This window comes from Sulfitobacter sp. PR48 (genome assembly GCF_028807335.1).
Taxonomy (GTDB): Bacteria; Pseudomonadota; Alphaproteobacteria; order Rhodobacterales; family Rhodobacteraceae; genus Sulfitobacter.
The window spans coordinates 113631-171301 of sequence record NZ_JARAMM010000007.1 but is presented as its reverse complement, the minus strand read 5'-3'; the positions used below and the strand labels follow the sequence as shown (position 1 = coordinate 171301).

The following is a 57671-nucleotide window of genomic DNA, read 5'->3' as shown; positions in this document are numbered from 1 at the left end:
TTTCGGTGCCACGGTGCAACAGGCCGATATGCGGGTCGCAACGTTCGACGATCTCGCCGTCCAGTTCAAGCACCAGCCGCAAAACCCCATGCGCCGCAGGGTGTTGCGGGCCGAAGTTGATGTTGAAATTGCGGATCTTCTGTTCGCCCGTCAGAGCATCGGTCGATCCGTCGTCATAGCGGTTCACGCGAATATCGCCGTCCATCATTTAGGTCCCTTCAACTGGCGCTGCTGCGGATGAGGACGGTTCGCGCGGACCCGCACCGGCAACTCCTGGCGGGTGCCGAACAACCGGGCCAAAACCTCTTCCAGAAATGCGATCATCACAGTTTCTCCAACTCTTGCAGTTTGAGCCCCATCCACCACAGCAGCGCAATGGTGCCAAAGGGGATCAGACAGGCCGCCGCCCAGTATTTGTTGATGCCGAAGAAGGGCAGCAGTTTGACCATCGGAATGGCTGTCAACGCGGACAGGAGAAGCCACCAGAATCCGCCCATTACTTGGCTCCTTCCGCCTTGTCGTCACCCGGCAGGATGTATTCCGCGCCCTCCCAGGGCGACATGAAATCAAACTGGCGGTATTCCTGCACCAGCGACACCGGCTCATAGACCACGCGTTTCTGCGCCTCGTCATAGCGGACTTCGGTATAGCCCGTGGTCGGGAAATCCTTGCGCAGCGGATAGCCGCGAAAACCATAGTCAGTGAGGATACGGCGCAGGTCCGGGTGACCGGAGAACAGGATGCCGAACATGTCGAAAACTTCACGCTCGAACCAGTTGGCCGAGGGGTGGACGCTGACCAGGCTCGGCACCATGTCCTTTTCCCGTGTCGCGACGCGCAGGCGGATGCGGTGGTTCTGATACATGCTCAGCAGATGATAGACCACGTCGAACCGCTTGGCCCGACCGGCATAATCCACCGCCGTGATGTCCACGAGGGTGGAGAAACGGCAGGTCGGATCGCCCCTGAGGAATTCCACCAGCCCGGCGATATTGGTCAGGGTGACATCCATATTGAGCTCACCCTGCGCGATGTCCCACGCGAGGATGCAATCGGGGCGTTTGGCCTCGATATAGGCACCAAGTTCCTGAAGTTGCTCGCTCATCTTAATTCCTTCCAGACGCGCGGTTCATCGCACGATCGTCCCGGTCCGGCGCATCTTGCGCTGCAGCTGCATGATCCCGTAAAGCAGCGCCTCTGCCGTGGGCGGGCAGCCCGGCACATAGACATCCACCGGCACGATCCGGTCGCAGCCGCGCACCACGGAATAGCTGTAGTGGTAATAGCCGCCGCCATTGGCGCAGGAGCCCATGGAGATCACATAGCGCGGCTCGGGCATCTGGTCATAGACCTTGCGCAGCGCCGGGGCCATCTTGTTGGTCAGCGTGCCCGCCACGATCATCAGGTCGGACTGGCGCGGCGAGGCACGCGGCGCGGTGCCGAAACGCTCAAGGTCATAGCGCGGCATGGAGGTATGCATCATCTCGACCGCGCAGCAGGCCAGACCGAATGTCATCCAGTGCAGCGACCCGGTGCGCGCCCAGTTGATGATGTCGGCGGTGGAGGTGACAAGGAATCCCTTGTCCTGCAACGCGGCATTCAGATCCTGCGTGGCAACCTCGCGGTCCGGTCCGGCCTTGTAGCTGCCCGGTGTGCCTGCGTCCGTTACTGCCATTCCAGCGCCCCTTTCTTCCATTCATAGGCAAAGCCAGCCGTCAGCACGCCCAGGAAAACCATCATCGACCAGAAGCCGACCATCGAAATGTCCTTGAAGGCGACCGCCCAGGGGAACAGGAACGCGATTTCCAGGTCAAAGATGATGAACAGGATCGAAACCAGATAAAACCGCACGTCGAATTTCATGCGCGCATCGTCGAATGCGTTGAACCCGCATTCATAGGCCGAGACCTTTTCAGGGTCCGGATTGCGCACGGCGACGATGACGGCGGCAAGGATCAGGATGGCTCCGAATCCGATGGCTACGGCCAGAAAAACGAGGATAGGCAGATATTCCCGCAGCATGTCGTCCAAGGGGAGGCTCCTTTATGGTGCTGGGCACAGATGCGCCGGGGCGCTCGGGCCAGTCATGGCTTGGCTTCGGGTTTACTCTGCCGTCCCGACAGGGTCAACCAAGGGGGCATGATTTTGGCAGTCTGAAACGGACACCCGCAGGCCGGGATCATCAATGCCTAAACGCCATGCAGATCAACCAGATCGCGCCAGCGGTAAATCGGCTCGAACCCCAGCAGCTTGCGCGCCTTGGCGATGCTGTAAAAGGTCTCATCTTCGCCCATCTCGCGCATGACCGGGACATCCGGGTAGAACCTGTCCAGCAGGGCCTGCGTGGTCAGGCCGACGGAATGTTCCGCATTGGCCGCGTTGAACACCTGATAGCCCAGACCGTCGGTCTGCAGGCAACGCTCCACCATCTGGCCCAGGTCGCGCGCGTCGATATAGGCAAAGATGTTGCGCTCGCGCTGTTCGGGGTTTGCGACGAACTGCGGGAACAGCGTTTCATATTCATGCGGCTCGATCACATTGTTGATCCGCAAGCCATAGATATTGGCCCCGGACCGGGCCTGAAAACTGCGCGCCGTCGCTTCGTTGCAGACCTTGGACATGGCATAGCTGTCTTCGGGCAGGGTGGGGTGTTCCTCGTCCACCGGCAGATAGCCGGGTTTGCGCGACCCATCGGCGAAACAGACGCCATAGGTCGTCTCCGACGAGGCAAAGATGATCTTGGGGATGCGGTTCTTCACCGCCGCGTCGATGACGTTGTAGGTGCTTAGCGTGTTGTTGCGAAAGGTCTCGTTGTCCGGCCGGATCAGGATGCGCGGCACGGCGGCAAAATGCACAACCGCGTCAAAGGCGGGCACGCCGCCGCCCGGTTCCAGTTCGGACAGGTTGGCATAGCTTTGCATCACGTCGAACACCTGCCCCGCATCGGTCAGATCGGCGATCCGGTTGTCGACGCCCTCATGCTCCAGCGGTGCCAGATCGACGTTGAGCACCTGATGCCCCTGCGCCAGAAGGTAAGGCACCACATGCCGCCCGGCTTTTCCGGTGCCACCGGTGAATAAAATGCGCATTTTCTGGTTCTCCTGTTGCTGTCCAAGGGTCAACGCCGCACCGCCCGCTGCGGTTCAGGTCGCGACCCTTGCCATCCATTTTGCAATCATGTCGTGCTGCACCCGCGCCTGTTCCGCCACGCGGTAAAAGCTGACCAATTCGCGCACCGGCGCGCTGATCTTCTCGAAACCCGAGATGAAGGCCACGATCACCCCCACCTGGGTCTGCCCCTGCATCACCAGATATCCGCCAAAGATCAGCACCGACAGCGGCCCCAGCGCATTCAGCAGGTTCAATGCCGCCTTGAGCGCGAATTTCAGCAGGTTGAAGCGGATGCGGTTGTCAAAGATCCGGTCGAGAATACGGCCCCCCTCCTCCTGCACCGGTGCATCCATGTCTGATATCCGGTCACCCAGTTCGCGGATATAACCCACCCTTTCCGCCACCAGTTCGTTCAGGCGGCGCTGCAGGAAGGGTGTCAGAATGATCTGCGGCACCATGAAGGCCAGAGCAAAAAGCGCGATGCTGGGCTGCACGACAAACATGTAACCCAGCACGCCCAGCAGGATGGCCAGATTGGCGCAGGACTGGGACAGCGCCTCGCCCACGAAGCCGCCCAGTTTCTCGACCTCGGACCCGATGATGGACACCACCCGCCCCTCACTGTCCTGTGTGGTTTCGATCTTGTCGCCGTAAAGTCCCAGCAGGTGCCGCCGGGTATAGATGTTGGTGCTTTCCGTCAGCCATGACTGATAGGCACGCAGGGCGAATTTGCCGGCCTGATGCAGGACAATGACGGCAAGATAGGCCAGCCCGAACCGGATCAGCAGCGGCACATTCTGCGTCTCCACCACCTCGTTCACGATCCGGCGCTGCAATTCGATGGGGGCGAGGTTCAGCAGGGCGACAAGCACCGCCCCGGCGCAACAGCCAGGCTGGTGCCAGCCCGTCATCCGCCAGACGTAGCCCCAGATCGTTTTCGCAGCACTGTCATCCCCGGTCCGTTCGATGTCACGGGGGCGGAAGTAATCGACAAGGGATTTCAAATGGCGCTCCGGCGTTTCAGTTCAGTCTGGCCCGAGCCTTGTGTCAAAGCCCGCCCCGCGCAAGGGTCAGGAGGCCGCAACCACCCAGGCCGCCTTGCGCTTGTCAAAGAACGCGCCGATCCCCTCGGCGGCTTCCTCGGTCTCCCAGCGGGCAGCAAGTGCCGCGATGGACATCTCCACCGCCTCCTGCGTGGCAGCACCGCCCAGATCCAGCGCCAGCGCCTTGGCCGCCGCCACGGCCCCCGGTGCGCAGGACAGGTAAGGTGCCACCTCACGTTCCACCGCCGCGTCAAGGTCACCGGCAGGCACCGCGCGGGCCAGCAGGCCCAGCGATACCGCCTCTGCCGCGTCGAACAGCCGGGCAGACATGAAGACCCGCCGCGCCATCCCCTCGCCCATGCGGGCAATCACGTAAGGTCCGATGGTGGCCGGGATGATCCCCAGCCGGGTTTCGGTAAAGCCCATGCGCAGGCTGTCCACCCCGATGGCGACATCACAGACGCTGGCCATGCCGACCCCGCCGCCAAAGGCATTGCCCTGCACCCGCCCGATCAGCGGCTTGGGCAGCCGGTTCAGCGCGCCCAGCATATCCGCCAGCTTGCGTGCCTCTGCAGAGCGTGTCGCGGCATCCATGTCGCGCTGGTCGCGCATCCAGCCCAGATCGCCCCCCGCGCAGAAAGAGGCCCCCGCCCCGGTCAGCACCACCACACGCACCGCGTCATCCGCCCCCAGCTGTGCCGCCGCCGCAGTCAGGTCCGCCAGCATCTGCGCCGACATGGCGTTGTGCTTGTCAGGGCGGTTCAGGGTCAGTGTGGCGACGCCGCGCGCGTCGGTGTCGATCGTGATCGTCTCAGGCATCCACCGGTCCCCGCATCGCCTGCGCCATGGCCGCGGCCTCCTGCACGATGGCCTGGTCGATCCCGGTCTTGTAGCCCAGCGCCAGCAGATGCGCATTCACCGCCTCCGTGGCCACATTCCCGGCCGAACCGGGCGCGTAGGGACAGCCGCCCAGGCCCCCCACGGCGGCGTCAAAGACCCGCAGGCCCAGCGACAGGGACGTGTCGATATTGGCCATCGCGCGGCCATTGGTGTCGTGATAATGCCCCGCAAGCCGCCCCACGGGCACCACATCGCGCACCGCAAGCAGCATCCGCGCGATGCTGTCGGGCCTGCCCGCACCGATGGTGTCGCCCAATGAAATCTCATAGCACCCCATCGAGAACAGGCGGTCCGCCAGAGCCGCCACAGCGCCGGGGGCCACCGGCCCGTCATAGGGGCATTCCACCACGCAGGAGATATAGCCCCGGACGGGCACGTCCCGGTGGCGCGCATCCTCCAGAATGGGGGCAAAGCGTTCGATCGATTCCGCCACCGAGGCATTGATGTTCTTGCGGCTGAACCCTTCGGAGGCCGAGGCAAAGATCGCCACCTCGTCCACACCTGCCGCCAGCGCATCCTCGTAACCGCGCATGTTCGGCGTCAGCGCGGCATAGCGCACCCCGTCGCGGCGGCTGATCCCGGCCATCACCTCGCCCGAGCCGGCCATCTGCGGCACCCATTTGGGCGACACGAAGGAGGCGCATTCGATGCGCCCGAAACCCGCGCCCGACAGCCGGTCAATCAGCGCGATCTTTTCCGTCACCGGTATCTCGCGCGCCTCGTTCTGCAACCCGTCGCGGGGGCCGACTTCAAAGATCTCACAAGGTCCAAGGCTCATATCGTCCCCTTTCAGGTGTTGTCAGGCACGAACGGGTGCCAACCGGGTCATTCAATCGGCCAGGGCGGATAAAAGTCCTTTTCATAGATACCCTCCCCCTGCGGCAGGCTTTCGGCGAAACTCTCGCGCTCGGTGATGCGCTCGTACCATTCCGCCACCGCCGGATGCGCATCCAGCCTGGCAAAATACTGCGACATGTACACCGCCTGCCCTACGGAAATATCCACCGCCGAGAAGCCGCTGGTCAACAGATAGTCGCGGTTCTCGACCGGCGTCGACAGCCGCGCCTCCAGCGCATCGTAGCATTTGCCGATCCGCGCCGCCTCCAGCTTCATCACGATGGGGCTGCGCATGTGGTCCTCGCGCAGGGCGATGTGCTGCTGGGTCAGGGCCGCGGTATGCTGGCTGATCGTCTCGGCGAAATGCAGCCAGACCAGCCAGGCCATGCGGTCCGGCACGCCGGGCATCCGGCCCAGCCGCTCCGGGCTGAACCTTTCGCACAGGTATTCGGTGATGGCGCCGGTCTCGAACATCCGCTCGCCGTCGATCTCCAGGGCCGGCACGCGGCCCGCAGGCGACAGGGACAGATAGGCCGGATCGCGCAGCGAGCGGTCAAAGGCATAGGTGCGGACCTGATATTCCACATCCATTTCGTTGAGCAGCCAGAGCGTGCGCATCGACCGCGTCTGCGGACAGTGATGCAATGTAATCATCGGGGAAACCTCGTCATAATCATCTACCTGCCAACATGACATGGGGCGTTTTGCCGGGGGTCAAGCGGCCCGGCAGCGGCCTTCCGGCCCGCCGCGCCACCCCATGCCCCGCAAATGTGCAAAAGGCGCGCAACGCCATGTGGCACCGGCCCCGCCCCGACATCTGCAGCACCGTAATATGCCACATCATCAACAGGATCGCCGCCAGGATCGGCGGCTCATCCCCCGGGACATATGCGATAATCCCGGCAGCTGCCAGTGCGGCCGGCACCAGGTGATGCCACGCCCGCCCGTTCACGCGGCAGCTTCCGGCTCGGCCTCCAGCCGGACCAGCGCGGCCCCGGCCTCCACCTGATCGCCTTCGGCGGCCAGCACCTCGGCCACCACGCCGTCGCGCGCGGCCAGCAGGCTGTGCTCCATCTTCATCGCCTCCAGCACCGCAAGCCGGTCGCCCGCAGTGACCTTCTGGCCCACCTTCGCATCGACCAGCCGCACCATGCCGGGCATTGGCGCCTCGATCAGATTGCCGTCACCGGACTTGCCCGCCGCCCGTGCCAGCGGGTCGATCACGTCAAACCCCATGCCATAGCCGTCAAAGACCGTCACCACCGACCCGGCCACGGCAACCGCAGGGGCCATGTGCCCGTCCAGATACCAGCGCCCCGCCCTGCGCTCGGCGCTGAGCTCGGTCTCACCCACCGACCAGGACTGCCGGTCAGGCGACAGCACCCGGACCTTGAGCAAAGTTTCCTCCCCGCCATGCGCCAGCATCACCTGCCGCCGGAGCGGCCGCCACAGGGTAAACCCCGCCTCGGGCTGCGGTGCCATCAGGCCCAGCGCCGCCATGCCCGCCAGGGCCATGTGCCAGGGTGCCACCGCGGGGGCTTCGGTCAGTTCCGCGATGTCGCGCGCGATCAACCCGGTATCGACGTCGCCTGCGGCAAATCCCGCATGGCCCGCCAGCGCCCCCAGAAAGGCCAGGTTGGTCACGGTGCCCGCCACCTCGCAGCCCGCCAGCGCCGCGCGCAGCCGCGCCAGCGCCACGTCCCGGGTAGGGCCATGCACGATCACCTTGGCAATCATCGGATCGTAGAACGGGCTGATGGAATCGCCCGCCCGCACGCCGCTGTCGGCCCGGGTCTGATCGGTGAACTGCAGATGCGTCAGCGTACCGGTCGCTGGCAGAAAGCCTTTCGGCACATCCTCGGCGTAAAGCCGCGCCTCGAAGGCATGGCCGTTGATCGTCAAGGCCTCCTGCCCCATGGGCAGGCTTTCCCCCGCCGCCACGCGCAGCTGCCATTCCACCAGGTCGACGCCGGTGATCGCCTCGGTTACGGGATGTTCCACCTGCAGGCGCGTGTTCATCTCCATGAAGAAGAACCCTTCCGCGCGCAGCCCCTCCGAGCCGTCAACGATGAATTCCACCGTCCCCGCCCCGGCATAGCCGATGGCCTCGGCCGCCCGCACCGCCGCCGCGCCCATCGCGGCGCGCATCTCTTCACGCATGCCCGGTGCCGGGGCTTCCTCGATCACCTTCTGATGGCGGCGCTGCAGCGAACAATCGCGCTCGAACAGATGAACGGCCCTGCTGCCGTCACCAAAGACCTGCACCTCGATATGGCGCGGCTTGGTCACGAATTTTTCGACCAGCACGTCGGAATTGCCGAAGGCGGTCTTCGCCTCGGAGCGGGCGGAGTCCAGCGCGGCCTGGAAACCCGATGCCGCATCGACCTGCCGCATCCCCTTGCCGCCGCCGCCTGCCACGGCCTTGATCAGCACCGGATAGCCGATCTTCTCCGCCTCTGCCGCCAGCAGCGCATCGTCCTGATCCGCGCCGTGATACCCCGGCACCACCGGCACGCCGGCCTCGACCATCAGCGCCTTGGCGGCATCCTTCAGACCCATCGCGCGAATGGCCCGCGCCGAAGGGCCGATGAAGACAAGCCCGGCCTTTTCCACTGCATCGACGAAATCGGGGTTTTCCGACAGAAATCCATAGCCGGGGTGGATCGCCTGCGCGCCGGTGTCCAGCGCCGCCCGGATGATCACATCACCGCGCAGATAACTCTCCGCCGGGGCCGAGCCACCGATATGAACCGCGACATCTGCCATGGCGACATGTTTTGCGCCCGCATCCGCATCCGAATAGACCGCGACACAGCGCACCCCCATGCCCTGCGCCGTCTCCATCACCCGACAGGCGATCTCGCCCCGGTTCGCAATCAGGATCGTGTCAAACATCGCGCATCCTCTCCAGTTGATCTCTACTCATCATTTCTTTTTGGCCCCAAATATTCCCGGGGGAGCAGCCGCAGGCTGCGGGGGCAGCGCCCCCTGTGCACAGGCGGTGCATGAACAGGGCACGGCCCCTGACCGGCAATGCGCAATCCATCCTCACATCCGGAACACGCCAAAGCGTGTCGGCTCGATCGGCGCGTTCAGGCTGGCCGACAGGCTCAGGAACAGCACCTCCCGGCTCTTGCGCGGGTCGATGATGCCATCGTCCCACAGCCGCGCGGAGGCATAGAGCGGATGACTCTGTTCCTCGAACATGTCGATGGTGGGCTGCTTGAAGGCGGCCTCTTCCTCCTCGGTCCAGGTCTCGCCCGCCCGCTCCATCGCATCGCGTTTCACGGTGGCCAGCACCCCCGCCGCCTGCGGCCCGCCCATGACCGAGATCCGGCTGTTGGGCCAGGTCCACAGGAACCGCGGGCGATAGGCCCGCCCCGACATGCCGTAATTGCCGGCACCGAAGGAGCCGCCGACCAGCATGGTGATCTTGGGCACATTGGTGGTGGCCACCGCCGTCACCATCTTGGCCCCGTGGCGCGCGATGCCCTCGTTTTCGTATTTGCGGCCCACCATGAAGCCGGTGATGTTCTGCAGGAAGACCAGCGGGATATTGCGCTGGCTGCACAATTCGATGAAATGCGCGCCCTTCTGGGCCGCTTCCGAGAACAACACCCCATTGTTGGCCACGATCCCGATGGGGCAGCCCTTGAGATGGGCAAACCCGGTCACCAGAGTCTCACCAAAGCGGGATTTGAACTCGTCAAAGCGGCTGCCGTCCACCAGCCGGGCAATCACCTCGCGGATGTCATAGGGCGTGCGCAGATCGGCAGGCACCACACCCAGCAGTTCCGCCGGGTCATAGGCGGGCTCCTCCGGGCTTTGCCATTGAACGGTCGCGGGCCGGGTCCGGTTGAGCTGCGCCACCGCGCGGCGCGCAAGGCTCAGCGCATGGGCGTCATCCTCTGCCAGGTAGTCGGCCACACCGGACAGGCGGGTATGCACATCGCCGCCGCCCAGATCCTCGGCGCTGACCACTTCGCCCGTCGCCGCCTTGACCAGCGGTGGCCCGGCCAGAAAGATGGTGCCCTGTTCCTTGACGATGATCGTCACATCCGACATCGCGGGCACATAGGCCCCGCCTGCGGTGCAGGACCCCATCACCACGGCAATCTGCGGTATCCCCTTGGCCGACATCCGCGCCTGATTGTAGAAAATCGCGCCGAAATGGTCCCGGTCCGGAAAGACCTCGTCCTGGTTCGGCAGGTTCGCGCCGCCACTGTCCACAAGATAGACGCAAGGCAGATGGTTCGCCTCGGCAATTTCCTGTGCGCGCAGGTGCTTCTTGACCGTCATCGGGTAATAGGTGCCGCCCTTCACCGTGGCGTCATTGCACACCACCATGACCTCATGGCCCTGCACCCGGCCAATGCCCGCGATGACGCCGGCGCAGGGGGCTGCGCCACCGTAAAGCCCATGTGCCGCTGTTGCCCCGATTTCGAGGAAGGGCGATCCGGGGTCCAGCAGGTTCGCCACCCGTTCCCGCGGCAGCATCTTGCCCCGGCTGGCATGGCGCGCGCGCGACTTCTCGCCGCCGCCAAGGGCCGCCGCCTCCGCCGCGGCCGCGACGGGTTCCAGCGCCTTGAGATGGGCGGCTTCATTGGCCTTGAAGGCTTCGGAAGACGGCAGAGCCTGAGATAACAGTTTCACATCAATTTCCCTTCATGTCGCGCAGCTCCAGCGAGCGCCGGGCTGTCATCACCAGCATGCAATTGGCATGGACGATGCTGCGGATCGAACCGTCCTGCCAGCGCGCGTAATCCAGCGCGCATTCCGCATCGCGAAAGGCGATCCAGGCCCGTTGCGCCGTCAGCAGATGGTCCTTGAGCGCCGGGTCCTGCGCGCCCAGCGCCGTGCGGGTGCTCTTGTATTCTTCGTTCAGGATCGCATCCCAGACCGCTGTTTCCGCCTGGATGCACTGGGTCATGCCCATGGTGGTGTCAAAACCCTGATCCTGGCAGCTGTTCGATGCGGCCCCCAGGCAATCGGGAGAGATCTCTCCGATCGGGGTCTGCGCGAAACAGGACCGGACCGTGCCACTGTCGACCTGCTGCGCCCAGGCGCCACCGGACCAGAGCCCGGCCCAGAACATTGCCATGATAACCATCCGTCTCATTGCCGGGTCTCCTCTGTCGCCATCTGTTTGAGCATGCGTCGGATCACCTTGCCGGTGACCGTCATCGGCAGTTCCTCAAGAAAGGTTATTTCCCTTGGATATGAATAGCTTGCAAGCCGTTCCCTGACCCAGTCCTGCAATTCGGACGCGGTCACCTCGGCCTTGTCCTTGCGCACCACATAGGCCTTCACGATCTCGGTGCGCAGCGCATCGGGCTTGCCCACGACGCCGCAGGTGGCCACGCCCGGATGGGTCAGCAGGCAATCCTCGATCTCCGCCGGGCCGATCCGGTAGCCGGCAGAGGTGATTACATCGTCCTCACGCCCCACAAAGCGCAGGAAATCGCCCTCCCACCGGCCCCGGTCCCCCGTCACCAGCCAGTCGCCGCGAAACTTCTCGGCGGTGGCTTCGGGCCGGTTCCAGTATCCCAGCATCATGGAGGCCGATCCGCGCCGCACGGCCACGTCACCCTCGCCCTCACCCTCAACCGGCTGGCCTGCATCGTCGATCACCGCCACCTCATGCCCCGGCACCGCCTTGCCAATACAACCTGCGCGGGCGGGATAGTCCACCCCGCAGCTTGACGCGACCATATTGCATTCCGTCTGGCCGTAGAATTCGTTGATCTGAAGGCCGAATGCACCCTGCCCCCAGGCCAGCATCTCGGCCCCCAGCGGCTCGCCCCCGCTGGCGACAGAGCGCAGGCCCGGCAGCGCCCGGTCTGCGGCCTTGAGCATGCGCAGGGCCGTCGGCGGAAAGAAGACGTTGCGCGCATTGCCGCGCGCGATGACATCGGCGCAGCCTTCGGGGGTGAACTTGGCCATCCGCGCGGCCACGACGGGCACGCCCAGCGCAAGCCCCGGCATCAGCACATCGAACAGCCCGCCGATCCATGCCCAGTCGGCGGGGGTCCACAGGCAATCATCCGGCTGGCCAAGGTGATCGTGGCTGATCGCCACGCCCGGCAGATGGCCGGTCAGGACCCGGTGGCCATGCAAGGCCCCCTTGGGCGTGCCGGTGGTGCCGGAGGTATAGATCAGCACGGCAGGGTCATCGGGCCCGGTATCGACAAAATCCACGGGCGCACCGTCAATCCCGACTTCTCCAGCGATCCAGGGTTCTGCCAGCCCACCAAGCAGAACGGCCCCTTCCGGGTCCGTCAGCACGATCTCGCATCCCGCGTCGCCTGCGCGGGCGGCCAGGGCATCCTGTTTGAACAGCTTGAACAGCGGGACAGAGATTGCGCCGATCTTCCAGATCGCCAGATGCGCCGCCGCACACCATGGCCCCTGGCTGAGCAGCACGCCCACCCGATCCCCCGGCGCGACACGCGCCATCAGGGCGCGCGCAAGGCCATCCGTCATCCGCGACAGTTCCCCATGGCTGACATCGCGCCGCACCGGCCCGGTCAGATCGACGATCGCCAAAGCATCAGATGGCCTGGCGAGACATTGCGCGGCCATGTTCAGCCGGGTCGGCAGATCCCAGGTGCCATCCGCTCGCAGCCCTTGCAGATCACTCATCTGCGATGCTCCGGCACTGGAGATCCGGCAAGGCCCCAATCGGCCTGTGGCAGGTCGCTGAGGTCAGTCATTTCCCAACTCCTTTTGAAGTTGTCCAAGCTCCCGATCCAGGAAGAAGGATGTGATCGAGCGGATGATCACCAGCAAAAGCAGGAATATCAGGTCGGTAAACCGCAGGCTGAGCGCGGTGTGGATCACGTCGGAGACGATGAACAGCTCCAGACCGGCCAGGATATAACGCCCCAGTTCGACCCGCTCACGGTTGGTGCGGCGCACCCGGTCGGCCCCCCGGCGCGCAATCTCTGCCTGGGTCACCCCCAGGATGAAGCGCGCGGCACCGACCAGCAGCAGCGCGATGGCCGCCAGATCAATGAAGGTGGCGCACCATTCCAGCACCACGACAAGACCGTGGAGGTGCCCATGCAGAATTCCGCTCTCTGCCTTGAGGTCGATCAGGCTGTCCATTCCGTTTGCTCCCTTGATACGTCCGTCATGCATCGGGCCCTTCCGGCAGGAAGATCAGCCGCCCCGCGCGGTCCACGGGATAGATCGCCACATCCCCGCAATGCACCTCGATCCAGACCTGCGCACTGCGGCCCGGCACGGCAACACAATCGGACTTTTGCCCGCCATGCTCGGCCACATATCGTGCGGCGAAATGGTCGATCACATCCGTCTCCGTCATATGCGCGGCGATCCAGCCCTGCCGGAACAGCAGCAGGCCCGCCAACAGGGTCAGCACCGCCAGAGGTGTCCACCACAGCCAGCGCGGCATCGCCTAGCCCATCGCCGCCATCATCTCGCGGCCCACCAGCATCCGCCGGATTTCCGAAGTGCCGGCCCCGATCTCCATCAGCTTGGCATCGCGGAAGATGCGCGCCACGGCCGTGTCGTTCAGATAGCCCGCACCGCCCATCGCCTGCACCGCCTGATGCGCCTGTGTCATCGCCTGTTCCGATGCGTAAAGGCAGCAGGCCGCCGCGTCCTGACGGGTCACGTCACCCCGGTCACAGGCCTGTGCCACGCTATAGACATAGGCCCGGGCCGAGTTCATCGCCGTGTACATATCCGCCAGCTTGCCCTGCATCAGCTGAAAGTTCCCGATCGGCTGACCGAACTGCTTGCGTTCGCTCACATAGGGCATGACCTCGTCCAGGCAGGCCGCCATGGTGCCAAGGCCGATGCCCGCCAGCACGACACGTTCGTAATCCAGCCCCGACATCAGGACCGCCACGCCGCGCCCCTCTTCGCCCAGCACGTTCTCGAAGGGCACTTCGACATCGTCAAAGACCAGCTCACCGGTGTTCGATCCGCGCATCCCCAGCTTGTCCAGGTGGTGCGGGGTGCTGAACCCCTTCATGCCGCGTTCGATCAGAAAGGCGGTGATGCCCCTGGACCCGGCCTCCGGGTCGGTCTTGGCATAGACCACCAGGGTCTCTGCATTGGGCGCATTGGTGATCCAGTACTTGTTGCCCGACAGGCGGAAATGATCGTTGCGCTTTTCCGCGCGCAGCTTCATCGACACCACGTCGCTGCCTGCCCCCGCCTCCGACATGGCCAGCGCACCGACATGTTCGCCGGTGCACAGCTTTGGCAGGTATTTCGCCTTTTGCTCCGGTGTGCCGTTCAATTTGATCTGGTTGACGCAGAGGTTCGAATGCGCGCCGTAGGACAGAGAAACGGAAGCCGAGGCGCGGGCGATTTCCTCGACCGCGACGACATGGGCAACATAGCCAAGGCCGGAACCGCCGTAATCTTCCTCCACCGTCATGCCCAGAAGGCCCAGTTCGCCCATCTCGGTCCAGAGTTCGGGCGGAAAATCGTTTTTGGCGTCGATCTGCGCCGCCATCGGTTTGACCCGTTCCTGTGCCCAGCGGTGGACCATCTCGCGCAGTGCCGCGACATCTTCACCCAGATCGAAACTCATACTCGCGTTAAACATCGTCGCCTCCCCCAAGGTCATTTATTGAACGCACGTTCATTACCTACGCCCCGCCCGTGGTTGCGTCAAGCCTCTCTGCTTCTGTGACGCGGCGCCCCTCCCGGTGGCAGGACCCGGGCAGCACAGCAATGCAGGCAAAGGATACATCAAGGGCAAAGAATCCGGGAAGGAATTCTGGGACCGGATAGCGGACCTGCGGGCCGGAGTTTGGGGAACGCCCCGCGTCTTTGACCCGGGGTGAGTTTGCCGCTGTCCACCAGGTACGGAGCCAGCCCGGAGCCTTCCCGCCGCTGGTCTCAGGCCTTTTGAAACACCGCGCTTACTTCCGCACGGATGATCCGCGCGATCAGCGCGCAATCGTCCAGCGAGAATGTCAGCGGCACCCGCATGTCGACAATCCCCGCCAGCACCGCATCGCTGGCGGGCATTTTCTCGGACGCCACGTAGCGCCATGAATCGTAGCGGCTGGTAAAGCCCACCGGCTCCGCCGCGCCGAACCATTTCAGCTCAACCCCCCGCGCCAGACAGCGGCGCAGAACGTCCCTCACCGCGCCCGCCTCCCAGCCTGCCAGCAGGAACTGTATCGAAGAGCCCACGATGCTTTCCTCAGCAGGCCTTTCGATCACCGTCAGACCCGGCGTGTCGCGCAGCCCCGCCTCGATCGCGTAATAGCGTTCATTCCAGCGCGCACACTGCCGGTCCAGATCGCGTAGCTGGGGCCGCAGGATCGCGGCGCGCAGATTGTCCATCCGGCCCGACACATTGGGGGTCTCGTAGCGGATCGTCTCGAAGGTTTCTTTCGGCGGCCCCGCGCGGTGGCTTTCATAGAGCATGTAAGAGCCCGAGAGCATCACCGCCCGGGCGGCGACCTCAGGATCGTCGGTCACCAGCAGCCCGCCTTCGCCTGCGTTCATATGCTTGTAGGTCTGGCAGGAATAGCACCCCACCTTTCCCTGCGTGCCGGAGGGTACGCCTTTCCAGGCGGCCCCCATGGTATGGGCACAATCCTCGATCACCGTGATGCCATGGGCATCGCAAAGCGCCATCAGCGCCTCCATATCGGCAAGATGGCCGCGCATGTGGCTCAGCAGCAGCACATCGGCCTGACCGGCCTTTGCCGCCAGATCCTCCAGATCAATCACCAGCTGCGGGGTCACGCCCACAAAGACCGGCTGCGCGCCCACGGCGGCAATCGCGCCCGGCACCGGGGCCAGGGTAAAGGCATTGGTCAGCACCCTGTCCCCCGGCCTGACACCAACCGCCCGCAGGGCCGTTCCCATGGCATAACCGCCGGAGGCCACCGCAAGGCAATAGCGCGCGCCGACCTTGGCTGCGAATTCCTGTTCCAGCAGGACGGTCTGCGCCACCTCGCCGGGGGCCGTGTTGTAGCGGTGCAACCGGCCCGAGCGCATGACGGCAACCGCCGCCTCGATCCCCTCTTCGGGGATCGGCTCCTGCTGGGTGAAACTGCCGCTGAACACCTCCGTCACGCCGCGGCCCCCACCAGGCCCAGGATGATGTCATGCAGATCGTCGTAATGGTTCAGCAGGGCCTCGGGCTCCAGCGCCGCCATATCGCCACCTGCCGGGCCGAAGGTGACCAGCACGCAGGGCACGCCCGCATTGCGCGCGGTGTTGCGGTCGGTGTCGCTGTCCCCGATCAGCACACAAAGCGCCGGATCACCCCCGGCGCGGCGCGCGGTCTCGAACAGATGTTCCGGGTCGGGCTTGCGCACGGTCAGGGTGTCGGCCCCCAGCATCGCGTCGAACCTGTCGCGCACCCCCAGCCGTGTCAGCAGCGCATCGGCCAGCCCCTCGGGCTTGTTGGTGCAGATCGCCACGCGAAAGCCTGCGCGTTTCAGCCTCGCCACAGCCTCCATCGCGCCGGGATAAAGCGTGGTATGGGTGTCGATGTTGCGGGCATAGGCCTCCAGCAGCTTGGGATAATAGGCGTTGATCGCCTCCTGATCGTCCGAGCGCCCGAGCCGCCCCAGCCCCAGTGTCAGCATGGCGCGCCCGCCGCGCAGGGCGGTGCCGGCATCGGCCACCGGGTCCAGCAGATCGCCTGCTCCCATCTCCCGGAAACAGGCATTCGCCGCCGCGATCAGATCACCGCTGGTGTCCGCAAGTGTCCCGTCCAGATCAAAAACAACCGTCTTCATACCACCCCCGTCTGCGCGGTTCCCCGCCCGCTCTTGTTGCAAGCCGCAACCTATCTTGATGCCCGCCACCCTTGCGCCTTTGTGCGTAGGGGGTAAAGAGAATGCAAGGTAGAGCATAAAGAGAACGATATGAAAACGTCACTGATCATCCTTGCCGCAGGCAAAGGCACACGGATGAATTCGGACCTGCCCAAGGTCCTGCACACCATCGCGGGCGAGCCGATGCTGATCCATGCCATGGAAGCCGGCCGCGTGCTGGAACCGGAACTGACCGTCGTCGTTGCAGGCCACAGCGCCGACCAGGTGCGCGCCGCCACCCTGGCCCATGACCCCGATGCAACCGTGGTCGAGCAGCAAGAACAGCTTGGCACCGCCCATGCGGTCGCCCAGGCCCGTCCGGCGCTGGCGGATTTCGACGGCATGGCCGTGGTGCTTTACGGCGATACCCCCTTTATCCAGCCCGAGACGCTGGAGCGGATGCAGGCCGCGCTTGACCACCACGATGTCGCGGTCCTGGGGTTCCAGGCCGCCGATCCCGCCCGCTATGGCCGGCTGGTGATGCAGGGCGACACATTGGAACGGATTGTCGAATTCAAGGACGCGACAGAGGCGGAGCGCGCGATCACCCTGTGCAACTCCGGCGTGGTCGCCGCACGGGCCGGCCTGCTGTTCGAGCTGATCGACGGGGTCGGCAATGACAATGCCGCCGGTGAATATTACCTCACTGACATTGTCGGCCTGGCCCGCGCGCGCGGTCTGAGCGCCACCGCGGTCACCTGCGACGAGGCCGAGACCATGGGCGTGAACTCCCGCGCGGATCTGGCCCTGGCCAATGCCGCCTTCCAGACCCGCGCCCGCGCCGGTCTGCTGGAAGATGGCGTGACCCTGATGGCCCCCGAAACCGTCTATCTGGCGCGCGACACCTATATCGGACGCGACACGCTGATCGAACCCAACGTGGTCTTTGGCCCCGGTGTCACGGTCGAATCCGGTGCCACGATCCGCGCCTTTTCCCACCTCGAGGGCTGCCATGTCTCGCGCGGTGGCATCGTCGGGCCCTATGCCCGCCTGCGCCCCGGTGCCGAACTGGCCGAAGACGTGCGCATCGGCAACTTTGTCGAGATCAAGAATGCCCAGGTGGCCGAAGGGGCCAAGATCAACCACCTCAGCTATGTCGGTGACGCCTTTGTCGGTGCCGGTGCGAACCTTGGCGCGGGAACGATCACCTGCAACTATGACGGGGTGATGAAACATCACACCCATATCGGCGCGCGCGCCTTCATCGGCTCCAACACCATGCTGGTGGCCCCGGTCAGCATCGGCGAGGGCGCGATGACCGGCTCAGGCTCCGTCATCACATCGGATGTGGAACCCGACGCCCTGGCCCTGGCCCGTGCGCCACAGGTCGAAAAACCCGGCATGGCGCGGAAATTATTCGAAATGTTGAAGGCCAAAAAGGCCAGAACCCAGCGAGGCAGCTGATTATGTGTGGAATTGTAGGGGTCCTGGGCAACCACGAAGCAGCGCCCATTCTGGTCGAGGCACTGAAACGGCTCGAATACCGCGGCTATGACAGCGCCGGGATCGCCACCCTCAACCACGGCAAGCTCGACCGCCGCCGCGCGGTGGGCAAGCTGGTCAACCTCAGCGATCTGCTGGTGCATGAGCCGCTGGCCGGAAAGTCCGGCATCGGCCATACCCGCTGGGCCACCCATGGCGCGCCCACCGTGACCAATGCGCACCCGCACCGTGCAGGTGGCGTGGCGGTGGTTCACAACGGCATCATCGAGAACTTCCGCGAGTTGCGCGAGGAACTCGCAGGCCACGGCGTCAATTTCGTGACCGAGACCGATACCGAAATCGTGGCCCTGCTGACCCAGCATTACATGGCACAGGGTGCCGCCCCGGTTGCGGCCGCCAAACAGGCCCTGTCGCGGCTGACCGGTGCCTTTGCGCTGGCCTTCCTCTTCGACGGGGAGGATGACCTGATGATCGCCGCACGCAAGGGCTCGCCCCTGGCCATCGGCTATGGCACCGGCGAGATGTTCGTGGGCTCCGACGCCATCGCCCTGTCCCCCCTGACCGACCGGATTTCCTATCTGGAGGAAGGCGACACCGCCGTCATCACCCGCACCTCGGTCGAGATCACCGACAGCACCGGTGCAGCCGTGCAGCGCCCAGTCAAGACCATCCAGATCGACAGCACCCGCATCGACAAGGGCGGCCACAAGCATTTCATGGCCAAGGAGATCGCGGAACAGCCCGGCGTGCTGGGCCAGGCCCTGCAACATTACATCAGCAATGACGGGCAGATCCACCTGCCGGGGGCCGGGCTCGATTTCACCGGGATCGAACGCATCACCATGGTTGCCTGCGGCACCGCCTTCTATGCCTGCCTGACCGCGAAATACTGGTTCGAACAGATCGCGCGCATCCCCGTCGAAGTCGATGTCGCCTCCGAATACCGCTACCGCGAACCCCCCATCACCTCCGGCACCCTGGCGATTTTTGTCAGCCAGTCGGGCGAAACCGCCGATACCCTGGCCGCCCTGCGCTATTGCGCGGGCAAGGTGGATACCATCGCCTCGGTGATCAACGTCCCCGAAAGCTCCATCGCCCGCGAAAGCGACCTTGCCCTGCCGATCTATGCAGGTGTCGAGGTTGGTGTCGCCTCCACCAAGGCCTTCACCTGTCAGCTGACGGTGCTCTTCATGCTGGTGCTGAAAGCCGCCCGCGACCGCGGCCTGCTGGACACCGCCGCAATGGCGGACCACATCCTTGCCCTGCGCGGCCTGCCATCGGTGATCAACAGCGCGCTGGAACAGAACCAGGCCATGCGCGACACCGCCTACAAGCTCTCGACAGCCCGCGACGTGCTCTTCCTGGGCCGTGGCCAGATGTACCCGCTGGCGCTGGAAGGCGCGCTGAAGCTCAAGGAAATCAGCTATATCCATGCCGAAGCCTATGCCTCGGGTGAGTTGAAACACGGCCCCATCGCCCTGGTGGACGAAGAGGTCCCGGTGATCGTCATGGCCCCGCGCGACGCGCTTTTCGACAAGACGGTCAGCAACATGCAGGAAGTCATGGCGCGCAAGGGCAAGGTGATCCTGATCTCGGATGCCAGGGGTCTGGCCGAGGCCAGCGAAGGCACCTGGGCCTGCATCGAAATGCCCACCATCGCCGATGCCCTGGCCCCGATCCTCTATGCCCTGCCCGCACAGCTTCTGGCCTATCACACGGCGGTGGCCAAGGGCACCGATGTGGACCAGCCCCGCAACCTCGCGAAATCGGTGACCGTGGAATAATGGCAAAGCAGTTTGACAGCATCACCGAAGACCACAGAAAGTTCATCGAGGCGCAGCACATGTTCTTCTGCGGCAGCGCCGCCGAGACGGGCCGCGTGAACATCTCGCCCAAGGGGATGGACAGCTTGCGCGTGCTTGGCCCCCACCGGATCATCTGGCGCAATCTCACCGGATCGGGCAATGAAACCGCCGCACATCTGGCGCGCATCAACCGCATGACCCTGATGTGGTGCGGGTTTGAGGCGCGTCCGATGATCATGCGCGCCTATGGTTCCGCCCGCACCCTGCATCCGCGCGATGCGGCGTTCGACGCCCTCAATGCGCATTTCCCGCCCGATCCCGGCGCGCGGCAGATCTACGACATGACCGTGGATCTGATGCAGACCAGCTGCGGCTATGCGGTGCCCTTCTATGAGCACAAGGGCCCGCGCGAGGTCCTGCACCATTGGGCCCGCGACAAGGGGCCCGACGGGGTTGCCACCTATTGGCAGGACCGCAACCAGCACAGCATCGACGGGCTGCCCACGCATGTTCTGGCCGACCCCGATGCATGAACCCTATCTGGCCGCGCTTGAAGAACTGGCCGACCCCGACCGCGCGGCCCAGATGCGCGCCTATCACAAGGCGGACCGCCGCTACCTTGGCCTGACCAATCCCCGGATCAACGATCTGACCCAGACCTGGCGCAGCGAGACCGATGCCGAAACCCGCGTCGCCATCGCAGACGGACTGTGGCAGACCGACATCTTCGAGGCGCGCCTCGCCGCCGCCAAACTGCTGACCCAGGCGCGCATCCGCCCAGATGACACCCCCGCATGGGATCTCATCATCTCCTGGACCCCGGATTTCGACAGCTGGGCGATTGCCGATCACGCCTGCATGGCCGGGGCCAAACGCCTGACCGCCGATCCCGGCCGCCTTGATACGGTTGCGACCTGGGTCACCTCAGATCACATGTGGACCCGCCGCGCCGCCCTTGTCTCCACGCTCCCCTGGACCAGGCAGAACCACCCGAAACCGCAGGAACTGGCCGACCGCGACCGTATCCTGGGCTGGGCCGCAACCCTGGTGACCGATCACCAGTGGTTCATCCAGAAAGCCATCGGCTGGTGGCTGCGCGACCTGTCGAAACACGATGCCCCCCGCACCCGGACCTTCATCGACACCCACGGTGCCGCAATGAAACCCTTCGCGGTAAAGGAAGCCCTGCGCCACCTGAAGAAAACCACCTGAAACATCCCTGGTCTGGCGCCGCCCTTGCTTGAGCACGTCAGGGCGCCAGCCGACCGGATTGCCAGGCACAATCGCCGAGGGGCCCCCGCAGGGGGAGACGGCTATTGTGCTTGGGAAGACGGGCGGATGGTGCCATGAAAGAGATCAATCAAGGGTGGCACCAGACTTTCCTGGGATGGTGGGCCCGCAGCGAAAATCCATAATGTAACCTGCGCGCAGCGCAGTCCTTCGGATCACGCTAGGCTCTGGACCCATTAATCTTACATGCCCAGTTTGACAGATTTTTTCGCAGACCAGGAAAATCTGCGCAAGAATAGTGGTTCTATTCCAAGCAGATGTGACGCAGGCTGCGGGAAAATCCGTCAAACCCGAAGGGCGGCGATTTCGCTTCATTTCAACGTCTTGGGTCGCTTGCAAATAGAACCACTATTGGCTGCACGCCCCAAACCTTTGAAATTTCGTGAAATCGCCGCTGAGCACGTAAGATTAATGGGTCCAGAGCCTAACCCTCCAGCGCCACCTCGACCTCTGTCAGCTCCGTCAGGGAGGCACCGATCAGGCGCAGGGCCGACAGCGACATCTGGCTGCCCGCCGTCGCGGCACCGCCCAGCGGAATCAGCGTCACCGCCGAGGATTTCCCCGTCGCCGGATTGGTCACCCGCCCCTTGGCCTCCGCCGCCACCAGGGGTGTCTTCAGCCACAAACCCGGCTGGGTCGGATCCCCCAGAGCCGCCACCGTTGTGCCCAGCACCCGGCCCCCGGCCGCCGCGGGCACAGCCGCCGCGGCACGCTGTTCCGGCGTGGTGGTGTCCAGCGCCTCGGCCGAGCGCGCCGCAGGCGGTGGCGGCGGTGCCGCCGTGGCAAGGTCAAGCGTTGGCACCTCAGCCGGATCAGCAGGGACAAAAGGATCAATCGGACCTTCCTGCGCAGTGCCACCCGCCTTGCGCCCAAGGCCAAAACGCTCGGTCACGGCGGCACAGCCCGCCACGCCCAGTACCAGTATCGTCAGGATCAGAATTCTTTTCATGACCGCAGGCTACCGCCCGCCCGCCCCTACATCAATCTGAGAAATGCCGCTTGCGGGCTTACCGGCGGGCGATTACCTATAAAGCATGAATGCTCCATTGATCGACCCATTCGCCCGCGCCATCACCTATCTGCGCGTCTCCGTCACGGACCGCTGCGATTTCCGCTGTGTCTACTGCATGTCCGAGAACATGACCTTCCTGCCCAAGAAGGAACTGCTGACGCTGGAGGAACTGGACCGGCTCTGTTCCACCTTCGTGGGTCTCGGGGTGCAAAAGCTGCGCATCACCGGGGGCGAGCCGCTGGTGCGCAAGGGCATCATGACCTTTTTCGACAGCATGACCCGTCACCTCGACGCGGGCACGCTCAAGGAGCTGACGCTGACCACCAACGGCAGCCAGCTGGAACGTTTCGCCGGGGATCTTTACGCCGCCGGTGTGCGCCGGGTGAACATCTCCCTCGACACGCTGGATGATGCCAAATTCGCCGATATCACCCGCTGGGGCCGCCTGCCCCAGGTGCTGCGCGGCGTCGATGCGGCGCAAAAGGCGGGGCTGCGGGTCAAGATCAACGCCGTGGCCCTGAAAGGTTTCAACGAGGAAGAACTGCCCGCCCTCACCCGCTGGTGCGCCGAACGCGACATGGATCTCACCTGGATCGAGGTCATGCCGATGGGCGACCTGGGCAATGAGGACCGCCTGGGCCAATACTGGTCCCTCAAGGATGTCCGCGCCCGCTATGCCGAAGAATATACCGTCACCGATCTGGCAGAACGTTCGGGCGGCCCCGCCCGCTATGTCCGGCTTGAGGAAACGGGTCAGAAGATCGGCTTCATCACGCCGCTTTCCCACAACTTCTGCGAAAGCTGCAACCGCGTACGCATCACCTGCACCGGCGAGATCTACATGTGCCTCGGTCAGGAAGACGTGGCCGATCTGCGCGCGCCCCTGCGCGCCCACCCCACCGATGATGCCCCGCTCGAAGCGGCAATCCGCGCCGCCATCGACCGCAAGCCCAAGGGCCATGACTTCGACTATTCCCGCCAGCAGCTCGACGGGCAGATGCCCCGGCACATGAGCCACACGGGCGGCTGAGCCCGGCATGGCCCCGCTGCTCTACCGCCTCTGGGTGGGGGCCAGCATGGCGCTGGTGCCCTTTGCGACCTGGGCTGTCACCCGCAAGCTGCGCCGCGCAGGCGTGCCGGTGGTGCGCTGCCACGAAAAGCTCGGCCATGCCACCGAACCGCGCGACCCCGACGCTGCGCTGATCTGGTTCCATGCCGCCTCCGTGGGCGAGACCCAGGCGGTGCTGGCGCTGATCACCCGCATGGGCGTGGCGCTGCCGCAGGCACAGTTTCTCATTACTTCGGGCACCGCGACCTCCGCCACCATGGTCGCCCGCCGGATGCCGCCGCGCTGCGTGCATCAGTTCTCGCCGCTCGACGCGCCCGGACCCCTGCGCCGCTTCCTGCGCCACTGGCGGCCCGATGCGGCGCTCTTTGTGGAAAGCGAACTCTGGCCCCAGATGCTGCGCCGCACCCGTGCCCAGGGCGCGCGGATGGCGCTGGTCAACGCGCGGCTCTCGGCCAGATCCATCGCCAACTGGCGCCGCTTCCCGAAAACCGCGCGCTATCTTTTCGAGGTCTTCGACCTGATCCTGACCCAGAACGATGCCATGGCCAAAGCCATGGTCGAGATCAACGCCCCCGCCGACCGGGTCGCCCGGGGCATCAACCTCAAGTCGCTGGCAGGCCCCCTGCCGCAGGACGAGGATGCGCTGTTCGAGGCGCGCGCGGCCCTGGGTCATCGTCCGGTCTGGATCGCCTCCTCCACCCACCCGGGCGAGGAGGAGACCGTGCTGGCCGCCCACAAGTCCCTGCTGGAGCAGCACCCCGACCTCTGCCTGATCCTCGTGCCGCGCCACCCCGAGCGCGGGCAGGATGTGACCAATCTGATCGCCGGGGCGGGCCTGAGCCTGACCCGCCGCACCCGTGGGGACATGCCCGGCGGGCAGGTCTTTCTTGCCGATACGCTGGGTGAACTCGGCACCTGGTACGCGCTTGGCGATATCGTGTTTCTGGGCGGCTCCCTGCGCCCCATCGGCGGGCACAACCCGTTTGAGGTCGCCCAGGCCGGGGCGGCGGTGCTCTCGGGCAACCATGTCGCCAATTTCGCCGAAACCTTCGCCGAGATGGAGGCGCGCGGCGCCGCGCGTCTGGTGGCCGACGCCGGGGACCTCGCACTGCGGGTCGGCGCGCTTCTGGACGATCCCGCGGCACTGGAAGCCGCCAAAGCCGCCGCCACGGCGTTTACCCGGGACCGGACCGACATGCTGGACGGCATCGCCACGCGGCTGATCAAGGCGCTGGAGCTTGCTCCCGGTGCCTGAGCTTTTCGTCACCAATTACAATCCGAATTTCACCGGCGTCTCGGCGACAGCGGCCAATGTGATCCGCCAGCAGATGCAGCACCATGACCTTGCGCTGGTGGGCCGGCCCTTGCCCGGCTGCCCCGACCCGCTGACGCCTGCGCAGGCCCATCTTGCCTGCCGCCAGGGCGCGCCGGAAAACCGGCCTTTCGCGATCTGGCATGTGCGCCGCAACCCCGAGATGCGCAGCGCCATCTGGCTGCGCGATATGCGCCGCGCGCCGATCCGCATCGTCTTTACCTCTGCGGCGCAGCGGCTGCATTCGGCCTATCCGCGCTGGCTGATCAGCCGCATGGATGCGGTGATCGCCACCACGGACAGGGCGGCGGAATTCGTCCCCCACGTCCGCGCCGTGGTTCCGCACGGGGTCGATACCGATCTCTTCACCCCGGCATCCGACCGCGCCGCCGCCTGGCGCGCCCTGGGTTTCGGCGGCAGCCGCGGGATCGCCACCGTGGGGCGCATCCGACCCGAAAAGGGCACGGATATCTTTGTCGAGGCAATGCTGCGCTTCCTGCCCGATCACCCCGATGTCACCGCCCTGGTGGTCGGCCGCGCGGGCGGCAAGTTCGAAAGCTATCTGACCGGCCTCAGGAACAAGGTCGCGGCGGCAGGGCTGACCGACCGCCTGCGCTTTGTGGGGGAGATGCCGGCCCCCGACCTGCCCGCCCTGATGCGCGCCCTGTCGCTGGTCATGCAGCTGCCCCGCTACGAAGGCTACGGCATGGTCCCGCTCGAAGGTCTTGCCAGCGGCACGCCTTTTGTGGGCAGCGAGGCAGGCTATTACCGCAGCTTTTCCGATGCGGGCAAAGTCGGCACGATTGTGCCCCTCGACAACGCCGAAGCGGCCGCAGCCGCCGCCAGGGACCTGCTCGACCGAACCGACATGATCGCCGGGGCCGCACGCGAGACCGCCCTGACCCGCTTCAGCGCCCGCGCCGAAGCGGAAGGGATCGATGCGGTCTATCAATCGCTCTGGCAGGGCTGACAAGGGCGCGCCGAATGGCTTGAGCGCGCATCCCCCGCTTGTTTAGGCCAAGACAGCCGGAACGACGCGAGGCGCTCTGGCAGCCGGGCCCGGAACAAGCCGAAGGCGCCGGGCCATCGCCTGCCCGGCCGTCGCACCGAAGGTGCGCCCTTGATCGTCGGCATGCCTTTGGCATGACGGGCAGGCGCTATGGTTAGGCTGGTCGTGCCACCGATGGGATTCATCATGGCTGAGAAATAAAGTGGCATGAGCAAGGTCGGCATCGCCTACCCCGGGCAGGCGATGGCCCGGCTTGTGCCTAATCTCGGGGTTCGGAGGGCCTCAATCCTGCCCTTAGCTGCATTATCCATGAATGACCGCTGGGCATCTGCCCCCGCCTGCGCCCCTTGTGTGGCACGGGACGGACCCATGCCCGCCCCGCGCTGACAATCAGGCCGCTGGCATCCGCTGCTCGACGATACCCGCCCACCAGCTGCAGCCCGCCGGGATCGCCTCGTCGTTGAAGTTGTACATCGGGTGGTGCACCATCGCGCCATCGCCATTGCCCACCAGAATATAGGCCCCGGGCCGTTCCTCCAGCATGAAGGCGAAATCCTCGCCCCCCATGACCAGCGGCGCCTCGTCGCACTGGCCCGACACGCTGCGCGCCACTTGGGCGGCGAATTCGGTCTGCTCGGGATGGTTCACCATCACCGGATAGTTGCGCTTGTAATCCACCGTGGCCTTGGCACCAAAGCTGGCGGCAATGCCCTCGCAGATCTCCGTCACGCGTTTTTCCGCCAGATCGCGCAGATCGTTGCTCAGGGTGCGCACGGTGCCCATCAGGTTCACCCGCTGCGGGATCACGTTGAAGGCCTTGGAGGAGGATTCGATGGAGGTGATCGAGACCACGATATTGCCGATCGGATCCGCATTGCGGCTGACGATGGTCTGCAGCGCGGTGATGATATGTGCGGTCACAACCCCGGTATCAATCGTCTCATGCGGCTTGGCCGCATGGCCGCCCAGCCCCTCGACCTCGATCTTCAACAGGTCGGTGGCGGCAAAGAACGGGCCGGTGCGGATGCCGAAACTGCCGGTGGGCATGCCCGGCCAGTTGTGCATGCCATAGACCTCCTGGATGCCCCAACGCTCCATCATGCCGTCGTCGCACATGACCTTGCCGCCGCCGCCGCCCTCTTCGGCAGGCTGAAAGATCACCACGGCGGTGCCATCGAAATTGCGGGTCTCCGCCAGATATTGCGCCGCACCCAGCAGCATTGCGGTATGGCCGTCATGGCCACAGGCATGCATCGCATTCGCCGTCTTGGAGGCGTAGTCGAGCCCGGTCTGCTCGTGAATCGGCAGCGCATCCATATCGGCGCGCAGCCCGATCACCTTGCCCGACGCGGTGGTCTTGCCCTTGATCACGCCTACAACCCCGGTGCGCCCGATCCCCTCGACCACCTCGTCACAACCAAAGGCGCGCAGCTTTTCGGCGACCGTGGCCGAAGTGCGGTGCGTCTCGAACAGGATTTCGGGGTGTTCGTGCAGATCTCGTCGCCAGGCGGTAATGTCATCATGCAGTTCGGCAAAGCGGTTCTTGACGGGCATCGGGTTTCCTTTTCGATGGTTTGGGGCACGGGGCCGCCACGCGGGTCGGCAGCGTGCAAAACGTCCGGCAGATGGGCGAACCGCCCACCTTTCGCCTTGGTCTATCCCACCGGCATCCGGGTTTCCACCAGTTCGGCGAACCACGAACAGCCCGCCGGAATCGCCGCATCGTTAAAGTCATACGCCGGGTGGTGCAGCGAGGCGCTGTCACCATTGCCGATCATCATATAGGCCCCCGGCCGCGCGTTCAGCATGTAGGAGAAATCCTCCCCCGCCATCACAGGCGGCAGATCGCGGATCACGCCGGGTGCCACCTTTTCGGCCATGTCGGCGGCGAAATCGGTCTGGTCGGGGTGGTTCACCGTCACCGGGTAGCCGCGCATGTAGGAGATCTTTGCCCCGCATTGATAGGCCGCTGCGGTATGGGTGACGACGTCGTGAAACCGCGCTTCGGCAAGGTCGCGCACCGCCTCGTCGAGCGTGCGCACCGTACCGCGAAGCCGCACCGACTGGGGCAAGACGTTGTGGCTGTCCGTATCGCTCTGCACCGTGGTGACAGAGACCACCACCTGTTTCACCGGATCCACATTGCGCGACGCGATGCTTTGCAGCGCCACGATCACATGCGCCGCCGCAAGGTTGCTGTCCGCGCCGTTATGCGGGGCCGCCGCATGGCTGCCGCGGCCTTCGATAATGACCTCGAATTCATCCGCCGCCGCCAGCAGAGCGCCATGCCGGATCGCGAATTCACCTGCCGGGAAGTCCGGTATGTTGTGCATGCCGTAAACTTCCTGGATGCCCCATCGGTCCATCAGGCCGTCCTTGACCATCTCGTTGCCGCCGCCGCCGCCTTCCTCCGCTGGCTGAAAGATCAGCACGCAGCGGCCGTCGAAATTCCGTGTCTCCGCCAGATACTGCGCCGCGCCCAGCAGCATCGCGGTATGCCCGTCATGGCCGCAGGCATGCATCTTTCCCGGCACCTTGGAGGCATAGTCCAGCCCCGTGGCCTCGGTCATCGGCAGCGCGTCCATATCGGCCCGCAGCCCCAGGGTGCGCCCGGAGCTGTTGCTGCGCCCCTCGATCACCGCGACCAGCCCGGTCTTGCCGATCCCGGTGGTGATGTCGGTAATGCCGAAGCTGCGCAGCTTCTCCTCGACGAATTTCACCGTCTCATGCACATCGAACAGCAATTCCGGGGTCTCGTGCAGATGCCTGCGCCAGGCTGTGATCTCGGCATGGGTCTCGGCAAAGCGGTTCTTGATCGGCATGGCAGGTCCTTTGCAGCAATGGTTCAAAGAGGCGGCAGTCTGATCGCGCTCCCATCGGTGAATCGGCTGGCGCGGAATCTGCTCAGATCATGGCCCAGCTCGCCGCCTGTGACCAGAGCGGCCAGGCACCGCCCGACCCCCGGCCCGATGCCAAAGCCGTGGCCCGACATGCCGGTGCCGATCACCAGCCCCTCGATGTCGGGGCTGCGGTCGATCACCGGCACGATGTCCGGCATGGTGTCGATCATGCCCGCCCAGGCGGCCTTGACCTTCACCGGCCCCAGTTCGGGATACCGCGCCTCAAAGCCACGGCAGGCCCGGCTCACCAGCCGCCGGTTCGGCGCCGGGTCCAGAATGCGCATCCGCTCGAAGGGGCTTTCCTCCGCACCGCTCCAGCGCCGCGGCGTGCCCCAGGCGTCGGGATAGCCGCGGGGTGCCGCCGGGCTGTAGCTCTGGTCGAAGGGGGCTGCACGCAGCTGCGGCAGGTAATGCGGCAGCGCGCGAAAGGCGTCCGGCCCGATGAAAAGCTCGGCCCTGCCGCTGCCCGCAAGGGTATATCCCCCATCCTCGCGCCGCCGGAAAGCCAGCCCGTCGTCCGCCGCGGCACCGGCATGTACATCCGCCAGGGGTTCCGTGGCCACCACGGTTTCGCGCACCGACAGCTGCGGCAGGGAAATACCGTGATTGCGCAGGAACAGCGCCGACCAGGCGCCGCCTGCCAGCACCACCTGCGCGCAGGCAATGCGGCCCGTCTCGGTCAGAACGCCGGTGACGCGCCCCGCCGCGAGATCCAGCTGCCGCACCGCGCAGTTCTCGACAATGCAGACCCCGGCGCGCGCGGCGATCCCCGCCAGCACCGGCACCGCCAGCCAGGGCTCCGCCCGCATGTCCGACGGGGTGGTCATGCCCCCCGCATAACGTCGCGTCAGCCCCGGGAACATCACCGCCACCTCTTCCGGCGACAACATGCGGGTGTCCAGCCCCTGCGCCGCGGCGATCCCGGCCCAGGCCTCGTAGCTGGCCAGCGTCTTGCCGGTCTCGGCCAGATAGGTCACCCCGGTCTGGCGCAGACCGAAATCTTCGTTGGTCCCGGCCGCCAGATCCTGCCAGAGCCGCCGCGCCTCCATCATGATCGGCAGCTCCGCAGGGTCGCGGCCCTGCTGGCGGATCCAGCCCCAGTTGCGCGAGGATTGCTCGCCCGCGATGCGGCCCTTTTCCAGCAGCGTCACCCGCTGCCCCGCCCGCGCGAGGTAGAGCGCCGCGCAGACCCCGATGACCCCGCCGCCGATCACCACCACATCCGTGTCGGGGGGCGGCGGCCCGGGATAGACCACCGGGTTGCGCATCGAAATCGGGAAACCCTTCATGCCTGAACACCTCGTGCCGGGGCTGGCGACCCCCCGGCTTCTTTTGTCAAAAATACACCAAGGCAACGCAGCCCCCGGCCAGCCGGTCACGCGGGCGCGCCACTGGCGTTGCTCAGCCGCCCAGCCGCGCCACCAGTTTCTTCATGAAATCATGGCCCGCCTCGAACTGGCTGACCTCGATGAATTCATTGGGCTGATGGGCCTGGTCGATGCTGCCGGGGCCGCAGATCACGGCGGAATAGCCCGCCTCCTGAAACTGCCCCGCCTCGGTGCCGTAGCTGACCTTGTGGCTGGCGTTGTCGCCGGTGATCTGGCGCACCAGTGTCTCGGCCTCGCCTTCCGTTTCGGGCTGCAGCGCGGGCACGTCGAATCGCGGCGTGACCGAGATATAGGTCTCCGGCACCACGGCCTGCATCTGCTTTTCCACCGCGCGCACCTTCTTGAGGTAAGCGGTGCCCCAGGCATCCTTGTCCTCACCCGGCACCACGCGGAAATCCATCGCGAAATGGCAATCCTTGGCGGTGATGTTATGCGCCGTCCCGCCCGAGATCATGCCCACATGGGCCGTGGTGAAGGGCGGGTTGAACATCGCCGCCAGCTCGGTCGGCTTGCGCTCCATGTTCTCGGTGTTCATCTCATTGGCCCATTCGATCAGCTTGGCCCCCGCCATGATCGCATTGACGCCGGTATGCAGCAGCGAGGAATGCACCTCGAAGCCCACCACATGGGTGTCGAACCCGGTGCCGCCCTTGTGGCCCGTGACCGCCTGCATCGACGAAGGTTCGCCCACGATCACCGCGCTGCCCTTGGGCAGAACCGGCTGCATTGCCTCGATCATCGGCGGCGCGCCGGTACAGCCGACCTCTTCGTCGAAACTCAGCGCAAGCTGCAGGGGGCGGGTGACACCGGCATATTTCGCCTCCACCAGCGCCCAGAGCGCCAGCGCATCGAATCCCTTCATGTCGCAGGTGCCGCGGCCATAGTATTTGCCGTCCCGCTCGACGACGCTGAACGGATCGCTGTCCCAGGGCTGCCCGTCGATCGGCACCACATCGGTATGTCCCGACAGCACCACCGCGCCTTCCACCCAGGGACCCACATGGGCAAAAAGCGCATGTTTGGGCTGTTCGGGGTCGATGTAGCGATGCGATTCGATGCCATGGCTGCCCAGATACGCCGCCACCCAGTCGATCAGCGGAATATTGGTATCGCGGCTGACGGTCGGAAAGCTGACCAGCTTTTCCATCAGTTCAAGGGGAGAAAGGCGGTCGGTCATGATGGGTCCATTCGTCGAAGGCCCCTTTTCCCGAAAGGGAAAGGGGGCGCGTGGTCGGGGATAACCGGTGGCTGTCCCGGCAAGTCAGTAGCCGCTGTCCGAGGTCAGCACCAGATGTCCCGGCTCCACTTCCCGGTATTCCGAGGGGCCCGCGACATAGTCGACCGGACGGATCGGCGAGGGAATCGGTTTGAAGTTCAATTCGCTCTCTTTCTTGCGCTGGCGGGGGTCCGCGACCGGCACCGCCTTCATCAGGGCCTGGGTATAGGGATGCTGCGGATTCTCGAAAACGCGGGCGCGCGGCCCCAGTTCCACGATGCGCCCCAGGTACATCACGCCGACCTGATGGCTGACCCGTTCGACCACCGCCATGTCATGACTGATGAACAGGAACGACAGTCCCAGTTCGGCCTGCAGTTCCATCATCAGGTTCAGCACCTGCGCCTGAACGCTCACGTCCAGCGCACTGACGGCTTCATCCGCGATGATCAGCTTGGGGTTCAGCGCCAGCGCACGGGCAATCGCGACCCTCTGGCGCTGACCGCCCGACAACTCATGTGGGAAACGGCGCATGAAGCTGCGCGGCAGTTCAACCCGGTCGAACAGCATCTCGACCCGTTTGCCGACATCGCCGCCCTTGAGCGTTCGGAAATTGTGGATCGGCTCCGCCACCTGGTCGGCCAGCTGCATCTGCGGGTTGAGCGAGGCGAAGGGATCCTGAAAGATCATCTGCATGTCCAGCCGCGCGGTGCGCAGATCGCGCTGGTTCAGCGCCATGATGTCCTTGCCGTCAATGTTGATCTCGCCCGACAGCGGCTCCACCAGCCGCAGGATCGACCGGCCCGCAGTGGATTTCCCGCAGCCCGATTCCCCCACCAGGCTCAGGGTCTGCCCCTTGTTGATGGTAAAGGACAGATCCTCCACCGCATGGACATTGGCCACCGTGCGGCGCAAAAAACCGCCCGTGACCGCAAACCGCGTGGTCAGGTTCTTGACCGTCAGCAGGGTCTCGTTGGTGCCCTTGATCGGCTTGATCTCCTGGCCCCTGGTCCCCAGCAGCTTCATCGGCTCCGGATAGGCCTTGCCGGTCATCTCGCCCAGCTTGGGCACCGCCGCCAGCAGCGCCTTTGTATAGGCGTGCTTGGGGTTTTCGAAGATCTCCTCGACCGTCCCCTCCTCGACCTTGAGACCGCGGAACATCACCACCACGCGGTCCGCCATCTGGGCCACCACCGCCATGTCATGGGTGATGAACATCACCGCCGTGCCGGTCTCGCGCTTGAGCCGGTCCATCAGCGCCAGAATCTCCGCCTGAATCGTCACATCCAGCGCCGTGGTCGGCTCATCCGCGATCAGCAGGCGCGGCTCGCAGGCCAGCGCCATGGCGATCACCACACGCTGGCGCATGCCCCCCGACAGCTCGTGCGGATATTGTTTCAACCGCCGCTCCGGCTCGGGGATGCGCACCTGTTTCAGCAGCGCCAGCGCCCGTTCCTCCGCCTGCGCCCTGCTGAGGTTCTTGTGCAGGCGCAGCCCTTCGGTCATCTGGCGGCCCACCGTGAAGACCGGGTTCAGCGCCGTCATCGGTTCCTGAAAGATCATCCCGATCTCATTGCCCCGGATGCGGCGCATCAGCGCCTGATCGGTCTGGGCGAGGTCGATCTCGCCGCCCTCCGAGCGATTAAAAAGCAGGCGCCCGCCCGCGATTTCACCGCCGCCATACTCGATCAGCCGCATCAGCGACAGCGAAGACACCGATTTGCCGGACCCGGATTCGCCCACCACACAGACCGTTTCGCCCGGATTGATGTCAAAACTGACATCTTCGACCCCGACAACCGGCCCATCCTTGGTCTGAAATTCGACACGTAGGCCCTTGATCTGTGCGATTGGTGACGTGCTTGATTGATCCAGCATGTTTTCCCCCGGTGAGCTCCGCGAATGCAGTTGCCGAACGCTAAGGCCAATCCGAACCTGCGTCAAACCACTGTCGCCCGAAGACGGTTGAAATTGCTGTCGGCAAATCTCGGGACTTGCATTTCTTCGAAAACCTGTTTCGATACTGCGCATGCGCTCCGGGGGACGGACCCGCACTTCTTTGGTATTTACCCTAGTTTACGCAAGGTTAGAGACCATAGTTAATCCGGCCTTCGGGTGGCAAGACAAGACGGGCACAACCCCGTAGCAGAACGCGGCGCACCAATGCGTCCAACAAGGAGTATAAAATGAAACTGAGAACCATACTGATGGGTGCAATCGCCACAACGGCCTTTGCCCCCCTCGCGCTGGCCGATGGCGAGCGCGGCAGGGACGGCGAGGTCAAGATCATTTATTGGCAAGCCCCCTCCATCATGACCCCCTATCTGTCTGGCGGCACAAAGGATCTCGAAGCGGCCAGCCTGGTGATCGAACCGCTCGGCCGCTATGACGAAACCGGCGCACTGGTGCCCTTCCTTGCGGAAGAGATCCCTACCGTCGAAAACGGCGGCGTCAGCGAAGACCTGAAATCCATCACCTGGAAGCTGAAAGAGGGCCTGCTGTGGTCCGACGGCACGCCGGTGACATCGGCAGACGTCAAATTCACTGCTGAATACTGCATGCACCCCGAAGGCGGCTGTGCACAGGGCGCGAAGTTCGATGGGGTTGAATCCATCGACATCATCGACGACCTGACGCTGACGGTGAATTTCTCCGAAGCCAAACCAAACCCCTATGGCCCCTTCATGGGCGCGCAATCGCCCATTATTCAGGCAGCGCAATTCGCCGAATGCCTTGGCCCCAAGGCCCCCGAATGCACCGAGGCCAACTTCAACCCCATCGGCACCGGCCCCTTCATGGTCACGGATTTCCGTCCCAACGACGTGATCCAGCTTGAAGCCAACCCGAACTACCGCGATCCAAGCAAGCCCGCCTTTGCGTCCGTGACGTTCAAGGGTGGCGGCGATGCCGTCGCGGCGGGCCGTGCCGTCATGGAGACAGGCGAATACGATTACGCCTGGAACATGCAGCTTGCCCCCGATGTGCTGGCCAAGATGGCCGAAGCAGGCAAGGGCAAGCCGATCTCGGCCTTCGGGACGCTGGTTGAGCGGATCGAGATGAACATGACCGATCCTTCCCCCGACCTGCCGGAGGGCGAACGTTCCACCGTGGCGCATCCGCACCCGATCCTGTCGGACTTCAAGGTGCGCAAGGCGCTCTCCATGGCCATCGACCGCGAACTGCTTGTCGAAGTGGGCTATGGCCAGGCCGGTCGCCCGACCTGCAATCTGGTGCCGGCACCGGCGCTCTATGCCTCTGACAACACAGAATGCCTGACGCAGGACATCGAAGGTGCCAAGGCATTGCTGGAAGAAGCGGGCTGGACCGACACCGACGGTGACGGCGTGCGCGACAAGGACGGCAAGAAACTGTCTCTGCTGTACCAGACATCGACCAACGCCGTCCGGCAGGACTTTCAGGCGCTGATCAAGGATTGGTGGAGCCAGATCGGCGTGGAAACCGAACTGCGCAACCTGGATGCATCCGTGTTCTTTGGCGGTGATCCCGGTTCGCCCGACACCTTCCAGAAGTTCTATGCGGACGTGGAAATGTACGCCAACAACTTCGACGGCACCGATCCGCAGGCCTATCTCTCGCAGTATCGTTGCGGCAACGAGCCCAAGCCAAGCAGCCAGTGGCAGGGTGAGAACATCAACCGCTTCTGCTCGGAAGAATACGACGCCCTGCTGGACGAGTTGTCCCGCACCGGCGAGCTGGACAAGCGCGGCGAGATCGCCAAGCAGCTCAACAACATGTTAACCAAGGACACGATGACCATCGTGCCGCTGGTGGACCGTGGCCGTGTCTCTGCCGCGTCCAACACCCTGGGCGGTGTGATCCTGAATACCTGGGATTCCGAACTGTGGAACGCAGCGGACTGGTATCGCATCAAGGAATGATGTAACCGGCGGGGCGCGCAGCAATTGCGCGCCCCTTTCCGGTCGCTTTCCATCGCGGTTTGCGGCTCCTGGACCCGACCCGCATACCCTCCCTAAGACCGATAAGAAAAGGCGGCGCTTATGTTGACCTTCACCATCCGACGATTGTTGTTGTCGATCCCGACGCTTTTGCTGATCAGTCTTGTGATTTTCGGCCTGTTACAACTGGCCCCCGGCGACCCGATGGCCCAGGTCCCCCTGACCGTGCCCCCGGAAGTGAAACAGAAGATGCGCGAGGCACTTGGCCTGGGCCAGGCCTGGTACGTGCAATACTACAAGTGGCTGGTGCAGTTCTTCTGGATCGAACCCAAGGTCCTTGTCGACTATCTGACCAACTCAAGCACCCTGCTGGGCTGGCTGCCTGACACCTCGCTCTATAATGGCGAGCTGCGGGTGATCTCCTGGCAGACCCGCAGTCCGGTCATGGACATCGTGGCCCAGCGGATGCCGCAGACCCTCTGGGTTGTCGGGCTGAGCTATATCGTGGGGATCGTGATCGCCATTCCCATCGGCATCTATTCTGCCTACCGGCATTATTCGGTGTTCGATCAGGCGGGGACCTTCATCACCATGATCGGCTTTTCCATTCCGCCGTTTTTCACCGGCCCCCTGCTGATCGTGATCTTCTCGGTCTATCTGGGCTGGCTGCCCTCGATCTATGACACCACCCATGTCGTCAACGACTGGGCCAGCTTCAAGGTGCAGTTCTTTCAGATGATCATGCCGGTGATGGTGCTGGCGCTGCAAACCACCGCACAGATCAGCCGCTACATGCGCGGTGCCATGCTGGACAACCTCAATCAGGATTACGTGCGCACGGCCCGTGCCAAGGGCCTGAAGGAAGGCGTTGTCGTGATGGTCCATGTGCTGCGCAACTCGATGATCCCGGTCGTCACCGTCATCGCCCTGGGCATGCCCGCCATCTTTGGCGGCGCGATCATCACCGAGAATGTGTTCAAGGTGAACGGCATCGGCCAGCTGCTGCTGACAGCGCTTTTTGCCAACGATCTGCCGATGGTGATGACCCTGACCTTCATCTTTGCGATCCTGATCGTGCTGTTCAACCTCATCGCAGACGTGCTTTACGGTCTGCTCGACCCGAGGATCCGCTATGACTGAGCAAGCGACACCTGCCAGCCCGCTGGAGGCCGATATCGAAACCATCGGCGCACTGATGGACAAGGGGCCGTCCAAGCCGCCCCGCAGCCAGTGGCGCGATGTCTGGGACCAGTTCCGCAAACACAAGGGCGCTGTCTTTGGCGGCGGGTTCCTGTTGCTGATCACCTTCGCCGTGGTTTTCGGCCCCTATATCTGGGATGTGGACCCCAAGGCGCTGGACATTCGCAATAAGAACTGGCGTCCCGTCTATACCCTGCTCTGGGATGGCGGGGCCAATGCAGGCTGGGCGCATCCCTTTGGCACCGATCAGCTGGGCCGCGATATCCTGGCGCAGATGATTTCCGGCGGGCGGGTGTCGATGGCCGTGGGCTGGCTCGCCATGGGGCTCGCGCTGGTGATCGGCACCGCAGTCGGGGTGATCGCAGGCTATTTCAAATGGCTCGACTTCTGGCTGATGCGCTTTACCGATCTGGTCCTGTCGCTGCCGATCCTGCCGCTGGTGCTGCTGGCGGTGACCCTGTTCCGCCAGCCGCTGAACTCACGCTTCGGGCCGGAGGGCGGCATGTTCATCCTCATCGTCTCGGTGATCGGGCTGACCTCCTGGATGCAGACCGCAAGGATCGTGCGCGGCGATATCCTGGCGCTGAAAGAGCGTGAATTCATCCTTGCCGCGCGGTCCATCGGGACCACCAGCGGCAAGATCATCCGCCGCCACCTGCTGCCCAATGTGATCTCGCCCATCATGGTCTCGGCCACGCTGGGCCTGGCCACCGCGATCATCACCGAAAGCGCGCTCAGCTTTCTTGGCGTCGGTTTCCCGTCAGACTACCCCACCTGGGGCAAGCTGCTGGCCGATGCGGTGCCGCGGATGCAGGATTTCCCCGAAAGGGTGCTGCTGCCGGGGATCGCCATCTCGCTGACCGTGCTTGGTGTGAACTATCTCGGCGACGGGTTGCGCGATGCGCTCGACCCCCGCATCCGGGGCAGATAGCCCCAAAAAAGGACCATGACACCGCCCCGGCCCCAGGCCGGGGCCGGTCTGACCTTTCGGCGCGCCATCAGCTGAAAGCCGTCCCGCTTTCGCGAAGAATTCCGGAAATCTGTTCCCTTTGGCACCGCCATGCCCTCCGTCGCAGTGCTTGATCCCTGCCCCGGACCCCGCCAAATGGGAAATAATTCTGCTTTTGCGGCTCTTCGCGGATTTCCTGCCAGAACTGGCAACCAAATCAACTTGAAAGCAAGACAGGATATCTGATGACCGGCGCGATACCGGCACCTTGGGGAATTTTGGCGATGTTTGAATCATTCGGCTTCGAGAGCCTCACCGCGCCGCAGGCGGTTGTCTATTTTGCCCTGGCCATCGGGCTTGTCTTCGGCCTGCTGGCGCAGATCACCAAATTCTGTTTCCGCCGTTCCCTTGTCGGCGAGGACAGCCGCGCCGCCGCCGGAGTCTGGTTCACCGCGCTTGCCGTGGCGGTGCTGGGCACCCAGGGCGCGGTTGCCCTGGGCTGGATCAGCTTTGCCGACCACCGGTTCATGGTGTCCGAAGTGCCCGTGCTTGCCATTGCGGTGGGCGGGCTGCTGTTCGGCGCGGGCATGGTGCTGACCCGTGGCTGCATCTCGCGGCTGACGGTGCTGACCGGCACCGGCAACCTGCGGGCAGCCGTCGTCCTGCTTTGCTTTGCCGTGGTGGCGCATATGACCCTGAAGGGGGTGCTGGCCCCGCTCCGCGTCGCTCTGGGCCAGGTCACCTTGAACATGGGAGAAGCCGTCAGCCTTGCCGCCCTGCCCGGCGGTGCGCTGCTCTGGACCGGGCTGATCGCGGCCGCCGCACTGGCCATCGGCCTGCGGTCGGGCAACCGCCCGCTGCACCTGGTACTGGCCGTGCTGATCGGCCTGCTGGTGCCGCTGGCCTGGGTCGGCACCGGTTTCATCCTCTACGACGATTTCGACCCGATCGCGATGGAAAGCCTGTCCTTCACCTCCCCCTCTGCCGAGACCCTGTTCTGGAGCATCGCCAGCACCTCGATCCCGGCCGGATTTGGCGTGGGATTGCTGGGCGGCGTTGTTGCCGGTGCCCTGCTGGCCAGCCTGATCTTTGGCGGCTTTGCCTGGCAAAGCTTCGAGACGCCGCGCCAGACCGGGCGCTACCTGCTGGGGGCTGTGCTGATGGGCATCGGGGGCGTGCTGGCGGGCGGCTGTACCCTTGGCGCGGGGCTCTCCGGTGTGCCGACACTCTCTGTCGCCGCCGTGCTGGCCATCGTGATGATCGGCATCGGTGCCAGGGCGACCCATGCCCTGCTCAGCGATGCGGCGGTCCGGCACGCCTGAACCGGGCGCGGTCCCCCAGTCAGTCCAGGTGCTTGCGCAGCCTGCTGATCAGCAACCACACCACCGCCACCACCGGCAGGGTCACAGCGGCGGTCAGCAGCCCCTTGCTGAGGCCCGTGGCCTCGGCCACCGGGTACAGCAGGTATCCCGCCAGAGACACCGCGTAATAGCTGATCGCCACCACCGACAGCCCCTCGACCGTGCGCTGCAGGCGCAGCTGAAGGTCGGCGCGCCGGTCCATGCTGGCCAGGATCGCCTGATTCTGCGCAGACCGTTCCACATCCACCCGCGTGCGCAGCAGCTCCGAGGCACGGATCGACCGGGCCGACATGATGCCCAGCCGCCGCTCTGCCGATTGCACGGTGCGCATTGCCGGTTCGTACCGGCGCATCATGAATTCGGCAAAGCCCTGCTGCCCCATGAACCGCGTCTCGCGCAGCACCTCGATGCGTTGGTCCACAATCGCCTGATAGGCCCCCGTCGCCCCGAAGCGAAAGGCAGATTGCGCGGCCAATGTCTCCAGTTCCACCGAAATGTCCAGCAGCGCATGCAGCGTGTCTTCTGCCCGCGCTGCCGGCCCGCGCATCTCTGCCATCAGGTCGGTCAGCTTGGTATCCAGCCTGTTCAGCTGGGGGCCAACCTCGCGCACCATGGAAAAGCCCAGCATCGAAGCCGCCTTGTAAAGTTCGATCTCGCAAAGCCGCTGCACAATGCGCCCGATCCGGCCGCTGCCGGTGGTGGCGTCGGGAAAGACGGCGATCCGCAGATGGCCGGATGAATCGATGCGGAAATCGCTGGCCACCACCGCCGCCCCGTCCAGCACCGAAGCCACGGCAAGGCTTTCCGGCACGAACCAGTCGCGCAGATGGGCCGATATGGTCTCGTCCTCCTGTGGCCGCTCCATCACCCGCAACAGGGCCGAGGTAATCCGCCCGCCGGGCGCCTCATCAAGCCAGTAGTCGGGAAAGACATCGAATTGCGACGGGTCGAAGGGCCGCGCGCTCAGGTCATTGCGGATCACCATATAGGTGACCAACTCGGTGTGCTGTTCCCACTTCAGCCAGTATTTCCCCATCTCGCCGGAGTAATGGGTCGCATTGGGATCCGGGCGGGGCGCGCCATAGTGATCCAGCAGGGCCGCAAGATGTGCAAAATCCGCAGACCTGTCGCGCGAAGCCGCATCCAGGGGTTGCTTGATCGCCAGAAAGGCGACCGTCGCCGGGGCCTTGAGCGAGGGAAACGGCCGGGCGTGCAATTCGCCCGAGAGCGCGTAGCGTTGGGGATAGTCCTTGATCGGGGCCATGGCGGGTCCGTCCAGCAATTGCATTTCGACGAAACATAGGGGAATTTTCCGGTTTTAACAGAGAAAACTGATTTTATTCAACATGTTGTCAGTACACCAATGTATACTGACCCGCCATCCGGGACCGGGAAATCACCGGCGTCCGCCCCAACACTTCAGCTATTCGCCGCCTCGAAAACCTCCAGCGCCGCATTCAGCCCGTTGATCGCCGCAGGCATCCCCGCATAGACCGACATCTGCCAGATCGCCTCCACGATTTCGCGCCTGTCCGCCCCGGCGGCGAGGGTATGTTCGATGTTGACCTTCAGCTGCGGGCCGGTCCAGCCGCCCATCGACACCAGTGCGGCCACCGTGCACAATTGCCGGGTCCGGTTGTCCAGCCCGCCGCGCGTGTAATGCTGGCCATAGGCCCAGTCGATCAGGCTTTCGGCCATGCCGGGGACAAGGTGATCGTATTTGCCCGCCAAGGCTTCTTCCAGACCGGGGTTCATGCCGGCCACATGGGCCCGGCCGCGTTCCAAAGTTGCATCGGTCATATCTGTGGTGTCTCCGTTTCAGCCTCAAGTGTTTCATAAAGCGCGACCTTGTGGTCCATCAGTGCCATGGTCTGCTGCATCAGCTGCAGTTTCTCCCGGATCACCTCGCGGTGCGCCTCCAGCATCTCGCGGCGGGCGCGCAGGGTGCTGTCACCCTGCTGGTGCAGCTTGGCATAACGGATGCGGTCCGCCTGCTTCATGCCGGTGGCATTGAGCTGTTCGAGAAAACCGACCCAGCCCAAGACGTCCGTGCCATAGACCCGCCTGCCCGCGTCGTTGCGCATCGGCGGTGCGATCAGGCCGATCTTTTCGTAGAACCGCAGCGTGTCGATGCTGAGCCCGGTGCGGTCGGATACTTCGCCGATCATCATGTCCTTGCTCCTATTTCCAGGTCACGAATCGACTTTACAAGCTGGAGTGCGCTCCAGCTCAAGCGGTTTTTCCACGGAGCTGTTCCGTTTCGCGCTCCGGACCGGTGTTTTCGGAAACCCTGGTGGTTTTCTTCGCAGAAAACGGATCAAGGCAATGATGCCGGGCGTCGAAATCACCCCGAGCGATTGAGCAGAGTGCCAGTTGCCTGCACCGGAGTTTTCAAAAACTCCGGGCCGTTTTCTTCGAAGAAAACGTACCCCGGCAGCACCCGCAGCAACACCACCTCATCATCTTGAGCGATATACCATCCGTCTGAACCGGAGTTTTCAAAAACTCCGAACCGTTTTCTTCGAAGAAAACGCACCCCGGCAGCACCCGCAGCAACACCACCTCATCATCTTGAGCGATATACCATCTGTCTGCACCGGAGTTTTCAAAAACTCCGAACCGTTTTCTTCGAAGAAACCGTACCCCGGCAGCACCCGCAGCAACACCACCTCATCATCTTGAGCGATATACCATCTGTCTGCACCGGAGTTTTCAAAAACTCCGAACCGTTTTCTTCAAAGAAAACGTACCCCCAACAAAAAACACCCCGCTCTCTCGAACGGGGTGTCTTCAGCAGGCGCCGGAGGTTTCGAAACCTCCGGACCGGGTTTTTCGAAAAATCGCCTAGTCGATCAGCGGCAGCAGCTTGTCCAGGCTGGCCTTTGCATCGCCATAGAACATCCGCGTGTTTTCCTTGAAGAACAGCGGGTTCTCGATCCCGGAATAGCCCGTGCCCTGCCCCCGCTTGGAGACAAAGACCGTCTTGGCCTTCCAGCATTCCAGCACGGGCATGCCGGCAATCGGGCTGTTGGGATCGTCCTGAGCGGCAGGGTTCACGATGTCGTTGGACCCGATCACGATGGCCACATCCGTATCCGGAAAGTCCTCGTTGATCTCGTCCATCTCCATCACGATGTCATAGGGCACCTTGGCCTCTGCCAGCAGCACGTTCATATGCCCCGGCAGACGCCCCGCAACGGGGTGAATGGCGAAACGCACGTTCTTGCCCTGGGCGCGCAGCTTCTTGACCAGCTCGCTGACCGCCTGCTGGGCCTGTGCCACCGCCATGCCGTAGCCCGGAATGATGATGACACTGTCCGCCTCGTTCAGCGCCGCGGCAACGCCGTCGGCCTCGATGGCGATCTGTTCGCCCTCGACCGCCATCTGCTCGCCCGACGGGCCGCCAAAGCCGCCCAGGATCACGCTGACAAAACTGCGGTTCATCGCCTTGCACATGATGTAGGACAGGATCGCACCCGAAGAACCGACCAGCGCGCCGACCACGATCAGCAGGTCGTTGCCAAGGCTGAAGCCGATCGCCGCCGCCGCCCAGCCGGAATAGCTGTTCAGCATCGAGACCACCACCGGCATGTCGGCGCCGCCGATGCCCATGATCAGGTGATAGCCGATGAACAGCGCGCAAAGCGTCATGACAAACAGCGGCAGGAAGCCACCGGTGCCGAAGTACCAGATCAGGCAGACCAGCGAGAGACCGGCCGCACCGGCGTTCAGGATATGCCCGCCGGGCAGTTTCGCAGCCGATGAATTCACCCGCCCCGCCAGTTTGCCATAGGCAATGACGGATCCGGTAAAGGTAACCGCCCCGATGAAGATGCCCAGGAACAGCTCGACCCGAAGGATGTTGATCTCCACGGCCGTCTTCTTGGCGATCAGCGCGGCAAAGGTGCCGAACTGCGCGACATCATAATTGGGGTTCAGCAGCGTTTCCTGCACATTGGCGATCTCGAAATGGGCGTTGAAGCCGACGAAAACCGCCGCCAGACCCACCAGGCTGTGCATCGCCGCGACCAGTTCGGGCATCTGCGTCATCTGCACCCGCGTCGCCAGCTGATAGCCGATGGCCCCGCCTGCAATCACCAGGATCACCGACAGGATCCACAGCCCCGAACCGGGCCCGATCAGCGTGGCAAGCACCGCCAGCCCCATGCCGACAATGCCGTACCAGACCGCGCGTTTCGCACTCTCCTGCCCCGAAAGCCCCCCGAGCGAGAGGATGAACAGGACAGCCGCGACAACATAGGCCGCTGTTGTAAAACCAAATTCCATTGCTCTGGCTCCTTTAAGATTTCTGGAACATGGCGAGCATGCGCCGTGTCACGAGGAAGCCACCAAAGATGTTGATGCCACACATGAAGACCGACAGCGCGGCGAGGATCACCACGATGGCCGAGCCTGATCCAAGCTGCATCAGCGCACCGAGAATGATGATCGACGATATCGCATTGGTCACGGCCATCAGCGGCGTGTGCAGGCTGTGCGCCACGCCCCAGATCACCTGGAAGCCGACAAAGACCGCCAGCACGAAGACGATGAAGTGCTGCATGAAGCTGGCAGGCGCCACCAGGCCGACCGCCAGCAGCAACGCACCGCCGATGGCCAGCAGGGTCACCTGATTGCGGGTCTGCGCCTTGAAGGCCGCAACTTCCTGCGCCGCCTTCTCCTCGCGGGTCAGCTCCTTTGGTTTTTCCTTCTTCGGCGCCGCCGCAATTGCCGCTACCTTGGGCGGTGGCGGTGGGAAGGTCACGGCCTTGGCATGGGCAATCGTGGCGCCCCTTATCACGTCATCTTCCATGTTGTGATTGATCACGCCGTCTTTTTCCGGCGTCAGATCGGTCATCAGATGGCGGATGTTGGTCGCATAAAGCGTCGAGGCCTGGGTCGCCATCCGGCTGGGGAAGTCGGTGTAGCCGATGATGGTGACGCCATTGTCGGTGACAATCTTCTGGTCCGGCACGGTCAGCTTGCAGTTGCCGCCCTTTTCCGCCGCAAGGTCCACGATCACCGATCCCGGTTTCATGGATTTGACCATGTCCTCGGTCCACAGTTCCGGCGCTTCGCGGTTCGGGATCAGCGCGGTGGTGATCACGATGTCCACATCGGGGGCCAGTTCGCGGAACTTGGCCAGTTGCGCCTCGCGGAATTCCGGAGAGGAAACAGAGGCATAGCCGCCCGAAGCGGATCCATCCTGCTGCTCTTCCTCGAAATCGAGATAGACGAATTCGGCGCCCATGCTCTCGACCTGTTCGGCCACTTCGGGGCGCACGTCAAAGGCATAGGTGATCGCCCCCAGCGAGGTGGAGGTGCCGATCGCGGCAAGACCGGCCACACCGGCCCCGACGACCAGAACCTTGGCGGGGGGCACCTTGCCTGCCGCCGTGATCTGACCGGTAAAGAAACGGCCAAAGTTGTTGCCCGCCTCGATCACCGCGCGGTAGCCCGCGATATTGGCCATCGAGGACAGCGCATCCATCTTCTGCGCGCGGCTGATGCGCGGGATCATCTCCATCGCGATGACAGTGGCACCCTTCTCTGCGGCCTGGTTCATCCTGGCTTCATCGGCCACCGGGCTGAAGAAGGAGATCAGCGTCTGCCCGTCCCGCAGTCTTTTCATTTCTGCGTCTGACGGCACCCGCACCTTGGCGACCACATCAGCGGCCTTCCACAGGGCGGCGGCGGTCTTGACCACCTCAACCCCGGCCTCCTTGTAGGCGGCATCGGCAAATCCCGCGGCCAGGCCTGCACCGGTTTCGATCACGCAGTCATGACCCAGCTTTTGCAGCTGCAAAGCGGAGTCAGGCGTCATCGCAACGCGGTTTTCTCCTTCGAATAATTCCTTCGGCGTACCGATCTTCACACTTCTTCCCCCATTCTGGACACCAGACAAACGAACGTTGAGCCCGCACTGCCTGCACTTACCCTGCGCCCCCTTGATCCACAAGCAAAACACCATGTGAAAGGTGAGCTTGGGACCGGGACGAGCCGCCGGAACGCCTCTTTTTCAGGCCTTGGCGCGGATTCGAATTTGAAACTTTATTTCACACAGATAAAGCGAAACGCAACAATGAAACTCCACGCCACGACAGAAAATTCCGCAGCGCAGCGTAGGGGCCTCCCCGCCGCATACCGCCGCGCGCCGGAAACCGCAGGCTTCCTGCCCGCCCGGCGGGTTCTGCCCCGGCCTCCGGCTTAACCCCGCCTTAACCAAAATGCGCCTAGCCTGCCACATGCCCGCCTGCCTTCACAGACGCCGCTACGGTGGAACATATTTCTTCACAATCCGTCTGGCGGACCGCAACGATGATGCCCTGGTCCGCCGCATCGCCGAGTTGCGCCGCGCCATGCGCCACAGGCTGAAACACCATCCTTTCCGGATCGACGCAATTACCGTGCTGCCATCGGTCATCCACACGATCTGGACCCTGCCTGCGGACAGCGCCGGTTACCCCAACCGCGTCGGAATGTTGAAAGCGCGCTTTTCCCGGGCCCTGCCGATGCCGCCGCATCGCACACCCGCACAGATCGCGCGCGGGGAAAAAGGGATCTGGCAACGCCGTTTCTGGGAACACGAAATCCGCGACAGCGCCGATTTCAACCGGCACCGGGATCTGATCTATCTTGCCCCGGTACAGGCAGGCCTGGCCGCGCAGCCGCAGGACTGGCCCCATTGCTCATTGCACTGCGACCTCAGACGCGGCATGCCCGCATTCGCGCAGATCGGTCAGACTGCTGCGCGGATGCAATTCCCGCCTCCTGAACAGGAACCGCTCATCCTTGTGCAATAGTGCCGGTTGTCAGGTGAAACCGGCGTCGCGTCACCGCGCTGACCCGGACCAATCGAGCGGAGCGCAAAACGGATAGTCGCGCAGATCGCTGCGAACGGCAGGAACCGGCCCCTCCTGGGCCTCGAAAACGAAGCGCAAGCCGGCCCGGCGCCTGCGGCTTGTTCCGGGCTTTGGCTCCACTGAGCGACGGCAGCAATACCCGCTCACCTGCCCTCGATGCGGATCGCGTCAAAGCAACGCGACCTGCGCCACATCGCTCAGACCGCCTTCAGCGCCGGTGCCACTTCACCCGCAGCCCAGCTGCGCGCCGCATCGCCGAAGGCCTGGAACAATTTGCGCGACACCGGGTCCTGACCGGCGTTCCATTCCGGATGCCACTGGACCGACAGGGTAAACCCGCAGGCCCCCTTGACATAAATCGCCTCGGGCGTGCCGTCATCGGCGAAACCGTCCATCATGATCCGGGCACCGGGGGTCTTGATCCCCTGCCCGTGCAGCGTGTTGGTGCGCACCTTCTGCGACCCGATCAGGTTGTGAAAGACACCCCCTTCGGAAAAGGTCACGTCATGGCGCAGCTCGAACTTCTCCTCGATGGTGCCATCGGGCGGCATCCGGTGGTTCATCCGGCCCGGCAGATCGCGGATTTCGGGGTAAAGCGTGCCCCCCATTGCCACGTTCACTTCCTGAAACCCCCGGCAAACGCCGAAAAACGGCTGCCCGCGCTCCACACAGGCGCGGATCAGCGGCAGGACAATCGCGTCCCGCGCGCGGTCGAAGGCGCCATGCGCCTCGGTTGCCGCCTCGCCATATTCCTCGGGGTGAACATTGGGCCGCCCGCCGGTGAACAGAAAGCCGTCACAGACCTCCATCAACTCGTTGACCGACAGATGCCTGGGGTCGGCGGGAATGATGAAGGGCACGCAGTCGGAAACGCCAGACACCGCCTCGGTGTTCATCTGTCCGCCTGCATGCACCTCGTACTGGTCATTGATCAGGTGCGAATTTCCGATAATGCCAACGACAGGACGCGCCATGGGTCACCTTCTATTGCTGCAATTGCATAAACATAGGCCAAGCCCGCCGCCCGCTCAAGCACCGCGTCAGATTTCGCCCTGCAACCGGGCGGCGGCAATGCCCGCCATCGCGCATTCTGCATCTTTTTCAGACGTATCGCCGGTCACGCCGACCGCGCCGATCACCGCCCCCTTGCGGTCGCGCAGCAGCACGCCGCCCGGCACCGGAATCACCTGACCGCCGTAAACCCCGTTCACCGCCGCCATGAAATAGGCCTGATCCTCCGCGCGTTTCATCTGCGCCGTCCCCGCCATGCCCAGCATCACCGCGCCATAGGCCTTGCCATGGGCAATGGCAAAGCGCCCCGCCGCCGCCCCGTCCTCGCGTTCAAAGGCCTGCACATGACCGCCTGCATCCAGCACCACGACAGAGAGCGGTTTCAGCTCCATCTCGCGGCCCTTCTCCAGCGCCTTGCGTATGATCGTGCGTGCTTTTCTCAATGAAATCGCCACCTGCTTCTCCTCTTTTTGGCAAAAAATATTCCCGGGGTGTGGGGCAGCGCCCCACGCAGCTTTCACCCCGCGCTCAGCCCGCCGCCTTCAGCTCCAGCCGCCGCGCATGCAGCACCGGCTCGGTATAGCCCGAAGGTTGCTCGCGCCCCTTCAGCACCAGATCGCAGGCCGCCTGAAAGGCAATGCCGTCGTAACCGGGCGCCATCGGGCGATAGGCCGGATCACCGGCATTCTGACCATCCACCACCCTGGCCATCTTCTTCAGCCCCTCCATGACCTGATCGGCGTCGATCACCCCGTGATGCAGCCAGTTCGCCAGCGCCTGGGCGGAAATGCGGCAGGTGGCGCGGTCTTCCATCAGGCCGACATCATTGATGTCCGGCACCTTGGAGCAGCCAACCCCCTGATCGACCCAGCGCACCACATAGCCCAGAATGCCCTGGGCATTGTTCTCGATCTCGCGGGTGATTTCGGCCGCGCTCAGGTTGCGCCCCTCCAGCACCGGGATCTCCAGCAGATCGGCCAGCGTGCCGCGCGGCCCGCCTGCCCGGATCTCGTCCTGCCGCGCGATCACATCGACCTGATGATAATGCATCGCATGCAGGGTGGCCGCGGTCGGCGAGGGCACCCAGGCGCAGGAGGCCCCGGCCATCGGGTGACCCACCTTTGCCGCGATCATATCGGCCATCATGTCCGGCATCGCCCACATGCCCTTGCCGATCTGCGCCCGCCCCTGCAACCCGCAGGCCAGGCCGATATCCACATTGCGGTCCTCATAGGTGCCGATCCAGGTGGCGTTCTTCATGTCGCCCTTGGGCACCATCGGCCCGGCCTCCATCGAAGTATGGATCTCGTCGCCGGTGCGGTCCAGGAAACCGGTGTTGATGAAAGCCACCCGATGTTTCGCCGCGCGGATACATTCCCTGAGGTTGGCACTGGTGCGGCGTTCCTCGTCCATGATGCCCAGCTTCACGGTATGGGCCGGCAGGCCAAGCAGGCCTTCCACCATGGTGAAAATCTCGTCGGTAAAGGCAACTTCGGCAGGCCCGTGCATCTTAGGCTTGACCACATAGACCGACCCCTGCACCGAATTCCCGCCCGCGCGCTTCAGGTCGTGCATTGCGATCAGCGTGGTGATCATGGCATCCATCAGCCCCTCACCCACTTCGCGGCCCGCGCGGTCCAGCACCGCCGGGTTGGTCATCAGGTGGCCGACATTGCGCACCAGCATCAGCGCGCGGCCTTTCAGCGTCACCGCCCCGCCATCCGGCGCGGTATAGCTCCGGTCCGGGTGCATCACCCGTGTCATCGGCTTGCCGTTCTTCTGGAAGGTCTCCGACAGATCGCCCTTCATCAGCCCCAGCCAGTTGCGATAGGCGCCCACCTTGTCCTCGGCATCCACCGCGGCCACGCTGTCCTCGCAATCCATGATGGTGGAGACCGCGCTTTCCAGCAGGACATCGGCCACATGGGCCGGGTCGGTCTTGCCGATGGGATGGTCCGCATCGACCGTGATTTCCACATGCAGCCCGTTGTTGCGCAGCAGGATCGCCGAGGGTGCCGCCGCATCCCCGCGATAGCCCGCAAATTGCGCAGGATCGGCAAGTGCCGACACCAATGCGCCATCTTCCACGGCATAGCCGGTTACATCGGCATGCGAACCGCCCGCAAGCGGTGCCGCCTGATCCAGAAACGCCTTGGCCCGCGCCACCACCCGCGCACCACGCGCCGCGTCATACCCCCCCGCCGGGGGCAGATCGCCCAGCGCATCGGTGCCATAGAAGGCATCATAAAGACTGCCCCAGCGCGCATTGCAGGCATTCAGCGCAAACCGCGCATTTGTGATCGGCACCACCAATTGCGGGCCCGGCACCGTTGCGATCTCGGGGTCCACATTGGCGGTTTCGATGGTGAAATCAGGGCCTTCGGGCACCAGATAGCCGATATCGGTCAGAAAGCTGCGGTAGCTTTCGGCATCATGTTGCCTGCCCCGGTGGGCGATGTGCCAATCGTCGATCTGCTGCTGCAACGTCTCGCGCTCGGCCAGGAGGGCGCGGTTCCTGTCGCCCATCTCGTGCACCAGCTGCGAAAACCCCTGCCAGAAGGCATCCGGCGTCACGCCACTGCCCGGCAGGGCTTCATCCTCGATGAAAGCGACAAGGGCGGACTCCACCTGCAAATCGTGTTTGTTGATCCTGTCTGACATTGCTTGCGCTCCCTTCGCCCGGAAATTTCCAAAGGTGTACGGCGATTGGTTCCGAGCGACAAGTTTCTTGGTAAAGTAATCTTACCAAAATTCGCGCATTCCTTGCCACACTGCCCCCCACCCCTGGGATGGAGGGCAAAATGGCGGCACCGGAAACGGGTGCCGCCACCAGATTGCTGACAAACCCGGAAGCGGCTGCCGCCGGAGGTAAATCGTTCTTCTGCGCTCTGCGTTACGTTTTTGAACGAAGGGCCGCGCCCGAGCCTGGGAGGGCGCATTGAGACGCGCATTCGGAGCGCCTCCCTTACAAATATCAATGTTGTCAGTGTGATACGAGAAGTCACCAAAAGCGCCCTCCCGGGGGGAGGGTCGGGCGCGGCCCGGGCTGACACCCGGGCCAAGGCTTGTGGCTGGCGTCGTGGAAGAACGATTTCGTTGTTTCGGGGGGAGCGGGTGCAGGAACGCGCTTTTTCAGCAGCCTCATGGCGGCACCGGAAACGGGTGCCGCCACGCTGATCCTTCCGGGCGCGGTCCTAGTCGGAGCCGCCTGCCACCGGGGCCACGGCGTCATCGGTGCTGTTCACCGTGCTGCCCGTTTCAATCGCGGGCAGCTGATCATCGCCGCCGCCCATCACGGCCAGGAAAAAGACGATCAGGACCATCAGCACACCAAAGACCATCGCCCCCTTGATCCCCAGCAATGCGGGCTTGTGACGTTGTTCCTGCTTGTCGATGTTTGTGTCGGGTGCAGACATCAGGGTGTCCTCCATGTTGTTTGACTTTCGTTCCATTCGCCCCGTTGCAGGGCAGGTCTCATGGTCATAACGTGCAGCCCAACCGAACCGTTCCGGCAAAAAGAGGTACTTCCATGCGCGACGCGGCCCCCAAGACGATCTATCTGTCCGACTACACACCTTTTGGTTTTGTGGTCGACAGTGTTGCGCTGGACTTTGATCTTGATCCGCACAAGACCCGCGTCAAAAGCAGGATCGCCTTCCGCCCCAACCCCGATGCGACCGACAGGCGGTTCTTTCTGCACGGTGAAAACCTGTCGCTGATCTCTGCCCGCATCGACGGCAGGGATGTCACCCCTGTTCTGTCAGAAGACGGGTTGACCTGCGATACCCCCGACGGCCCGTTCCTGTGGGAATCGGAGGTCGAGATCGACCCTGCGAACAACACCGCGCTGGAGGGGCTTTACATGTCGAACGGCATGTATTGCACCCAATGCGAGGCCGAGGGTTTTCGCAAGATCACCTATTATCCCGACCGCCCGGATGTGATGAGCGTCTTTACCGTCACCATCAACGGCCCCCACCCGGTGCTGCTGAGCAATGGCAACCCGGTCAGCACCGGTCAGCACAGCGCCGAATGGCACGATCCCTGGCCCAAGCCTGCGTATCTCTTTGCCCTGGTTGCCGGTGATCTCGTGGCGCATTCCGATCATTTCACCACCATGACCGGCCGCGAGGTGGCGCTGAACCTTTACGTGCGCCCCGGCGACGAGGGCAAATGCGCCTTCGGGATGCAGGCGCTGAAGGCCTCGATGAAATGGGACGAAGAGGTCTATGGCCGCGCATACGACCTTGATCTGTTCAACATCGTCGCGGTGGATGATTTCAACATGGGCGCGATGGAGAACAAGGGGCTGAACATCTTCAACTCCTCCGCCGTGCTGGCCAGCCCCGAAACCTCAACCGACATGAATTTCGAGCGGATCGAGGCGATCATCGCCCATGAATATTTCCACAACTGGACCGGCAACCGCATCACCTGCCGCGACTGGTTCCAGCTCTGCCTCAAGGAGGGGCTGACGGTGTTCCGCGACAGTCAGTTCACCTCTGACATGCGCTCCGCCCCGGTGAAACGCATCCACGATGTCATCGACCTGCGCGCGCGCCAGTTCCCCGAGGATCAGGGCCCGCTTGCCCATCCGGTGCGGCCCGAAAGCTTTCAGGAAATCAACAACTTCTACACCGCCACCGTCTATGAAAAAGGCGCCGAGGTCATCCGCATGCTCAAAACCCTGGTCGGTGATGAGGCCTATGCCAGGGCGCTGGACCTCTATTTTGAACGCCATGACGGTCAGGCCTGCACCATCGAGGATTGGCTGAAGGTCTTCGAGGATACCACCGGCCGGAACCTCGCGCAGTTCAAGCGCTGGTATTCTCAGGCCGGCACTCCGCGCCTGTCGGTCACCGAAGACTGGGACGGCAGCACCCTCACGCTGACCTTCCGGCAGGATACCAAGCCCAGCGCGGCCTCCCCCGATCCGAAACCGCAGGTCATCCCCATCGCCGCCGGGCTGATCGGCCCGGACGGGACCGAAGTGGGCGAAACCCGCATCCTTGAAATGTCCGAAGCCACGCAGAGCTTCAGCTTCGACGGGCTGGCGGCGCGCCCGGTCCCCTCGATCCTGCGCGGTTTTTCCGCGCCGGTGATGCTGGAGCATGATCTCAGCGATGCCGACCGCGCCCATCTGCTGAGCCATGACACGGATCCCTTCAACCGCTGGGAAGCCGCGCGGATGCTGGCCCGCAAGGCGCTGATGCCGATGATCCACGACGGGGCGGATGCCGATCCCGCCTATCTGGCGGCCATCACCACGGTGCTCAGCGACACCGCGCTCGACCCCGCCTATCGCGCGCTGATGCTGGGCCTGCCCACGCAATCCGAACTGGCCGCGCTGATCCACGGCGAGGGTGGCACCCCGATGCCCGAGAACATCCATGCCGGTGTCGAGCGGATGCGCGATGCGATGGCCGATGCCCTGGGCGATGCCGCGCAGCAGATCCACGCCGCCAACCTTGTCACCGCCCCCTATGATCCCGGTGCCGAACAGGCCGGCAAACGCAGCCTTGCCAATGCCATGCTCTCCCTGATCACCCGCCGCGACGGGGGCCGGGCCGCACAGGCGCAATATGATGCGGCGGACAATATGACCAACCAGCTGGCAGCCCTCGCCGCCCTGCTGCACATCGGCAAGGGGGAAAAGGCGCTTGCCGCCTTCGAGGCGCAATGGAAGGACGACCGGCTGGTGATGGACAAATGGTTCGGCCTGCAGGTGCAGCAGGCAGAGCCCCGGGATGCCGCCGATGTCGCGGAGAACCTGACCCGCCACCCGGATTTCAACTGGCAGAACCCGAACCGCTTCCGCGCGGTCTTTGGCGCGCTGGCCATGCATCACGCCGGGTTTCACCACGCCTCGGGCAAGGCCTATCGGCTGCTGGCCGACTGGCTGATCCGGCTGGACCCGAAGAACCCGCAGACCACCGCGCGCATGTGCTCGGCCTTCCAGACCTGGAAACGTTATGACACGGACCGGCAAAGCCTCATCGCCGCCGAGCTGGACCGGATGTTGGCCACGCCAGACCTCAGCCGCGACACGACCGAGATGCTGACACGCATCCGGGGCGCGACATGACCCGGCCGGTCTGCCTGATCACCGGGGCCTCCACCGGGATCGGCGCGGCCTGCGCGCGGCTGGCGGCAACGCGGGGCTATGACCTGGTGCTGAATTACCGGTCTGACCATGACAGCGCCCATATGGTTGCCAGCGATGTGGCAAGGTCAGGCGCGCATGCCCTGCTCTGCCCCGCCGATGTGGCCGACCCCGATGCCATCGAGGACATGTTCGCCCAGATCGACGCCGAGTTCGGCCAGCTTGACGCGCTGATCAACAATGCAGGCATCGTCGACCACCCCTCGCCGGTGACCGCTCTGACCCACGACCGCCTGCGGCGGATGTTCGACATCAACGTGATCGGCGCGATCCTGATCGCGGGCGCTGCCGTCAGACGGATGCAGGCGCAGGGCGACGGCGGCGCCATCGTCAATATCTCTTCGGCGGCGGCCCGGCTGGGCTCTGCCAATGAATACGTGGATTATGCTGCCTCCAAGGCCGCGATCGACACCTTTACCAAGGGCCTGTCGGATGAGGTCGCAGCCGAAGGCATCCGCGTCATGTCGCTGCGCCCCGGGCTGATCGAAACCGGTATTCACGCCAAGGGCGGCAGCCCCGACCGGGCCACGCGCCTGTCGGGCAATGTGCCCATGCGCCGCGCGGGCACGGCAGAGGAAGTCGCCCAGGCCGCCCTGTGGCTGCTGTCGGACGAGGCAAGCTATGTCACCGGCTCCACCCTTGATGTATCGGGCGGCAGATAGGCCCCGTGACCGAGGTCCTGACCGACCCCGTCTTCAGCTACCGCCGCGCGGGCCGCAGCCTGCGCGGCATGGCAATCCTGGCCCTGGTCTGGGCCGCGCTGCTCTGCCTGCTCATCGTCTTTGACGCCGCACCGATGGTGGTGGCGATCCTCGCCGTCTTTACCCTGCCGGCACTCTGGGACCTGATCCGCAACCCGCTGGCGGGCATCGATTTGAACGCAACCCATCTGCGCTGGTTCACCGGCCCGCGCGACGCGCTGATTGCCCTGGCCGAAGTTGACCACATCCGGCTGGACACACGGCTCGACTTTTCCGTGCGCGCCAGCATCGTCCTGCCGAATGGCCGCAAGATCAGGATGCCCTTTGAAGCCACCCCGCCCCATCAGGCATTCGAAGAGGCGCTGACCGCACAGGGTGTCACCGTGAAACGGTTCCACTTCCAGCTTTTGCAATAATTTCCGGCCGGCGGCTCAGGGGCGTGCGCGGGGCCGCGTCGCATTGATCGGCTTGCAATAGGCCTGCTGCCGCAGCCAGCCCGCCATCTCGCGCCGCTTGGCGGCAGAGCGCATCGGCCCCCAATCGGCGCCGACACCCTTGTTGCCGCGCGCGCCGGATATCACCCCGTCACGCGGCACGGTATGGGCCATGATGCGCACGGCACAGCTGAGATTGGCCGCACCGCTTTTCAGCGCCGCGCCATCCCCTACGTTACATTTGTACCCCCGTGCGGTGCCCGGCAGGATCTGCAAAAGCCCGTACCAGCGCCCGCCGCCGCCCACAGCCCAGGGCTTGTAGGTGCTTTCGTGCTTGGCCAGGGCCGACAGAAACCCCACCCAGAAGGCCCGCCGCCTGCGGTCGTCCGCCTTTGGGTAGGCCGGGCACCAGGTTTCGATGTCGCCCGGCACCATGTCCACCAGCGGCTTGCCATGCGCCTTGAGTGCGGCCAGCGCGGTTCGGGTCCACAGCGCATTGCCCGCCATATGCTGCCAGCGGGTGCGCGGCAGGTTCGGCGCGCGCGCCTTCGGGCGGATGAGCGGCGGACCCGGCACAACCAGAACGGGCGCACCGGGAAGCGCAGCCTCTTCCGGCAGTTCAAGCGGAGCAGCCTGCGCCCGGGCCGGAAGCTGCGGGACAGCAGATGCCTCCACCGGTTCCAGCGCCATGCCATCAACCTGTGATTGTTCGACGGGAATCGCGCGCGGCTGGGTCCGGAGCGGCGAACGCGCCTCGGCCCAGAGCGGCTCTGACATCATGACGAGCCCGATGGTCAACCCGATAAATTTCATGACGCGCACTATGTGCCGCCATTTTCAAGCTGGCAAGTAGACCGCAGACAAGCAGCGATAAAACGCAACAATGACCGCCTTTCGGTCTGATCGGTGTGAGGCCCGGAACAATCGTTAAAGTTTGAGACGCTGATGTGGAAAATGCACCCTATGGATGTATTATTTCCCTGATATCTTCGCACGTCAGCCATGTTTCAGCCCGATTGCAAAGGCAAGCTCACTGCAATCGAGAAATCTGCCGGATACTCCCAGAATGAAAACGCTGCGCTCCCTTCTGACCAAACACATCCGCCCGCTGGAAAACCGGCTGCGTCAGCGCCCGGAACCGGAGCCGGTCTTGCCGCTGCGAACCACCATTCTGCGCCGCCGCCCGCGCGCTGCCGCTGGCACGCCCACCGCCATGCTGAGCATTGCCTGCCCCGATCCCACGGCAGAGGAAAAGATTCGCGACCATTACCTCAACATCGGCCAGCGCATGGTCCGGCAGGAGGACTGGGAGGCGCTTTCGGAACTGATCTATCAATCCGACGAGAAACGCGAGCTGACACCGGGCTTCATGCCGGTGGCCGAACTGCTGGCCTATGGCGCGCGCGCCGATGTGATCATGGCGGCGGAACATGCGCTGCTCGACGGGAAACCGGCCAAGGGAGCGCCGCTGCTGGCCGGGATCGAGGCGCTGGAACATGTCCTGGCCGAACGCCCCCGCGACCATATCGTCGGCGCAATTGTCGCCCAGGCGCATATGGACATCGGCTGGGCCTGGCGCGGCACCGGCTGGGATGCGGAAATTCCCGAACGCAACCGCGACGCCTTTGCCGCGCATTTTGACCGGGCCCGGGATATCGTGGCCGCCTACCCGGGCAAGGACTACGACTCGCCCCTGCTGGCGGCGACAAACTGCGCCCTGCTGGCCAATGCCTCGCAGAACGAACACCGCATTGCCAACCACTATGAAGCGCTGATCGACCTGAACCCGGCCAACCCCCGATCCATGCGGGCGCTCGGCAACCACATGCTGCCGCGCTGGTTCGGCTCCTACTCCGGGCTTGAACTGGAAGCGCGCCGCACGGCGTCACGGACCGAAAAGATCTGGGGTGCAGGTGGCTATACCTGGGTCCAGTTCGATGCCATCGCCTGCGATGACCAGGCCTGCGCCAACCTCGATGTGGGTTTCTTCATCGAAGGGCTGCACGACATCCTCAAGCGCCGCCCCAATGCCTATACCGCCAACCTGCTGGCCGCCTATTGCGCCAATTCCGTGGGTCAGGCCTTTTCGGGCAACGATCATGCCGACCAGAACCGCATCCAGATCGCGGAATGCGCCCATGACATCGTGCGCGACCACCTGACAGAGCTGCACCCGATGATCTGGGCCCATGCGGCACAGGGTTTCGACAACAACCTGCGGGTCCGCTCGCCCGCCCGTTTTGCCGCCTCTGGCCGCGAAGACGCGATGCGCATCATCACCTCCCTGTTCAGCCGCGAGATCGCCCAGGGCCACCGCATCGTCTTTACCGACACCGGCCCGCAGACCATCCCCGCCTGACACGGCCCGCAGCAGGCCCTTGCGACACATCGCGCGCTATCCTATGACCCGGATAACCCGTTTATCCCAGACCAAGGTGCGCCATGCTTGACCTGACCTATGAAACCCCGAAACCCAAACGCATCGCGGGGGCCAAGGAGGATTGGGAACTGGTCATCGGGATGGAAGTGCACGCCCAGGTCTCCTCCAACGCCAAGCTGTTTTCGGGCGCCTCCACCCTCTTCGGGTCTGAACCCAACAGCAACGTCGCCTTCGTGGATGCCGCCATGCCCGGCATGCTGCCCGTGATCAACGAATATTGCATCGAACAGGCGGTCCGCACCGGGCTGGGCCTGAAGGCGCAGATCAACCTGAAATCGGCCTTCGACCGCAAGAACTATTTCTACCCCGACCAGCCGGCCGGCTACCAGATCAGTCAGCTTTACGAACCCATCGTCGGCGAAGGCGAAGTGCTGGTGGAAATGGGCGACGGCACCGCGCGGCTGGTCCGCGTCGAACGCATCCACATGGAACAGGACGCGGGCAAATCCATCCATGACATGGACCCCGACAGCTCCTTTGTCGACCTGAACCGCGCCGGCGTCTGCCTGATGGAGATCGTCTCCCGCCCCGACATCCGCGGCCCGGAAGAGGCCGCCGCCTATATCCTGAAACTGCGCCAGATCATGCGCTACCTCGGCACCTGCGACGGCGACATGCAGAACGGCAACCTGCGCGCCGACGTCAACGTCTCGGTCTGCCGCCCAGGCGATTACGAACGCTACCGCGAGACCGGCGATTTTGGCCATCTCGGCACAAGGTGCGAGATCAAGAACATGAACTCCACCCGCTTCATCCAGCAGGCGATCGAAGTCGAGGCGCGGCGCCAGATCGCCATCCTCGAAGCGGGCGGCACCGTCGATCAGGAAACCCGCGGCTTCGATCCCGTCAAGGGCGAGACCCGCACCCAGCGTTCCAAGGAAGAAGCGCATGACTACCGCTATTTCCCCGACCCCGACCTGCTGCCGCTGGAGATCGAACAGGGCTGGGTCGATGACATCGCCGCCCGCCTGCCCGAACTGCCCGACGCCAAGAAGGCGCGGTTTATCAATGACTTCGGCCTCAGCGATTATGACGCCTCCGTGCTGACCGCCGATCTCGACTCGGCGGGCTATTTCGAGGCGACGGCACAGGGCCGCGAGGGCAAGATGGCCGCGAACTGGGTCATCAACGAACTCTTCGGACGGCTCAAGAAAGACGACAGCGACATCACCGACAGCCCGGTCAGCCCCGGCCAGCTTGGTGCCATCGTCGATCTCATCGCCTCCGACGCGATCAGCGGCAAGATCGCCAAGGATGTCTTCGAAATCTGCTACACCACCGGCCGCGACCCCGCCGAGATTGTCGAGACCGAAGGCATGAAACAGGTCACCGACACCGGCGCCATCGAGGCCGCGGTGGATGAGATCATCGCCGCCAACCCCGATCAGGTCGCCAAGGCGCGCGAGAACCCCAAGCTGGCAGGCTGGTTCGTGGGCCAGGTGATGAAGGCGACCGGCGGCAAGGCGAACCCCAA

General features: G+C 64.1%; 53 protein-coding genes (2 of these 53 cut by a window edge). 17 read left to right on the top strand and 36 right to left on the bottom strand.

Annotated elements, in window-relative coordinates:
* The 19 genes from PVW51_RS11400 to PVW51_RS11310 form a co-directional block, all read right to left on the bottom strand.
* A protein-coding gene (locus tag PVW51_RS11400; protein ID WP_269361650.1) for an NADH-quinone oxidoreductase subunit D crosses the window boundary here: on the bottom strand, positions 1-208 show its beginning. Its footprint begins 1037 nt before the window's first position; the window shows 208 of its 1245 coding nt (coding positions 1-208); its start codon is at positions 206-208; its stop codon lies off the left edge, out of view.
* A 115-nt stretch (positions 209-323) separates the two neighbouring features.
* The gene (locus PVW51_RS11395) at positions 324-497 is read right to left on the bottom strand and encodes a hypothetical protein (protein ID WP_205388237.1); all 174 of its coding nucleotides are present in this window, start codon (positions 495-497) and stop codon (positions 324-326) included.
* Positions 497-1105, bottom strand: coding sequence for an NADH-quinone oxidoreductase subunit C (locus PVW51_RS11390; RefSeq protein ID WP_269361649.1), 609 nt, complete (start codon positions 1103-1105; stop codon positions 497-499). The genes PVW51_RS11395 and PVW51_RS11390 overlap by 1 nt, the downstream gene beginning before the upstream one ends.
* Positions 1106-1129: 24 nt before the next feature.
* The gene (locus PVW51_RS11385; protein ID WP_114275544.1) at positions 1130-1675 is read right to left on the bottom strand and encodes a NuoB/complex I 20 kDa subunit family protein; all 546 of its coding nucleotides are present in this window, start codon (positions 1673-1675) and stop codon (positions 1130-1132) included.
* Positions 1666-2031 (bottom strand): NADH-quinone oxidoreductase subunit A, encoded by a 366-nt coding sequence (locus PVW51_RS11380; protein WP_067287807.1) that lies wholly within the window; start codon positions 2029-2031, stop codon positions 1666-1668. Before PVW51_RS11380 ends, PVW51_RS11385 begins: the two co-directional genes overlap by 10 nt.
* Before the next feature lie 158 nt (positions 2032-2189).
* Complete coding sequence (locus PVW51_RS11375; RefSeq protein ID WP_274575159.1) at positions 2190-3089, bottom strand: NAD-dependent epimerase/dehydratase family protein; 900 nt, start codon at positions 3087-3089, stop codon at positions 2190-2192.
* A 54-nt stretch (positions 3090-3143) separates the two neighbouring features.
* A complete protein-coding gene (locus PVW51_RS11370; RefSeq protein WP_274575157.1) occupies positions 3144-4115 on the bottom strand; it encodes an ABC transporter ATP-binding protein in 972 nt (323 codons plus the stop codon).
* Between the two features lie 66 nt (positions 4116-4181).
* Positions 4182-4973: a crotonase/enoyl-CoA hydratase family protein gene (locus PVW51_RS11365; RefSeq protein WP_274575156.1), complete on the bottom strand. Its 792-nt coding sequence runs from the start codon at positions 4971-4973 to the stop codon at positions 4182-4184.
* Positions 4966-5832 carry a hydroxymethylglutaryl-CoA lyase gene (locus PVW51_RS11360; RefSeq protein WP_269361645.1) on the bottom strand — a complete coding sequence of 289 codons (867 nt, stop codon included), beginning with the start codon at positions 5830-5832 and terminating at the stop codon, positions 4966-4968. The genes PVW51_RS11365 and PVW51_RS11360 overlap by 8 nt, the downstream gene beginning before the upstream one ends.
* Positions 5833-5879: 47 nt before the next feature.
* Entirely contained in the window at positions 5880-6545 is a 666-nt protein-coding gene (locus PVW51_RS11355; RefSeq protein ID WP_114275548.1) for a glutathione S-transferase family protein, read from the bottom strand.
* 294 nt (positions 6546-6839) lie between these two features.
* Positions 6840-8786 carry an acetyl/propionyl/methylcrotonyl-CoA carboxylase subunit alpha gene (locus tag PVW51_RS11350; RefSeq protein ID WP_274575155.1) on the bottom strand — a complete coding sequence of 649 codons (1947 nt, stop codon included), beginning with the start codon at positions 8784-8786 and terminating at the stop codon, positions 6840-6842.
* Positions 8787-8939: 153 nt separating this feature from the next.
* Positions 8940-10544, bottom strand: a complete 1605-nt coding sequence (locus PVW51_RS11345; protein WP_274575154.1) for a carboxyl transferase domain-containing protein — start codon at positions 10542-10544, stop codon at positions 8940-8942.
* A gap of 1 nt (position 10545) precedes the next feature.
* Positions 10546-11010, bottom strand: a complete 465-nt coding sequence (locus PVW51_RS11340; protein WP_274575153.1) for a lysozyme inhibitor LprI family protein — start codon at positions 11008-11010, stop codon at positions 10546-10548.
* Positions 11007-12533 carry an AMP-binding protein gene (locus PVW51_RS11335; RefSeq protein WP_274575152.1) on the bottom strand — a complete coding sequence of 509 codons (1527 nt, stop codon included), beginning with the start codon at positions 12531-12533 and terminating at the stop codon, positions 11007-11009. Before PVW51_RS11335 ends, PVW51_RS11340 begins: the two co-directional genes overlap by 4 nt.
* Positions 12534-12596: 63 nt before the next feature.
* Positions 12597-12998, bottom strand: a complete 402-nt coding sequence (locus PVW51_RS11330) for a DUF1622 domain-containing protein (RefSeq protein WP_274575151.1) — start codon at positions 12996-12998, stop codon at positions 12597-12599.
* 25 nt (positions 12999-13023) lie between these two features.
* Positions 13024-13308, bottom strand: a complete 285-nt coding sequence (locus PVW51_RS11325) for a hypothetical protein (RefSeq protein WP_274575150.1) — start codon at positions 13306-13308, stop codon at positions 13024-13026.
* A 3-nt stretch (positions 13309-13311) separates the two neighbouring features.
* Positions 13312-14475: an isovaleryl-CoA dehydrogenase gene (locus PVW51_RS11320; protein WP_274575149.1), complete on the bottom strand. Its 1164-nt coding sequence runs from the start codon at positions 14473-14475 to the stop codon at positions 13312-13314.
* A 296-nt stretch (positions 14476-14771) separates the two neighbouring features.
* Positions 14772-15965 (bottom strand): DegT/DnrJ/EryC1/StrS family aminotransferase, encoded by a 1194-nt coding sequence (locus PVW51_RS11315; protein ID WP_274575147.1) that lies wholly within the window; start codon positions 15963-15965, stop codon positions 14772-14774.
* A complete protein-coding gene (locus PVW51_RS11310) occupies positions 15962-16636 on the bottom strand; it encodes an HAD-IA family hydrolase (protein WP_274575146.1) in 675 nt (224 codons plus the stop codon). The genes PVW51_RS11315 and PVW51_RS11310 overlap by 4 nt, the downstream gene beginning before the upstream one ends.
* A 129-nt stretch (positions 16637-16765) precedes the next feature.
* Between PVW51_RS11310 and glmU the strand changes: the two genes are divergently transcribed.
* The 4 genes from glmU to PVW51_RS11290 are packed head-to-tail and all read left to right on the top strand — an operon-like array spanning position 16766 to position 21174.
* Entirely contained in the window at positions 16766-18118 is a 1353-nt protein-coding gene (gene glmU, locus PVW51_RS11305; RefSeq protein WP_274575145.1) for a bifunctional UDP-N-acetylglucosamine diphosphorylase/glucosamine-1-phosphate N-acetyltransferase GlmU, read from the top strand.
* Between the two features lie 2 nt (positions 18119-18120).
* Entirely contained in the window at positions 18121-19941 is a 1821-nt protein-coding gene (glmS, locus tag PVW51_RS11300) for a glutamine--fructose-6-phosphate transaminase (isomerizing) (RefSeq protein ID WP_269361632.1), read from the top strand.
* Complete coding sequence (locus PVW51_RS11295) at positions 19941-20495, top strand: pyridoxamine 5'-phosphate oxidase family protein (protein WP_269361631.1); 555 nt, start codon at positions 19941-19943, stop codon at positions 20493-20495. Before glmS ends, PVW51_RS11295 begins: the two co-directional genes overlap by 1 nt.
* Positions 20470-21174: a DNA alkylation repair protein gene (locus tag PVW51_RS11290; RefSeq protein WP_274575143.1), complete on the top strand. Its 705-nt coding sequence runs from the start codon at positions 20470-20472 to the stop codon at positions 21172-21174. Before PVW51_RS11295 ends, PVW51_RS11290 begins: the two co-directional genes overlap by 26 nt.
* A gap of 502 nt (positions 21175-21676) precedes the next feature.
* Here PVW51_RS11290 and PVW51_RS11285 read toward each other — a convergent pair.
* Positions 21677-22201 (bottom strand): hypothetical protein, encoded by a 525-nt coding sequence (locus PVW51_RS11285; protein WP_274575142.1) that lies wholly within the window; start codon positions 22199-22201, stop codon positions 21677-21679.
* Positions 22202-22286: 85 nt separating this feature from the next.
* Between PVW51_RS11285 and moaA the strand changes: the two genes are divergently transcribed.
* The 3 genes from moaA to PVW51_RS11270 are packed head-to-tail and all read left to right on the top strand — an operon-like array spanning position 22287 to position 25615.
* Entirely contained in the window at positions 22287-23294 is a 1008-nt protein-coding gene (gene moaA, locus PVW51_RS11280; RefSeq protein WP_274575141.1) for a GTP 3',8-cyclase MoaA, read from the top strand.
* Between the two features lie 7 nt (positions 23295-23301).
* Positions 23302-24588, top strand: a complete 1287-nt coding sequence (locus PVW51_RS11275) for a 3-deoxy-D-manno-octulosonic acid transferase (protein WP_274575140.1) — start codon at positions 23302-23304, stop codon at positions 24586-24588.
* A complete protein-coding gene (locus tag PVW51_RS11270) occupies positions 24581-25615 on the top strand; it encodes a glycosyltransferase family 4 protein (RefSeq protein ID WP_274575138.1) in 1035 nt (344 codons plus the stop codon). The genes PVW51_RS11275 and PVW51_RS11270 overlap by 8 nt, the downstream gene beginning before the upstream one ends.
* Before the next feature lie 429 nt (positions 25616-26044).
* On the opposite strand, the gene PVW51_RS11265 is transcribed toward PVW51_RS11270, so the two are convergent.
* From PVW51_RS11265 to PVW51_RS11245, 5 genes are all read right to left on the bottom strand, one after another.
* Positions 26045-27208 (bottom strand): M20 aminoacylase family protein, encoded by a 1164-nt coding sequence (locus PVW51_RS11265; protein ID WP_269361625.1) that lies wholly within the window; start codon positions 27206-27208, stop codon positions 26045-26047.
* Between the two features lie 101 nt (positions 27209-27309).
* On the bottom strand, positions 27310-28476 hold the full coding sequence (locus PVW51_RS11260; protein WP_269361624.1) for a M20 aminoacylase family protein: 1167 nt from the start codon (positions 28474-28476) through the stop codon (positions 27310-27312).
* Positions 28477-28499: 23 nt separating this feature from the next.
* Complete coding sequence (locus PVW51_RS11255; RefSeq protein ID WP_274575135.1) at positions 28500-29843, bottom strand: NAD(P)/FAD-dependent oxidoreductase; 1344 nt, start codon at positions 29841-29843, stop codon at positions 28500-28502.
* 112 nt (positions 29844-29955) lie between these two features.
* Entirely contained in the window at positions 29956-31119 is a 1164-nt protein-coding gene (gene argE / locus PVW51_RS11250) for an acetylornithine deacetylase (RefSeq protein ID WP_274575133.1), read from the bottom strand.
* 84 nt (positions 31120-31203) lie between these two features.
* Positions 31204-33036, bottom strand: coding sequence for an ABC transporter ATP-binding protein (locus PVW51_RS11245; RefSeq protein ID WP_274575132.1), 1833 nt, complete (start codon positions 33034-33036; stop codon positions 31204-31206).
* A 308-nt stretch (positions 33037-33344) separates the two neighbouring features.
* On the opposite strand from PVW51_RS11245, the gene PVW51_RS11240 reads away from it, so the two are divergent.
* The 4 genes from PVW51_RS11240 to PVW51_RS11225 all read left to right on the top strand — a co-directional run bounded on the left by PVW51_RS11240 (position 33345) and on the right by PVW51_RS11225 (position 38546).
* Positions 33345-35057 carry a peptide ABC transporter substrate-binding protein gene (locus PVW51_RS11240; RefSeq protein WP_269361620.1) on the top strand — a complete coding sequence of 571 codons (1713 nt, stop codon included), beginning with the start codon at positions 33345-33347 and terminating at the stop codon, positions 35055-35057.
* Positions 35058-35177: 120 nt separating this feature from the next.
* Complete coding sequence (locus tag PVW51_RS11235) at positions 35178-36215, top strand: ABC transporter permease (RefSeq protein ID WP_269361619.1); 1038 nt, start codon at positions 35178-35180, stop codon at positions 36213-36215.
* Positions 36208-37206, top strand: a complete 999-nt coding sequence (locus tag PVW51_RS11230) for an ABC transporter permease (protein WP_114275570.1) — start codon at positions 36208-36210, stop codon at positions 37204-37206. Before PVW51_RS11235 ends, PVW51_RS11230 begins: the two co-directional genes overlap by 8 nt.
* A gap of 302 nt (positions 37207-37508) precedes the next feature.
* A complete protein-coding gene (locus PVW51_RS11225; protein WP_274575131.1) occupies positions 37509-38546 on the top strand; it encodes a YeeE/YedE family protein in 1038 nt (345 codons plus the stop codon).
* Between the two features lie 19 nt (positions 38547-38565).
* On the opposite strand, the gene PVW51_RS11220 is transcribed toward PVW51_RS11225, so the two are convergent.
* From PVW51_RS11220 to PVW51_RS11195, 6 genes are all read right to left on the bottom strand, one after another.
* Complete coding sequence (locus PVW51_RS11220) at positions 38566-39849, bottom strand: DUF3422 family protein (RefSeq protein ID WP_274575130.1); 1284 nt, start codon at positions 39847-39849, stop codon at positions 38566-38568.
* 155 nt (positions 39850-40004) lie between these two features.
* Positions 40005-40385, bottom strand: coding sequence for a carboxymuconolactone decarboxylase family protein (locus PVW51_RS11215; protein WP_274575129.1), 381 nt, complete (start codon positions 40383-40385; stop codon positions 40005-40007).
* Positions 40382-40756: a MerR family transcriptional regulator gene (locus PVW51_RS11210; RefSeq protein ID WP_274575128.1), complete on the bottom strand. Its 375-nt coding sequence runs from the start codon at positions 40754-40756 to the stop codon at positions 40382-40384. The genes PVW51_RS11215 and PVW51_RS11210 overlap by 4 nt, the downstream gene beginning before the upstream one ends.
* Before the next feature lie 173 nt (positions 40757-40929).
* On the bottom strand, positions 40930-41121 hold the full coding sequence (locus PVW51_RS11205; RefSeq protein ID WP_274575127.1) for a hypothetical protein: 192 nt from the start codon (positions 41119-41121) through the stop codon (positions 40930-40932).
* Between the two features lie 308 nt (positions 41122-41429).
* Positions 41430-42872 (bottom strand): NAD(P)(+) transhydrogenase (Re/Si-specific) subunit beta, encoded by a 1443-nt coding sequence (locus tag PVW51_RS11200; protein WP_274575126.1) that lies wholly within the window; start codon positions 42870-42872, stop codon positions 41430-41432.
* Positions 42873-42885: 13 nt separating this feature from the next.
* Positions 42886-44460 (bottom strand): Re/Si-specific NAD(P)(+) transhydrogenase subunit alpha, encoded by a 1575-nt coding sequence (locus PVW51_RS11195; protein ID WP_274575124.1) that lies wholly within the window; start codon positions 44458-44460, stop codon positions 42886-42888.
* A gap of 370 nt (positions 44461-44830) precedes the next feature.
* Here PVW51_RS11195 and PVW51_RS11190 point away from each other — a divergent pair, with 370 nt between their 5' ends.
* Positions 44831-45388, top strand: coding sequence for an REP-associated tyrosine transposase (locus PVW51_RS11190; protein WP_274575123.1), 558 nt, complete (start codon positions 44831-44833; stop codon positions 45386-45388).
* 257 nt (positions 45389-45645) lie between these two features.
* Here the strand turns inward: PVW51_RS11190 and PVW51_RS11185 are convergent, their stop codons facing one another.
* From PVW51_RS11185 to PVW51_RS11170, 4 genes are all read right to left on the bottom strand, one after another.
* Positions 45646-46422, bottom strand: a complete 777-nt coding sequence (locus PVW51_RS11185; RefSeq protein WP_274575122.1) for a gamma-glutamyl-gamma-aminobutyrate hydrolase family protein — start codon at positions 46420-46422, stop codon at positions 45646-45648.
* Between the two features lie 66 nt (positions 46423-46488).
* Complete coding sequence (locus PVW51_RS11180) at positions 46489-46914, bottom strand: GlcG/HbpS family heme-binding protein (RefSeq protein ID WP_274575121.1); 426 nt, start codon at positions 46912-46914, stop codon at positions 46489-46491.
* Between the two features lie 73 nt (positions 46915-46987).
* Positions 46988-49120, bottom strand: coding sequence for a malate synthase G (locus PVW51_RS11175; protein WP_274575120.1), 2133 nt, complete (start codon positions 49118-49120; stop codon positions 46988-46990).
* Between the two features lie 533 nt (positions 49121-49653).
* A complete protein-coding gene (locus PVW51_RS11170) occupies positions 49654-49875 on the bottom strand; it encodes a hypothetical protein (RefSeq protein WP_274575119.1) in 222 nt (73 codons plus the stop codon).
* A 113-nt stretch (positions 49876-49988) separates the two neighbouring features.
* Here PVW51_RS11170 and pepN point away from each other — a divergent pair, with 113 nt between their 5' ends.
* Genes pepN through PVW51_RS11155 form a run of 3 tightly spaced genes read left to right on the top strand, consistent with a single transcriptional unit; the run spans position 49989 to position 53739 of the window.
* A complete protein-coding gene (gene pepN / locus PVW51_RS11165; protein ID WP_274575118.1) occupies positions 49989-52544 on the top strand; it encodes an aminopeptidase N in 2556 nt (851 codons plus the stop codon).
* Positions 52541-53284 carry an SDR family oxidoreductase gene (locus tag PVW51_RS11160; protein WP_274575117.1) on the top strand — a complete coding sequence of 248 codons (744 nt, stop codon included), beginning with the start codon at positions 52541-52543 and terminating at the stop codon, positions 53282-53284. Before pepN ends, PVW51_RS11160 begins: the two co-directional genes overlap by 4 nt.
* 5 nt (positions 53285-53289) lie before the next feature.
* A complete protein-coding gene (locus PVW51_RS11155; RefSeq protein ID WP_274575116.1) occupies positions 53290-53739 on the top strand; it encodes a hypothetical protein in 450 nt (149 codons plus the stop codon).
* Between the two features lie 15 nt (positions 53740-53754).
* Here PVW51_RS11155 and PVW51_RS11150 read toward each other — a convergent pair whose 3' ends face one another.
* The gene (locus tag PVW51_RS11150; RefSeq protein ID WP_274575115.1) at positions 53755-54570 is read right to left on the bottom strand and encodes a transglycosylase SLT domain-containing protein; all 816 of its coding nucleotides are present in this window, start codon (positions 54568-54570) and stop codon (positions 53755-53757) included.
* A gap of 253 nt (positions 54571-54823) precedes the next feature.
* Here PVW51_RS11150 and PVW51_RS11145 point away from each other — a divergent pair, with 253 nt between their 5' ends.
* Positions 54824-56116, top strand: coding sequence for a hypothetical protein (locus PVW51_RS11145; protein WP_274575114.1), 1293 nt, complete (start codon positions 54824-54826; stop codon positions 56114-56116).
* 83 nt (positions 56117-56199) lie between these two features.
* A protein-coding gene (gene gatB / locus PVW51_RS11140) for an Asp-tRNA(Asn)/Glu-tRNA(Gln) amidotransferase subunit GatB (protein ID WP_274575113.1) crosses the window boundary here: on the top strand, positions 56200-57671 show its 5' portion. It continues 40 nt past the right edge of the window; only the first 1472 of its 1512 coding nucleotides appear in the window; the start codon lies at positions 56200-56202; its stop codon lies beyond the right edge, outside the window.

Bases quoted from the DNA above. Each gene is read 5' to 3' on its own strand.
- PVW51_RS11395 (WP_205388237.1), bottom strand. From the start codon at position 497: ATGGGCGGATTCTGGTGGCTTCTCCTGTCCGCGTTGACAGCCATTCCG.
- PVW51_RS11390 (WP_269361649.1), bottom strand. From the start codon at position 1,105: ATGAGCGAGCAACTTCAGGAACTTGGTGCCTATATCGAGGCCAAACGC.
- PVW51_RS11385 (WP_114275544.1), bottom strand. From the start codon at position 1,675: ATGGCAGTAACGGACGCAGGCACACCGGGCAGCTACAAGGCCGGACCG.
- PVW51_RS11375 (WP_274575159.1), bottom strand. From the start codon at position 3,089: ATGCGCATTTTATTCACCGGTGGCACCGGAAAAGCCGGGCGGCATGTG.
- PVW51_RS11365 (WP_274575156.1), bottom strand. From the start codon at position 4,973: ATGCCTGAGACGATCACGATCGACACCGACGCGCGCGGCGTCGCCACA.
- PVW51_RS11360 (WP_269361645.1), bottom strand. From the start codon at position 5,832: ATGAGCCTTGGACCTTGTGAGATCTTTGAAGTCGGCCCCCGCGACGGG.
- PVW51_RS11355 (WP_114275548.1), bottom strand. From the start codon at position 6,545: ATGATTACATTGCATCACTGTCCGCAGACGCGGTCGATGCGCACGCTC.
- PVW51_RS11350 (WP_274575155.1), bottom strand. From the start codon at position 8,786: ATGTTTGACACGATCCTGATTGCGAACCGGGGCGAGATCGCCTGTCGG.
- PVW51_RS11340 (WP_274575153.1), bottom strand. From the start codon at position 11,010: ATGAGACGGATGGTTATCATGGCAATGTTCTGGGCCGGGCTCTGGTCC.
- PVW51_RS11335 (WP_274575152.1), bottom strand. From the start codon at position 12,533: ATGAGTGATCTGCAAGGGCTGCGAGCGGATGGCACCTGGGATCTGCCG.
- PVW51_RS11330 (WP_274575151.1), bottom strand. From the start codon at position 12,998: ATGGACAGCCTGATCGACCTCAAGGCAGAGAGCGGAATTCTGCATGGG.
- PVW51_RS11325 (WP_274575150.1), bottom strand. From the start codon at position 13,308: ATGCCGCGCTGGCTGTGGTGGACACCTCTGGCGGTGCTGACCCTGTTG.
- PVW51_RS11320 (WP_274575149.1), bottom strand. From the start codon at position 14,475: ATGTTTAACGCGAGTATGAGTTTCGATCTGGGTGAAGATGTCGCGGCA.
- PVW51_RS11310 (WP_274575146.1), bottom strand. From the start codon at position 16,636: ATGAAGACGGTTGTTTTTGATCTGGACGGGACACTTGCGGACACCAGC.
- glmU (WP_274575145.1), top strand. From the start codon at position 16,766: ATGAAAACGTCACTGATCATCCTTGCCGCAGGCAAAGGCACACGGATG.
- glmS (WP_269361632.1), top strand. From the start codon at position 18,121: ATGTGTGGAATTGTAGGGGTCCTGGGCAACCACGAAGCAGCGCCCATT.
- PVW51_RS11295 (WP_269361631.1), top strand. From the start codon at position 19,941: ATGGCAAAGCAGTTTGACAGCATCACCGAAGACCACAGAAAGTTCATC.
- PVW51_RS11290 (WP_274575143.1), top strand. From the start codon at position 20,470: ATGTTCTGGCCGACCCCGATGCATGAACCCTATCTGGCCGCGCTTGAA.
- PVW51_RS11285 (WP_274575142.1), bottom strand. From the start codon at position 22,201: ATGAAAAGAATTCTGATCCTGACGATACTGGTACTGGGCGTGGCGGGC.
- moaA (WP_274575141.1), top strand. From the start codon at position 22,287: ATGAATGCTCCATTGATCGACCCATTCGCCCGCGCCATCACCTATCTG.
- PVW51_RS11275 (WP_274575140.1), top strand. From the start codon at position 23,302: ATGGCCCCGCTGCTCTACCGCCTCTGGGTGGGGGCCAGCATGGCGCTG.
- PVW51_RS11265 (WP_269361625.1), bottom strand. From the start codon at position 27,208: ATGCCCGTCAAGAACCGCTTTGCCGAACTGCATGATGACATTACCGCC.
- PVW51_RS11260 (WP_269361624.1), bottom strand. From the start codon at position 28,476: ATGCCGATCAAGAACCGCTTTGCCGAGACCCATGCCGAGATCACAGCC.
- PVW51_RS11255 (WP_274575135.1), bottom strand. From the start codon at position 29,843: ATGAAGGGTTTCCCGATTTCGATGCGCAACCCGGTGGTCTATCCCGGG.
- argE (WP_274575133.1), bottom strand. From the start codon at position 31,119: ATGACCGACCGCCTTTCTCCCCTTGAACTGATGGAAAAGCTGGTCAGC.
- PVW51_RS11245 (WP_274575132.1), bottom strand. From the start codon at position 33,036: ATGCTGGATCAATCAAGCACGTCACCAATCGCACAGATCAAGGGCCTA.
- PVW51_RS11240 (WP_269361620.1), top strand. From the start codon at position 33,345: ATGAAACTGAGAACCATACTGATGGGTGCAATCGCCACAACGGCCTTT.
- PVW51_RS11235 (WP_269361619.1), top strand. From the start codon at position 35,178: ATGTTGACCTTCACCATCCGACGATTGTTGTTGTCGATCCCGACGCTT.
- PVW51_RS11230 (WP_114275570.1), top strand. From the start codon at position 36,208: ATGACTGAGCAAGCGACACCTGCCAGCCCGCTGGAGGCCGATATCGAA.
- PVW51_RS11225 (WP_274575131.1), top strand. From the start codon at position 37,509: ATGTTTGAATCATTCGGCTTCGAGAGCCTCACCGCGCCGCAGGCGGTT.
- PVW51_RS11220 (WP_274575130.1), bottom strand. From the start codon at position 39,849: ATGGCCCCGATCAAGGACTATCCCCAACGCTACGCGCTCTCGGGCGAA.
- PVW51_RS11215 (WP_274575129.1), bottom strand. From the start codon at position 40,385: ATGACCGATGCAACTTTGGAACGCGGCCGGGCCCATGTGGCCGGCATG.
- PVW51_RS11210 (WP_274575128.1), bottom strand. From the start codon at position 40,756: ATGATGATCGGCGAAGTATCCGACCGCACCGGGCTCAGCATCGACACG.
- PVW51_RS11200 (WP_274575126.1), bottom strand. From the start codon at position 42,872: ATGGAATTTGGTTTTACAACAGCGGCCTATGTTGTCGCGGCTGTCCTG.
- PVW51_RS11190 (WP_274575123.1), top strand. From the start codon at position 44,831: ATGCCCGCCTGCCTTCACAGACGCCGCTACGGTGGAACATATTTCTTC.
- PVW51_RS11185 (WP_274575122.1), bottom strand. From the start codon at position 46,422: ATGGCGCGTCCTGTCGTTGGCATTATCGGAAATTCGCACCTGATCAAT.
- PVW51_RS11175 (WP_274575120.1), bottom strand. From the start codon at position 49,120: ATGTCAGACAGGATCAACAAACACGATTTGCAGGTGGAGTCCGCCCTT.
- PVW51_RS11170 (WP_274575119.1), bottom strand. From the start codon at position 49,875: ATGTCTGCACCCGACACAAACATCGACAAGCAGGAACAACGTCACAAG.
- pepN (WP_274575118.1), top strand. From the start codon at position 49,989: ATGCGCGACGCGGCCCCCAAGACGATCTATCTGTCCGACTACACACCT.
- PVW51_RS11160 (WP_274575117.1), top strand. From the start codon at position 52,541: ATGACCCGGCCGGTCTGCCTGATCACCGGGGCCTCCACCGGGATCGGC.
- PVW51_RS11150 (WP_274575115.1), bottom strand. From the start codon at position 54,570: ATGAAATTTATCGGGTTGACCATCGGGCTCGTCATGATGTCAGAGCCG.
- PVW51_RS11145 (WP_274575114.1), top strand. From the start codon at position 54,824: ATGAAAACGCTGCGCTCCCTTCTGACCAAACACATCCGCCCGCTGGAA.